At 54.9% G+C, this 46,649-nt stretch carries 34 protein-coding genes and 1 pseudogene; 28 read left to right on the top strand and 7 right to left on the bottom strand.

Going from position 1 to position 46,649, the window contains the following annotated elements; translation table 11 throughout:
- Nucleotides 1-450 precede the first annotated feature (450 nt).
- Nucleotides 451-1,857 (top strand): mannose-1-phosphate guanylyltransferase/mannose-6-phosphate isomerase, encoded by a 1,407-nt coding sequence (locus GSF27_RS17330; RefSeq protein WP_160971333.1) that lies wholly within the window; start codon nt 451-453, stop codon nt 1,855-1,857.
- 342 nt (nt 1,858-2,199) lie between these two features.
- Here GSF27_RS17330 and GSF27_RS17325 read toward each other — a convergent pair whose 3' ends face one another.
- Nucleotides 2,200-3,075 carry a LysR substrate-binding domain-containing protein gene (locus tag GSF27_RS17325; protein WP_160971332.1) on the bottom strand — a complete coding sequence of 292 codons (876 nt, stop codon included), beginning with the start codon at nt 3,073-3,075 and terminating at the stop codon, nt 2,200-2,202.
- 121 nt (nt 3,076-3,196) lie between these two features.
- On the opposite strand from GSF27_RS17325, the gene GSF27_RS17320 reads away from it, so the two are divergent.
- The 11 genes and pseudogenes from GSF27_RS17320 (at nt 3,197) to GSF27_RS17270 (ending at nt 18,493) form a co-directional block, all read left to right on the top strand.
- Nucleotides 3,197-4,903 carry a bifunctional sulfate adenylyltransferase/adenylylsulfate kinase gene (locus tag GSF27_RS17320; RefSeq protein ID WP_160971331.1) on the top strand — a complete coding sequence of 569 codons (1,707 nt, stop codon included), beginning with the start codon at nt 3,197-3,199 and terminating at the stop codon, nt 4,901-4,903.
- A 191-nt stretch (nt 4,904-5,094) separates the two neighbouring features.
- Nucleotides 5,095-6,009 (top strand): annotated as a pseudogene (cysD, locus tag GSF27_RS17315) (sulfate adenylyltransferase subunit CysD); the annotation flags it as partial.
- A gap of 80 nt (nt 6,010-6,089) precedes the next feature.
- A complete protein-coding gene (cysN, locus tag GSF27_RS17310) occupies nt 6,090-7,538 on the top strand; it encodes a sulfate adenylyltransferase subunit CysN (RefSeq protein WP_160971329.1) in 1,449 nt (482 codons plus the stop codon).
- A gap of 770 nt (nt 7,539-8,308) precedes the next feature.
- Nucleotides 8,309-10,054: an SLC13 family permease gene (locus tag GSF27_RS17305; RefSeq protein ID WP_160971328.1), complete on the top strand. Its 1,746-nt coding sequence runs from the start codon at nt 8,309-8,311 to the stop codon at nt 10,052-10,054.
- Between the two features lie 278 nt (nt 10,055-10,332).
- Nucleotides 10,333-10,890: a dTDP-4-dehydrorhamnose 3,5-epimerase gene (gene rfbC, locus GSF27_RS17300; protein ID WP_160971327.1), complete on the top strand. Its 558-nt coding sequence runs from the start codon at nt 10,333-10,335 to the stop codon at nt 10,888-10,890.
- Nucleotides 10,890-11,774 (top strand): dTDP-4-dehydrorhamnose reductase, encoded by an 885-nt coding sequence (gene rfbD / locus GSF27_RS17295; protein WP_160971326.1) that lies wholly within the window; start codon nt 10,890-10,892, stop codon nt 11,772-11,774. The genes rfbC and rfbD overlap by 1 nt, the downstream gene beginning before the upstream one ends.
- 60 nt (nt 11,775-11,834) lie before the next feature.
- Nucleotides 11,835-12,908 (top strand): dTDP-glucose 4,6-dehydratase, encoded by a 1,074-nt coding sequence (gene rfbB, locus GSF27_RS17290; RefSeq protein WP_160971325.1) that lies wholly within the window; start codon nt 11,835-11,837, stop codon nt 12,906-12,908.
- A gap of 14 nt (nt 12,909-12,922) precedes the next feature.
- Nucleotides 12,923-13,789 (top strand): glucose-1-phosphate thymidylyltransferase RfbA, encoded by an 867-nt coding sequence (rfbA, locus tag GSF27_RS17285; RefSeq protein WP_160971324.1) that lies wholly within the window; start codon nt 12,923-12,925, stop codon nt 13,787-13,789.
- Nucleotides 13,790-14,219: 430 nt separating this feature from the next.
- The gene (galU, locus tag GSF27_RS17280) at nt 14,220-15,146 is read left to right on the top strand and encodes a UTP--glucose-1-phosphate uridylyltransferase GalU (RefSeq protein WP_160971323.1); all 927 of its coding nucleotides are present in this window, start codon (nt 14,220-14,222) and stop codon (nt 15,144-15,146) included.
- A 62-nt stretch (nt 15,147-15,208) separates the two neighbouring features.
- Nucleotides 15,209-16,600, top strand: a complete 1,392-nt coding sequence (locus tag GSF27_RS17275; protein WP_160971322.1) for a UDP-glucose/GDP-mannose dehydrogenase family protein — start codon at nt 15,209-15,211, stop codon at nt 16,598-16,600.
- An 897-nt stretch (nt 16,601-17,497) separates the two neighbouring features.
- The gene (locus GSF27_RS17270; RefSeq protein ID WP_160971321.1) at nt 17,498-18,493 is read left to right on the top strand and encodes an NAD-dependent epimerase; all 996 of its coding nucleotides are present in this window, start codon (nt 17,498-17,500) and stop codon (nt 18,491-18,493) included.
- A 718-nt stretch (nt 18,494-19,211) separates the two neighbouring features.
- On the opposite strand, the gene GSF27_RS18130 is transcribed toward GSF27_RS17270, so the two are convergent.
- Complete coding sequence (locus GSF27_RS18130; RefSeq protein WP_160971320.1) at nt 19,212-20,618, bottom strand: O-antigen ligase family protein; 1,407 nt, start codon at nt 20,616-20,618, stop codon at nt 19,212-19,214.
- A 375-nt stretch (nt 20,619-20,993) separates the two neighbouring features.
- On the bottom strand, nt 20,994-21,527 hold the full coding sequence (locus tag GSF27_RS17260; RefSeq protein ID WP_160971319.1) for a hypothetical protein: 534 nt from the start codon (nt 21,525-21,527) through the stop codon (nt 20,994-20,996).
- A 1,402-nt stretch (nt 21,528-22,929) separates the two neighbouring features.
- Between GSF27_RS17260 and GSF27_RS17255 the strand changes: the two genes are divergently transcribed.
- The 16 genes from GSF27_RS17255 to GSF27_RS17180 all read left to right on the top strand — a co-directional run bounded on the left by GSF27_RS17255 (nt 22,930) and on the right by GSF27_RS17180 (nt 41,482).
- Nucleotides 22,930-23,814 (top strand): sulfotransferase, encoded by an 885-nt coding sequence (locus GSF27_RS17255; RefSeq protein WP_160971318.1) that lies wholly within the window; start codon nt 22,930-22,932, stop codon nt 23,812-23,814.
- An 11-nt stretch (nt 23,815-23,825) separates the two neighbouring features.
- The gene (locus GSF27_RS17250) at nt 23,826-24,725 is read left to right on the top strand and encodes a sulfotransferase (protein ID WP_160971317.1); all 900 of its coding nucleotides are present in this window, start codon (nt 23,826-23,828) and stop codon (nt 24,723-24,725) included.
- Nucleotides 24,726-24,747: 22 nt separating this feature from the next.
- Nucleotides 24,748-25,998 carry an O-antigen polymerase gene (locus tag GSF27_RS17245; protein WP_160971316.1) on the top strand — a complete coding sequence of 417 codons (1,251 nt, stop codon included), beginning with the start codon at nt 24,748-24,750 and terminating at the stop codon, nt 25,996-25,998.
- 27 nt (nt 25,999-26,025) lie between these two features.
- Nucleotides 26,026-26,955 carry a glycosyltransferase family 2 protein gene (locus GSF27_RS17240; RefSeq protein ID WP_160971315.1) on the top strand — a complete coding sequence of 310 codons (930 nt, stop codon included), beginning with the start codon at nt 26,026-26,028 and terminating at the stop codon, nt 26,953-26,955.
- Nucleotides 26,939-27,664: a WecB/TagA/CpsF family glycosyltransferase gene (locus GSF27_RS17235; RefSeq protein ID WP_160971314.1), complete on the top strand. Its 726-nt coding sequence runs from the start codon at nt 26,939-26,941 to the stop codon at nt 27,662-27,664. Before GSF27_RS17240 ends, GSF27_RS17235 begins: the two co-directional genes overlap by 17 nt.
- 84 nt (nt 27,665-27,748) lie before the next feature.
- Nucleotides 27,749-29,014: an MATE family efflux transporter gene (locus tag GSF27_RS17230; protein WP_160971313.1), complete on the top strand. Its 1,266-nt coding sequence runs from the start codon at nt 27,749-27,751 to the stop codon at nt 29,012-29,014.
- Between the two features lie 139 nt (nt 29,015-29,153).
- Nucleotides 29,154-30,497, top strand: a complete 1,344-nt coding sequence (locus tag GSF27_RS17225; RefSeq protein ID WP_160971312.1) for a DUF1800 family protein — start codon at nt 29,154-29,156, stop codon at nt 30,495-30,497.
- A gap of 105 nt (nt 30,498-30,602) precedes the next feature.
- Nucleotides 30,603-31,667 (top strand): DUF1501 domain-containing protein, encoded by a 1,065-nt coding sequence (locus GSF27_RS17220; RefSeq protein WP_160971311.1) that lies wholly within the window; start codon nt 30,603-30,605, stop codon nt 31,665-31,667.
- Nucleotides 31,668-31,931: 264 nt separating this feature from the next.
- On the top strand, nt 31,932-33,146 hold the full coding sequence (locus GSF27_RS17215) for an outer membrane beta-barrel protein (protein WP_160971310.1): 1,215 nt from the start codon (nt 31,932-31,934) through the stop codon (nt 33,144-33,146).
- A 206-nt stretch (nt 33,147-33,352) separates the two neighbouring features.
- Complete coding sequence (locus GSF27_RS17210) at nt 33,353-33,898, top strand: polysaccharide biosynthesis/export family protein (protein WP_160971309.1); 546 nt, start codon at nt 33,353-33,355, stop codon at nt 33,896-33,898.
- A gap of 805 nt (nt 33,899-34,703) precedes the next feature.
- Nucleotides 34,704-36,878 (top strand): polysaccharide biosynthesis tyrosine autokinase, encoded by a 2,175-nt coding sequence (locus GSF27_RS17205; protein WP_160971308.1) that lies wholly within the window; start codon nt 34,704-34,706, stop codon nt 36,876-36,878.
- A gap of 89 nt (nt 36,879-36,967) precedes the next feature.
- Nucleotides 36,968-37,315 (top strand): four helix bundle protein, encoded by a 348-nt coding sequence (locus tag GSF27_RS17200; protein WP_160971307.1) that lies wholly within the window; start codon nt 36,968-36,970, stop codon nt 37,313-37,315.
- Nucleotides 37,316-37,340: 25 nt separating this feature from the next.
- Nucleotides 37,341-38,066 carry a tyrosine-protein phosphatase gene (locus tag GSF27_RS17195; protein WP_160971306.1) on the top strand — a complete coding sequence of 242 codons (726 nt, stop codon included), beginning with the start codon at nt 37,341-37,343 and terminating at the stop codon, nt 38,064-38,066.
- 86 nt (nt 38,067-38,152) lie between these two features.
- The gene (locus tag GSF27_RS17190; protein ID WP_160971305.1) at nt 38,153-38,842 is read left to right on the top strand and encodes a hypothetical protein; all 690 of its coding nucleotides are present in this window, start codon (nt 38,153-38,155) and stop codon (nt 38,840-38,842) included.
- A 269-nt stretch (nt 38,843-39,111) separates the two neighbouring features.
- Nucleotides 39,112-40,551 (top strand): undecaprenyl-phosphate glucose phosphotransferase, encoded by a 1,440-nt coding sequence (locus tag GSF27_RS17185; protein ID WP_160971304.1) that lies wholly within the window; start codon nt 39,112-39,114, stop codon nt 40,549-40,551.
- 571 nt (nt 40,552-41,122) lie between these two features.
- Complete coding sequence (locus tag GSF27_RS17180) at nt 41,123-41,482, top strand: VanZ family protein (RefSeq protein WP_160971303.1); 360 nt, start codon at nt 41,123-41,125, stop codon at nt 41,480-41,482.
- A gap of 755 nt (nt 41,483-42,237) precedes the next feature.
- Here GSF27_RS17180 and GSF27_RS17175 read toward each other — a convergent pair.
- The 4 genes from GSF27_RS17175 to ilvY form a co-directional block, all read right to left on the bottom strand.
- A complete protein-coding gene (locus GSF27_RS17175; RefSeq protein ID WP_160971302.1) occupies nt 42,238-42,981 on the bottom strand; it encodes a sulfite exporter TauE/SafE family protein in 744 nt (247 codons plus the stop codon).
- Nucleotides 42,982-43,061: 80 nt separating this feature from the next.
- Nucleotides 43,062-43,415: a four helix bundle protein gene (locus tag GSF27_RS17170; protein WP_160971301.1), complete on the bottom strand. Its 354-nt coding sequence runs from the start codon at nt 43,413-43,415 to the stop codon at nt 43,062-43,064.
- A gap of 147 nt (nt 43,416-43,562) precedes the next feature.
- Nucleotides 43,563-45,302 (bottom strand): arginine--tRNA ligase, encoded by a 1,740-nt coding sequence (argS, locus tag GSF27_RS17165; RefSeq protein WP_160971300.1) that lies wholly within the window; start codon nt 45,300-45,302, stop codon nt 43,563-43,565.
- Nucleotides 45,303-45,658: 356 nt separating this feature from the next.
- Nucleotides 45,659-46,528, bottom strand: coding sequence for an HTH-type transcriptional activator IlvY (gene ilvY, locus GSF27_RS17160; protein ID WP_160971299.1), 870 nt, complete (start codon nt 46,526-46,528; stop codon nt 45,659-45,661).
- Nucleotides 46,529-46,649: the final 121 nt, after the last annotated feature.

Raw genomic sequence — 46,649 nt, 5'->3', positions numbered from 1 at the left:
ATTCCTCCCAACCGCTGATGTGCGAAAAAGGCGTCCCCCGGGACGCCTTTTTTGTTTTCCAGGGGCGAGGACGCTTCGCTTCTAGGTTCTAGGACGCTGCGCTTCTAGGTTCGAGGACGCTTCGCTACAGGACGCTTCGCTACAGATTGTAGGAGCCCGCTCCCGCGGGCGATCTTTTCGTTGGCCGCCTGTGTACCCTAGGCTCGGGGTGCAGTGCTTGAGCTTTGGAAGTTGCGCATGACCACAACTGCTCCTGGGGCTCAGGATGAGAAAAATCACCCGCGGGAGCGTGCTCCTGCCGGAGGTAAGGCCCTGTAGCGCCAGCGTCCTGTAGCGTAGCGTCCTGAGCCCTGTAGCGCAGCGTCCTAGCCCCTAGCCCCTCGCCACTCCCTTACCTTTATTGCTAAACTCCCCTCGGATATAACTACCCGAAATCAAAGGATTGTCTTGATGATCGTGCCTGTAATCATGGCTGGCGGCTCCGGTACTCGCCTGTGGCCCATGTCCCGTTCCCTCTACCCCAAGCAGTTCCTCTCTCTCACTGCCGAGGCCACAATGCTGCAGGAGACCTGTGCGCGCCTGCAGGGCCTGAATATCGCCCAAACGCTGGTGATTTGCGGAGAAGACCATCGCTTCACTGTGGCAGAGCAGTTGCGTGAGGTCGGTCGCGGCGAAGAGTCGGCTATCGTGCTGGAGCCTGCGGGACGTAATACCGCGCCGGCGGTGGCGCTGGCAGCGTTGCGGGCAACGGCTGGCGGTGAAGACCCCTTGTTGCTGGTGCTGGCTGCGGATCACGTGATTCGCGATGTGACGGCCTTTCATGCGGCGGTAGAGAAAGCAGCCTTGCACGCGGAGCAGGGCAAGCTGGTAACCTTTGGCGTGGTTCCCACGGCGCCTGAAACCGGCTACGGCTACATCCGGCAGGGCAATCCCTGTGGCGATGCGTTCGAGGTGGCTGAATTCGTTGAAAAGCCGGATCAGGCGACCGCAGAGAGCTATCTTGCCAGTGGCAACTTTGCCTGGAACAGTGGCATGTTTATGTTCCGTGCGAGCCGTTACCTGCAGGAGCTGGAGCAGCATCGTCCTGACATTCTCGACGCCTGTAAGGCATCCATGTCCGGTGCCAAAGAGGACGAAGATTTCGTCCGCCCGGACAAGGAGGAGTTTCTCTCCTGCCCCGACGATTCCATTGATTACGCAGTGATGGAACGCACTAAAGAGGCGGTGGTGGTGCCCATGGAATGTGGCTGGAGCGATGTGGGCTCCTGGTCGGCACTGTGGGACGTTTCCAAAAAGGACGAAGCAGGTAACGCACTGATCGGTGACGTAATTTCAGTCGACAGCCGCAACTGCTATATCCGCTCTGAGTCCAAGCTGGTGGCCACTGTAGGTCTGGACGATATCGTGGTGGTGGAGAGTGATGATTCCATCCTTGTAGCCCATAAAGACCGGGTGCAGGAAGTGAAGGATGTAGTAAGCCAGCTCAAGTCTGCTTCACGCAGCGAAGCCAGTGTGCATCGCAAGGTCTACCGCCCCTGGGGTCACTACGATTCCGTCGACAATGGCGAGCGCTTCCAGGTCAAACATATCGTGGTCAAGCCCGGTGGCAAGCTGAGCCTGCAGATGCATCACCATCGTGCCGAGCACTGGATTGTGGTGAGCGGTACCGCGAAAGTGGTGAGAGGCGATGACTCCTTCCTGGTGGCAGAAAACGAGTCCACCTACATCCCGCTGGGCGTCACCCATCGCCTGGAAAACCCCGGCACCATCCAGCTGGAGATGATCGAGGTGCAGTCCGGTTCCTACCTGGGTGAGGATGATATTGTCCGCTTTGAGGATACTTACGGGCGGAATTGATGGTCGTGCCCGGAGCCTTGACTGAGTATCCTCGCGGAAGATCGCTCGCAGTTCTTCAGCGTAGATCAGGAGCCCTGGTCATCCCCGCGCAGGCCGTATCCGTCATCCCCGCGCAGGCCGTATCCGACATCCCTGCGCAGGTCGTATGCGACATCCCCGCGCAGGTCGTATGCGTCATCCCCGCGCAGGCGGGGATCCACAGCCCCCGGGAGAGGCGGGAATTGCTTTCGCTCTGCCATTACTGTGCCGAGCTGACGTGGTTAGTGCTGACAAGTGAGTCGCAGTGCAGTGATGGATTCCCGCCTGCGCGGGAATGACATGGGCACAGGGTCTGTTAGCCCCTCAAGCCAAACACATCTCCATCCACCGCTGTGCGGCATTGCTCACCGCCATCTTCCGATGGGTGACAAAGTAAAACATCCGGTCCATAGGGCGCCCCTGAATCTCCAGCGCGGTGAGCGTGCCCTGTTCAATCTCGTCGGCAATGGCGATCTCCGACAGGCACCCCAGTCCCAGTCCCGCTTTCACCGCGTTCTTGATAGCCTCGTTGTGGGTCAGCTCCAGCACAATGTTCAGATCCGGCAATAGCCCCTGCATGGAGCGGTCGAAGGTCTGGCGGTGGCCGGAGTCCGGCTCCCGCAGGATCCAGCTGGCGTTGAGGGCGTCCTTGCGGCTCAGCTGGCGGCGGCTGGCGAGGGGGTGGCTGGGGTGGCAGAACACCATCATGCGGTCCTTGCGCCAGGGGGTCAGCAAAAGATCCTCATGGTGGATCTCGGCCTCAATAAGTCCCAGGTCCAGCTCCAGGTTGAGCATCTTGCTCACCACCTCCGGGGTGCTGCCCACCGTCAGGGCTACATCCGCCGCAGGGTAGTGCTCCAGGTAGAGCGCCAGCTGCTTTACGGTCAGGTAGTTGCCGATGGTGAGGCTGGCCCCCAGCCGCAGGCTGCCCACATCCTGCTGTCCAAGCAGCTCCTGCTCAAACTCGCGGGCGTGATTCATCAGAGCCTCGGCCTGCACCCGCAATGCTTCGCCGCGGGGGTTGAGGTGCAGGCGCTTGCCGCTGCGGTCGAACAGCTGTACCTCGTAGCGGTTCTCCAGCTCCTGCAGTGCCGCGCTGGTGGCGGACTGGGACATGGCCAGTTCGGCTGCCGCCTTGCTGATGCTCTGGTGGCGGGCAACGGTCAAAAACACCTGCAGGTGGCGGAGGGTGTATTTCATGTCAGGCGGGCTCAATAAACACAGTAAAATCGAATATCTATTCCATAATATCCTGATTTTTCGAAAAGTCACCCTGTACTATACTGCCTGAATATCTGCTATCGACGGTTAAGCGACACCTATGAATGCATCAACGGCTCACGGCGGAACTCTGGTTAACCTCTATGTTGAGGGAGAGGCACTGCAACTGGAAAAGGAGAAGGCGAAATCCAACGTCTCCTGGGATCTCAACCCCAAGCAGATGCTGGATATCGAGCTGCTCCTCAATGGCGCTTTCTCGCCTCTGACCGGCTATCTGGGCAGGGCCGACTACGACAGCGTGGTGGACACCATGCGTCTTGCCGACGGCACCCTGTGGCCTATGCCCATCGCCCTGGATGTCACCACCGAATTTGCCGAATCCCTGGAGCCAGGTCAGTGCATCACCCTGCGTGATCCTGAAGGTGTGGTTATCGCCAACCTGACCGTCGGCGAAAAATGGCAGGCGGATCGCGAGCGTGAAGCGCAGCAGCTGTTCGGTACCACCGATACCGCCCATCCGGGTGTGAATTACCTGCTCACCAGCAGCAATCCTGTTTACCTGAGTGGTTCGCTGGTGGGGGTCACACCGCCACTGCACTACGACTTCCAGCAGTACCGCCGTGACCCGCACGCGCTGCGCGCCCACTTCGCCGAGCTGGGCTGGGACAAGGTTATTGCCTTCCAGACCCGCAACCCGGTACACAAGGCGCACGTCATTATGATGAAGCGCCTGATGGCCAAAGAGCAGGCCAACCTGGTGATTCACACAGCCGTCGGCAGAACCAAGCCCGGCGATATTGATCACTTCTGCCGCGTGCGTTGCTACGAAAAAATCCTGCCCAAGTTCCCGGCGGGCACCTGCGAAATCAGCATCCTGCCACTGGCCATGCGCATGGCTGGTCCCCGTGAGGCCCTGTGGCACGCCATCATTCGCCAGAACTACGGCTTCACCCACTTTATTGTCGGTCGCGACCACGCCGGCCCCGGCCGCAACAATATGGGCGGACTCTTCTACGGTCCAACGGAAGCCCAGGAGCTGGTCAGCTCACTGCAGTCCGAGCTCAACATCCAGGTTCTCAAGGCACCGTTCCTCCGTTACGTGGAAGGCCGTGGCGAGTTCTGCGAAGAGCACGAACTGCTCTCCGGAGAAGCGGGGCTCTACATCTCCGGTGCCGAACTGAAGCAACTGCTGGTGGATGGCGAAGAGGTTCCCGAGTGGTTTGCCTTCCCGGAAGTGGTGGACGAGCTGCGCCGCACCATGCCGCCGCGCAACAAGCAGGGCATTACCCTGTTCTTTACCGGTCTCTCCGGTTCCGGTAAGTCCACACTGGCCAACGGTGTGATGGTGAAGCTGCGCGAGCTGGGCGGTCGTCATGTGTCGCTGCTGGATGGCGACGTGGTGCGTAAACACCTCTCCAGCGAACTCACCTTCTCCAAAGAGCACCGCGACCTGAACATTCAGCGCATTGGTTATGTGGCCAGCGAGATCAGCAAGAACGGCGGTATCGCCATCTGTGCTCCTATCGCGCCCTATACCAAGACCCGCCGCGCCGTGCGCTCCATGGTGGAAGAGGTGGGTGTGTTTGTTGAAATTCACGTAGCCACGCCCATCGAGGTGTGCGAAGCTCGCGACCGCAAAGGCTTCTACGCCATGGCCCGGGCGGGCAAGATCAAGGGCTTTACCGGTGTCGACGATCCCTACGAGACCCCGGAAAATCCCGAGATGCGAATTGATACTTCGCAACACACCATGACTGACGCCGTCAGCCAGGTGATTGAAAGACTGAAAGAGATGAAACTGCTCTAAGGGTACAGGGCGCTGCGCTCAAGGTTTCAGGACGCTGCGCTACAGGTTGTAAATATCCCGCCGTCATCCCCGCGCAGGCGGGGATCCACAATAGCGGGATCAGTAAAACAAGAAATTGTCAGCGCCAGATTATGAAAAAGGTTGGTGCCGGCAGATAGCGTAATTTTCGTAAACGACGACATGAACAGGTAAAGGTCATGGATTCAAAAACACTGACTCACTTAAAACTCCTGGAAGCAGAGAGTATTCATATCTTCCGCGAAGTAGCGGCAGAATTTGATAACCCTGTAATGCTCTACTCCGTGGGTAAAGACTCCTCCGTGCTGCTGCACCTGGCGCGCAAGGCGTTTGCACCGGGCAAGATTCCCTTCCCGCTGCTGCACGTAGACACCACGTGGAAATTCCACGAGATGATCGAGTTCCGTGACACCATGGCGAAGAAGTACGACTTCGACCTGCTGGTACACATCAACCCCGATGGCGTGGCCATGGGCGTTGGCCCGTTCACCCACGGCAGTGCCAAGCACACCGACATCATGAAGACCGAAGGTCTGAAGCAGGCACTGAACCACTACAAGTTCGACGCCGCTTTCGGTGGTGCCCGTCGTGACGAAGAGAAGTCCCGCGCGAAAGAGCGTGTGTACTCTTTCCGTGATAAGAACCACCGCTGGGATCCAAAAAACCAGCGTCCGGAGCTGTGGAATATCTACAACAGCGCCGTGGATCCAGGCGAGAGCATTCGTGTATTCCCGCTCTCCAACTGGACCGAGCTGGACATTTGGCAGTACATCTTCAAAGAGAACATCGAAATCCCAAGCCTCTACTTCTCCAAAGAGCGTCCGGTTGTTGAGCGTGACGGCGTGCTGATCATGGTTGATGACGACCGCATGCCACTGGAAGAGGGCGAAGTACCAGAAATGAAGAAGGTGCGCTTCCGTACCCTGGGCTGCTACCCGCTGACCGGTGCCGTTGAGTCCAACGCAGAGACCCTGCCTGAGATCATCCAGGAGATGCTGCTGACCAAGACCTCCGAGCGCCAGGGCCGCGTGATCGACTCCGACTCCGCCGGCTCCATGGAGAAGAAGAAAATGGAAGGTTACTTCTAAGTCGCGAGCAGCGAGTAGCGAGTGGCGAGCGGAACCAACCGTGTCGCTGACCAAGAACAGAATTTAGAAACGAGATTGTTATGATTGAATCAACTTCTCTGCTTGAACAGGATATCCTCGGCTACCTGGATCAACACGAAAACAAAGAACTGCTGCGCTTCCTGACTTGCGGCAGCGTGGACGATGGTAAAAGCACCCTGATTGGTCGTCTGCTGCACGACTCCAAGATGATCTTCGAAGATCACCTGTCCGCCATCAAGAACGACTCCAAGAAGTTCAACACCACCGACGAGGAGTTCGACCTGGCGCTGCTGGTTGACGGCCTGCAGAGTGAGCGTGAGCAGGGCATCACCATTGATGTGGCCTACCGCTACTTCTCCACCGACAAGCGCAAGTTCATCATCGCGGACACCCCCGGCCACGAGCAGTACACCCGCAACATGGCTACCGGTGCCTCCAACTGTGACCTGGCCATCGTTATGGTGGATGCCCGTCACGGTGTTATGACCCAGACCAGACGTCACAGCTTCATTGCCTCCCTGCTGGGTATCAAGCACGTCGTGGTTGCCATCAACAAGATGGACCTGGTGGACTTCAGCGAAGACCGCTTCAACGAAATCGTTGCTGACTACAAAGAGTTCGCTAAGGCGCTGAATATTCCGGACATCCAGTTCGCCCCAATCTCTGCCCTGCGCGGTGACAACGTGGTGAACCGTTCCGAGCAGACCGGCTGGTACACTGGCAAAACCCTGATGGAGACCCTGGAAACCATCGAGATCGCCAGCGACCGCAACCTGGAAAACTTCCGTCTGCCAGTGCAGTACGTGATCCGTCCAAACCTCGACTTCCGCGGTTTTGCCGGTACCATCGCCTCCGGCACCATACGTCCCGGTGACGAAGTGGTCTCCCTGCCTTCCGGCAAGCGCAGCAAGGTGAAGACCATCTCCACTTTTGACGGTGATATCGAAGAGGCGATTGCCGATCAGGCCATCACCCTGACCCTGCAGGACGAGATCGACGTTAGCCGTGGCGACATGCTGGTTAAAGCCGACGACCTGCCAACCGTCAGCCGCGGTGTGAAAGCGCACGTGATCTGGATGGCCGAAGACGCCCTCAAGCTGCACAAGCAGTACGCGGTGAAATTCGCCACCAAGAAAGCCATGGGCAACGTGGTTAACATCGAGCACAAGATCGATGTGAACACCATGGCCACCAGCGCCGCCGAAGGCCTGGAGCTGAACGAAATCGCCCTGTGTGATCTCAGCTTCGATATGCCGGTGATCTTTGACCGCTACGATGACAACCGTGTCACCGGTGCGTTCATCATCATCGACCGCATTACCAACGGTACTGTGGGTGCGGGCATGATCGTCAGCGACCTGAGCCTGAAAGGCCTGGATACCGGTGTCGAAACTTCCGACCTGAAGAACGACGTCAAGGCCCGTCTGCAGGAGCTGAGCGCGCAGGTGGATGGCCTGAGTGAGTCGCAACTGGTTGCACTCTATAAAGCCCTGAAAGACGTGCTGTAAAGTACGTGCGGTGCAGGCCCGGTGCCTGCACCGCATACCCTTGTTCTTTTTCTGTACTCCTCGCTATAGCAACTACTCTGTGGCTCGTTTGGCCTCATTCGCTTACCTTCAAGCGTCTTGTCGTTGCGAGTGCAGCGCGGCAACCCATGTTCACTCCGGTGCCAGGTTGTGCCAGACATGGATCGCGTCGGCGTCAAAGGCACGCCTCGCGATGACGGGGTGGGGGAGGAGCGGTTGTGGATCCCGGTCCCAGCAGTCCGTCGTTGCGAGCGCAGCGCGGCAACCCATAACGACTCCGATGTCAGGTTGTGCCAGGCATGGATCGCGTCGGCGTCAAAGGCACGCCTCGCGATGACGGGGTGGGGGAGGAACGGTTGTGGATCCCGGTCCCAGCAGTCCGTCGTTGCGAGCGCAGCGCGGCAACCCATAACGACTCCGATGTCAGGTTGTGCCAGACATGGATCGCGTCGGCGTCAAAGGCACGCCTCGCGATGACGGGGTGGGGGAGGAACGGTTGTGGATCCCGGTCCCGGCAGTCCGTCGTTGCGAGCGTAGCGCGGCAACCTATGTTTGGCACAGTAACAAGCCAACGTAGTGCGGTATCGTGATGAACCGTGGTTCGTTCTAACCATAGAGATAAAGAGTCTAATAAAGTGGTGCGGCGTCTACTTCGTGTTCTAAAGCACTGTGCTAATATCCCGTTCCATCTTCCCTAATCCAGCTGGCAACAGAGTGCCGGCATTTCGCAGTGCGTCAGCGTAAGGAACAACATGCTGTCTTTTATTGAAGAATATGCAGCCGCCCTGGTGGCGTTGGATCTGCTGATCATTATCGCATTGCTGATCTTTACCCGTATTCAGCCCTGGATTATTTTCCTGGGCTCCAGCGTTGTGCTCTACCTGCTCAACGTCTTGCCGTTGCCGGAGTTGCTCAAGGGCTACACCAATCCGTCGTTGCTGACTCTGATGCTGCTGTTCCTGGTGGCAGTGCCGCTGGAGCGCACCGGTTTTATGCGCCGCATGATCTCCTCTATCGCCAACGGTTCCATTCATCGCTCTACGCTGAAGCTCTCCGGCATAGTGGGTATCTGTTCCGCATTCGTGAACAACACCGCCGTGGTTTCCGCCATGCTCGGCCCGCTCAAGCGTCAGGCCGACGGCTCCGCGTCGCGTTTGTTGCTGCCGCTCTCCTATGCCTCGATCCTCGGCGGCACACTGACCCTGATTGGAACCTCCACCAACCTGATCGTAAATGGTTTTGTGCAACAGGCGGGTTACGAATCCCTGGGCTTCTTTGATTTCACCTTCATCGGTCTGCCGGTGTTCATCACCTGTCTGGTGGTGATGGTGCTTCTGGCGCCGCGACTGCTGCCCAAACAAAAGCTGGCACAGGAAAGCAGCAGCCAGGACTACTTTATCGAGCGGCAGATCGCCGCCGGCTCTCCCCTGATCGGCCACTCGGTGCAGGACAACGGCTTGCGCCGGCTGGAGCGTATCTTCCTGGTGGAAGTGATTCGCGAACACCAGATCATGGCGCCGGTCAGCCCCCAGGAAGTGCTGATGGAAGGGGACGTACTGGTGTTTACCGGGGACCTCTCCGCGCTGGAACTGCTGGATGAATTCAGTGGCCTGGTGTCTCCGGACGAGTTTGACCAGTCGGTCCGCGACAACCTGGTGGAAGTGATCGTGTCGCCCACGGCGGGGCTGGTGGGGCGCACCATCAAACAGGTGGATTTCCGTTCCCGCTTTGATGCTGCCGTAGTGGCTGTGCGCCGCGGCGACCAGCGCCTCAAGGGGGGGCTTGGCCGACTTGAGCTGCAGGCCGGTGACTCACTGGTGTTGGCCGTGGGTGACGACTTCAACCGTCGCCGCGACATTGCCGCTGACTTTATTGTGGTGGGTGGTATCGAGACCAGTCGCCCGCTGACAGGCAGCCGCGAATGGCTGGTGTTCGGCAGCTTTATGGCGGTAGTCGCCCTCGGCGCAGCCGGCCTGGTACCGTTGATCAAGGGCCTGGTTATCCTGCTGGCGGCACTGGTGCTGACCGGCACCCTCACCATGGAAGAGATCAAGGCCCGTTTCCCCTATCAGCTGCTGGTGGTCATCGGCGGTGCACTGGGGCTCTCCCAGGCCATGATCAGCAGCGGTATGGCCGAGGCCATTTCTGTCTGGGCCGGCGGTACCCTCGGCGGCCTCAGCCCTCTGGGTGCATTGATCGGGGTCTTTATCCTCACCTGGCTGTTTACCGAACTGGTCACCAACAACGCCGCCGCGGCCATCATGTTCCCCCTGGCCATGGCGCTGTCCAGCCACTGGGGTGAGAGCTATATGGCGTTTGTCATGGCGGTGGCCTTCGGTGCCAGTGCCAGCTTCCTGTCGCCCTACGGCTACCAGACCAACCTGATGGTCTACACCGCCGGTAACTACCGCCTGCTGGACTACCTCAAGCTGGGTCTGCCACTGTTGTTTACCTACAGTGTAGTGAGTGTTGGGGTGATCAGCTGGCTTTTTCTGTAGGCCCAGGACGCTTCGCTTCTAGGATCCAGAACGCTGCGCTACTAGGTTCTAGGGCGCTGCGCTACTAGGTACTAGGAAAAGCAAACCCAACGAGCATAATTTTGTAGCTCCTAGCTCCTAGCTCCTAGCTCCTAGCTCCTAGCTCCTAGCTCCTGCGTAATCCTCGAAATCTCCTGTCATCTGCAGTAATCTAAGCGGCTTTCGATTACCCCTAACTAGAGTGGTAATTTGTCCGAAAAAGGTGGCCAAAAAGGACACTATTTGATTGCAGGGTAAGCATGCGAGTTATTAAAACAGGGCTGCCGGGCGTGGTTATCATCGAGCCCAAGGTATTTGGTGATCACCGGGGCTTTTTTCTCGAAACATTCCAGCAACAGCGCTATCGGGACGAAGCGGGGATCGAACTGCCTTTCGTGCAGGATAACCACTCCCGCTCAGCCCGTGGTGTATTGCGCGGGTTACATTTCCAGCGCACACGGCCCCAGGGCAAGCTGGTGCGTGTAGTCAGCGGTGAGGTTTTGGATGTGGCGCTGGATATAAACCCGGACTCGGCCACCTTCGGTCAGTACGAAGCGGTACTGCTGTCGGCAGAGAACCACCGCCAGTTCTGGGTGCCACCTGGCTATGCTCACGGTTTTGTGGTGCTTTCGGAATACGCGGACTTTGAGTACAAATGCACCGATTACTACGACCCGAGTGATGAGGGTGGCATTCTCTGGAACGATCCTGCCATTGGAATTGACTGGGGAATCTCAAATCCCCAGCTCTCCGAAAAAGACCAGCAATTACCCACACTGGGAGAGTATCGCCAGCAGCTGATGCAGGAGCGCAGCTGATGAAGGTGCTGCTCTTTGGCGCTAATGGCCAGGTGGGCTCAGCCTGTCGCCAAAGCCTGACCAAGGCGGGATTGGACGTGGTCGCCCTGACCCGGGCCGATGCCGATTTTGCCGAGCCGATGCAGGTGATATCCGCGGTGCAACGCCACGCACCGCAATTCGTGGTTAACGCTTGCGCTTACACAGCTGTTGATAAAGCCGAATCAGAAGAAGCCCTGGCGCAGATGGTCAACGGTGACAGTGTCGGTCTGCTGGCCCAGGCCTGTGCCGCGCAGGGCATCCCGCTACTGCACATCTCCACCGATTACGTCTTCAATGGTAAGTCTGACAGGCCCTATACCGAATCCGACCCGGTCGACCCCATGGGCGTGTACGGTGCGTCGAAGCTGGCGGGGGAGCGACAACTGCAGGTACTGCAGCCACAGCACATCATCCTGCGTACCAGCTGGGTGTTTGGTGAGCAGGGCAACAACTTCGTCAAAACCATGGTCAGACTGGGCCAGTCGCGGCCGGAGCTGGGTGTGGTGGCAGACCAGGTCGGCTGTCCAACCTATGCCGGTGATATCGCGCGTGTCATCACCGAATTTGTCACAGCCTATAGCAAAGATCACGAGCTGCCCTGGGGAATCTACCACTGCAGCAACCAGGGCCAGTGCAGTTGGTACGACTTTGCCTGCGCGATTTTTGCTGAGGCGGTAGAGCAGGGCATTTTGCCGCGAGCACCAAAGGTAAACCCCATCACTACCGCGGATTACCCGACGCCGGCTGCTCGTCCGGCCTGGTCAGTGTTGGACACCGGCCGCCTCAATGGCTGGCTGTCTGAGCCTATGCCGCACTGGCAGCAGGGCCTGAAGAGTGTTCTGGCCAGTTTGCAGGCATCGTAACAGAGACGGATTCATTCAGCGCCGGGCGAGAAGATGCCGCGGCGTATTTAAGGACGTGATATGAAAATTCTGGTGACCGGCGGTGCCGGTTTTATTGGCAGCGCTGTAGTGCGCTACTTGATAGGCGAGACAGAGCATCAGGTGCTCAACATCGACGCGCTCACCTACGCTGGTAACCTGGAGTCCATCCCCTGTAGTGACTCCCCCCGCTATCTATTCCGGCAGATTGATATTCGTGACCAGTCCGCGCTGGAGCAAGCGTTTAATGACTTCCTCCCCGATGCGGTAATGCACCTCGCTGCCGAGAGTCATGTGGACCGCTCCATCGACGGTCCCGCGGACTTTATACAGACCAATATAGTCGGTACCTATAACCTGCTGGAAGTGGCCCGCCGTTATTGGCAGTCGCTGGATCCAGAACAAAAGGCCGGGTTTCGGTTTCACCATATCTCCACCGATGAAGTGTATGGCGACCTGGGGCCGGAAGGACTGTTTACCGAAACCACAGCCTATGAGCCCAGCTCACCGTATTCAGCCAGTAAGGCCTCCAGTGATCATTTGGTCAGGGCGTGGTTACGCACCTACGGTCTGCCCACCGTCGTCACCAACTGCTCCAACAACTATGGCCCTTACCACTTCCCCGAGAAGCTTATTCCGTTAATGATTCTCAACGCACTGGCAGGTAAGCCATTGCCGGTGTACGGCGATGGCACCCAGGTGCGTGACTGGCTCTATGTGGAGGACCACGCCCGGGCACTGGTGAAAGTGGTAACTGAAGGTGTAGTAGGGGAGACCTATAATATCGGCGGCCACAACGAGCGTCGCAATATCGATGTGGTACACACTATCTGTGACATCCTAGAAGATCTGGCCCCGGACAATCGTCATTCCCGCGCAGGCGGGAATCCAGGCGGGTTCGCCTCCCTGATAGCCCACGTCACCGACCGCCCGGGACATGATGTACGCTACGCCATTGATGCCGGCAAAATTGAGCGCGAACTGGGCTGGGTGCCGCAGGAGACCTTCGAAAGCGGTATCCGCAAAACCGTGGCCTGGTATCTGGCCAATGAAACGTGGTGGCGGCGTGTACAGGATGGCTCTTATCAGGGGCAGCGCCTGGGCGTTATTGGTTAAGTACGGAGTAGAAAATGAAAGGAATTATTCTGGCCGGAGGTTCCGGTACACGTCTTTACCCCATCACTATGGGTGTGTGTAAACAACTGCTGCCGGTCTACGACAAGCCGATGATCTATTACCCGCTCAGCACGTTGATGCTGGCGGGGATTCGCGAGATCCTGATTATTTCCACTCCTGAGGATACCCCCCGCTTTTCCCAGATGCTGGGCGATGGCTGCCAGTGGGGTATCTCCCTTCAATATGCCATCCAGCCCTCACCGGACGGCCTGGCTCAGGCGTTCCTGATTGGCGAGGAGTTTATCGGTGGTGACAGCTGTGCGCTGGTGCTTGGCGACAACCTGTTTTTCAGCCATGGCCTTAGTGGTGCCATGACAGCTGCCACCCAAAAGCAGCAGGGAGCTACGGTCTTCGCCTATCCGGTGAAAGACCCGGAGCGCTTTGGTGTGGTGGAGTTCGATGACGAGGGCAAGGCTATCAGCATTGAAGAGAAGCCGGCGCACCCCAAATCCCGTTATGCGATTACCGGCCTCTATTTTTATGACAAAAACGTGGTCGAGATGGCCAAGCAAATCAAGCCCTCCGCCCGCGGCGAGCTGGAAATCACCGACCTCAACAAAATGTACCTTGAGAGTGGTGACCTGCAGGTGGAGCTGATGGGACGCGGCTCCGCCTGGCTCGATACCGGAACCCACGACTCCCTGATGGACGCAGGCCTCTTCGTCCAGACCATCGAACAACGCCAGGGCCTCAAGATCGCTTGCCCCGAAGAGATCGCCTGGCGCCAGAAGTGGATCTCGGACGCCGAGATGCGCGATCTGGCACAACCACTGCTGAAGGGTGGGTATGGGCAATATTTGCTCGATGTGATGGAGTTTTAGGGGCAGGGCGCTGCGCTTAGAGGGGCGAGGACGCTGCGCTTCTAGGACGCTTCGCTACAGGGTTCAGGGCGCTTCGCTTTGAGGTTCGAGGACGCTGCGCTTCTAGGTACTAGGAAAAGCAAACCCAACGAGCATAATCCCCTAGCTCCTAGCTCCTAGCTCCTAGCTCCTAGCTCCTAGCTCCTAGCTCCTAGCTCCTAGCTCCTAGCTCCTAGCCCCTCCCCGCGATTGATCAGCCTCCCCCTAAGTGGTAACTTGTGCCGCTGTCAGAACCGTCGCAGTTTACAGGGCGTAGAACGGGGATTTGCCGGAGGTTTCAGGTTTGGATGGTCTGTCGACAGGTCCCTTCCCACTAAGCGCACCACAGCCAAATCACCGCTATGCTCAACGGACCGAGCGGCGTTAGAAAACCCATAAAGGAATATAGAATATGTCCACATCAGCTCCCGTCACCAAGGCAGTTATCCCCGTGGCTGGCCTGGGCACCCGTATGTTGCCCGCCACCAAGGCGATTCCCAAAGAGATGCTGCCCATTGTCGACAAGCCGCTGATTCAGTATGTCGTCAACGAGGCGATTGCCGCGGGCATCAAAGAGATTGTGCTGGTGACCCACGCCAGTAAGAACGCCATCGAAAACCACTTCGACACCACCTTCGAGCTGGAAGCCCAGCTGGAGAAGCGCCTCAAGCGCCAGCTGTTGGAAGAGGTGCGCTCCATCGTGCCGCAGGACGTGACCGTCATCTCCGTACGCCAGGCCGAAGCCAAGGGCCTGGGCCACGCCATTCTCTGCGCCAAGCCGGTGGTGGGCGATGCCCCCTTTGCCGTGCTGCTGCCGGATGTGCTGGTAGACCAGCACCGCTCCGACCTGGGTCGTGATAACCTCGCCGCCATGGTGCGTAACTTCCACACCAGCGGTGCCAGCCAGATCATGGTAGAGCCGGTAGCCTGGGAAGAGGTGACCAAATACGGCGTGGTTGACTGTCTTGGCGCCGAATTGAACGAAGGCGGCAGCGCCCGCATCGACGGCATGGTGGAAAAGCCCTCTGTGGATGCCGCCCCGTCCAATATGGCCGTGGTAGGTCGCTACGTACTGCCTGCCTCCATCTGGGACCTGCTGGCCCGCACCCAGCCTGGTGCCGGCGGCGAAATCCAGCTTACCGACGCCATCGACGACCTGCTGAAGCAGGCTCAGGTAGACGCCTACCGCATCGTTGGCAAGAGCCACGACTGTGGCAACAAGCTGGGTTATATGCGCGCGCAGATGGAATACGCCCTGCAGCACAGCGAAGTCGGTGCTGGTGTGCGAGAATTGCTGCAGGAACTGACCCAAACACAAAATGAAACAGCCAACGGCTAACCTTGTCGGTCAGCCCCGGGGCTGTCATCTGACTTGAATGCCAAAGTAGTAACTGGAACGCTATGAAAATTACCGTATTTGGAATCGGCTACGTCGGCCTGGTACAGGCCGCCGTACTGGCAGACGCAGGACACCAGGTCTGCTGTGTGGACGTGGACGCGCAGAAGATCGAAAAGCTCAAGCAGGGCAGCATCCCCATCTATGAGCCGGGCCTGACGCCGCTGGTCAAAGAGCATTACGAAGCCGGCCTGCTGCACTTCACCACCGACGCCGCCGAAGGCGTGAAGTTTGGCGAAGTACAGTTTATCGCCGTTGGCACCCCGCCCGACGAAGACGGCAGCGCCGACCTCAAATACGTACTGGCCGTGGCGAACACCATCGCCACCCACATGGACGACTACAAAATCGTAGTGGACAAGTCCACCGTCCCGGTAGGCACCGCCGACAAAGTGGCGAACACCATCGCTGCCACACTGGCAGCCCGCGATGCCGTCATTGCGAGCGCAGCGAAGCAATCCAGTGCTGGCACCCAGCCTTTTGCCGTAGTCTCCAACCCCGAATTCCTCAAGGAAGGCGCCGCGGTTGCTGACTGCATGAGCCCGGACCGTATCGTGATTGGCATTCGCCCCGGCGACGACGAAGAGCACATCACCAAGGTGATGCGTGAACTTTACGCACCGTTTAACCGCAACCACGATCGCATGATCTTTATGGATGCCCGCAGCGCCGAGCTGACCAAGTACGCCGCCAACTGCATGCTGGCCACCAAAATCAGCTTTATGAACGAGATGGCCAACATCGCCGAGCAGGTGGGTGCCGACATCGAGAACGTGCGTAAAGGTATCGGCAGCGACACCCGTATCGGTTACCAGTTTATCTACCCCGGCGCCGGTTACGGCGGCTCCTGCTTCCCCAAGGATGTACAGGCACTGATCCGCACCGCCGACGGCATCGGCTACAACAGCCAGATCCTGAAAGCGGTAGAAGCGGTCAACTACCGCCAGAAAGAGAAGCTGTTTGGTTACCTCAACCACTACTTCAACAACGACCTGGCGGGCAAAACCATTGCCCTGTGGGGGCTCTCCTTCAAGCCCAAAACCGACGACATGCGCGAAGCGTCCAGTCGCGCGCTGATGGAAGCCCTGTGGAGTGTGGGAGCCAACGTCCAGGCCTACGATCCGGAAGCCATGGAAGAGTGCCAGCGCATCTACGGCAGCCGCGACGACCTGCACCTGATGGGCACCAAAGAAGCCACCCTCAAAGGCGCCGACGCCCTGGTCATCTGCACCGAGTGGCCCAACTTCCGCGCCCCGGACTTCGACCTGATCAAATCCCAGCTCAGTAACCCCGTGATCGTCGACGGCCGCAACCTGTTCGACCCGCAAGTGATGCAGGGTAAAGGCATTGCCTACTACGCCATTGGGCGTGGGTTGTCGGTGGAGCCGAAGATCTAAGGGAAGGGACTAGGGCCGCTTCGCTACTAGGGCCGAGGGCGCTGCGCTTCTAGGTTCGAGTGGCGAGGACGCTTCGCTTCTAGGTTCGAGTGGCGAGGACGCTTCGCTTCTAGGATCGAGGACGCTTCGCTGCTAGGTACTAGGAAAGGCAAAGGACATAATGCTGTAGAACGTAGAACCTAGAACCTAGAACCTAGAACCTAGAACCTAGAACCTAGAACCTAGAACCTAGAACCTAGAACCTAGAACCTAGAACCTAGAACCTAGAACCTAGAACCTAGAACCTAGAACCTAGAACCTAGAACCTAGAACCTAGAACCTAGAACCTAGAACCTAGAACCTAGAACCTAGAACCTAGAACCTAGAACCTAGAACCTAGAACCTAGAACCTAGAACCTAGAACCTAGAACCTAGAACCTAGAACCTAGAACCTAGAACCTAGAACCTAGAACCTAGAACCTAGAACCTAGAACCTAGAACCTAGAACCTAGAACCTAGAACCTAGAACCTAGAACCTAGAACCTAGAACCTAGAACCTAGAACCTAGAACCTAGAACCTAGAACCTAGAACCTAGAACCTAGAACCTAGAACCTAGAACCTAGAACCTAGAACCTAGAACCTAGAACCTAGAACCTAGAACCTAGAACCTAGAACCTAGAACCTAGAACCTAGAACCTAGAACCTAGAACCTAGAACCTAGAACCTAGAACCTAGAACCTAGAACCTAGAACCTAGAACCTAGAACCTAGAACCTAGAACCTAGAACCTAGAACCTAGAACCTAGAACCTAGAACCTAGAACCTAGAACCTAGAACCTAGAACTTCCGTCATTCCCGCGCAGGCGGGAATCCACAGCCCAAGCGCGAACTCACAGGGAAAGAGGCAAAAGGAATACCGTGAAATATCTGGTAACAGGAGCCGCCGGCTTCATAGGCATGTACACCGCCAAACGCCTGCTGGAGCAGGGGCACGACGTCGTGGGTATCGATAACCTCAACGACTACTACGACGTACGCCTCAAGGACTATCGTCTCGCCCAGCTCGCTCCCTACGACAACTTCCGCTTTATCAAGCTCGACCTCGCCGACCGCGACGGCATGGCTGATCTGTTTGCCAAAGAACAATTCCAGCGGGTTATCCATCTGGCAGCACAAGCGGGCGTACGCTACTCCCTGCAAAACCCCATGGCCTACGTCGACTCCAACCTGACGGGCCACATGACCATTCTCGAAGGCTGCCGTCACCACAAGGTCGAACACCTGGTCTACGCCTCATCCAGCTCCGTCTACGGCATGAACCCCAAGATCCCGTTCTCTACCAGCGACGGCGTCGATCACCCGGTCTCCCTCTACGCCGCCACCAAAAAATCCAACGAGCTGATGTCGCACGCCTACTCGCACCTGTACGACATCCCCACCACCGGCCTGCGCTTCTTCACCGTCTACGGCCCGGCGGGGCGCCCCGACATGGCGCCATGGCTGTTTACCGACGCCATCCTCAAGGGCGAACCCATCAAAGTCTTTAACAATGGCCAGATGCAGCGCGACTTCACCTACGTCGACGATATCGTTGAAGGTGTCATCCGCATCCAGGATGTTATCCCCAAAGCCGATCTCAACTGGCACGGCACCGACCCCGCCATGAGCAGCGCCCCTTACCGCGTCTACAACATCGGCAACAACCAACCCATCCAGCTCACCGAATTTATCGAAGCCATCGAATCCGCCTGCGGCAAAGAGGCCGATAAAATCTACCTCCCCATGCAGCCAGGCGACGTGCCCCGTACCTATGCCGACATCGACAGCCTGCAACAAGCCACAGGCTTCAAGCCCAGTACCACCATTCAGGAAGGGATGAAGAGATTTGTGGATTGGTTCAAGGGGAGGTACTAGGGCGCTGCGCTTCTAGGTACGAGGACGCTTCGCTTCTAGGGACTAGGAAAAGCGAACCCAAAGAGCATAATCCTCTAGCACCTAGCACCTAGCACCTAGCACCTAGCACCTAGCACCTAGCACCTAGCACCTAGCACCTAGCACCTAGCACCTAGCACCTAGCACCTAGCACCTAGCACCTAGCACCTAGCACCTAGCACCTAGCACCTAGCACCTAGCACCTAGCACCTAGCACCTAGCACCTAGCACCTAGCACCTAGCACCTAGCACCTAGCACCTAGCACCTAGCACCTAGCACCTAGCACCTAGCACCTAGCACCTAGCACCTAGCACCTAGCACCTAGCACCTAGCACCTAGCACCTAGCACCTAGCACCTAGCACCTAGCACCTAGCACCTAGCACCTAGCACCTAGCACCTAGCACCTAGCACCTAGCACCTAGCACCTAGCACCTAGCACCTAGCACCTAGCACCTAGCACCTAGCACCTAGCACCTAGCACCTAGCACCTAGCACCTAGCACCTAGCACCTAGCACCTAGCACCTAGCACCTAGCACCTAGCACCTAGCACCTAGCACCTAGCACCTAGCACCTAGCACCTAGCACCTAGCACCTAGCACCTAGCACCTAGCACCTAGCACCTAGCACCTAGCACCTAGCACCTAGCACCTAGCACCTAGCACCTAGCACCTAGCACCTAGCACCTAGCACCTAGCACCTAGCTCCTGCTTTGTTTCATCCTCGGCATATACCTAACCACCCACGCCAACGTCATCAACACCACCACCGTCGCAGCGTTGGCCGGTATCTGCAGGCTGAAATCCACTGTGCTGTGCAGCAGCAGGGCGATGACCACCATCACCGGGGCAAAGGCCATGGCCTGGAACTGCAGCGTCTTGCGCTGGCGCATGGTGGCGATGGCCTGTCGTACCGATAGCAGGATAAAGGCCAGCAGCGGCAGGCAGCCCAGCACGCCGTGCTCCACCACAAACTGGAAGTAGTCGTTGTGGGCGTGGTCGTAATAGATGGGAATATCCTGCTGCCGGTAGCGGGGGAAGACTTCAAAATAGGTGCCGGCGCCGGAACCCAGCAGCGGCTGATCCTTGATCAGCGTCCAGGTGTCGCGGTTGACCTCGTCCCGGGTCTCTTTGGTAAAGGCGGTGCCCTCAAGGCGCTCGGCCACCTTATCAAAGCCAAACCAGGCACCCACAATCAACGAGTCGATCACCACCAGGCTGATCAGCAAAATAATACTGCCGCGGGTAATGCGCCGGGTCAGCCACAACCAGATGAAGCCGGTGGCCAACAGGCTGAAAAAGAACGCCGTATTGCCCATGCGGGAGCGGGTCAGTACCAGCGCAATCACCATCATGGCCAGTGCAATCCGCACTCGCACCTTGCTGCCCAGCAGGGTATCCAGCAGGCGCCGACCGCTTTCCTGCCAGCTTTTGGCGGAGCGCTGATAGAGATCAGACAACAGTAGGCCGGTACCGGCGGCAATACAGAGGATCAGGTAGTTGGCCAGATGGTTACGGTTTACAAAGGTGCCGGTGGCGTTACCGAGGTAATGCTGCTTCTTGATAAAAAAGCCGTACTCACTGCCGGACAAGGTCATCAGGCTGCCGTATACCGCCTGCAAGGTACCGCTGATCAGCAGTGCCAGCGCCAGGGCGCGCAAGCGCCCGGGGGTGCGAATCAGGGCCAGGGTTAAAAAGGCCAGCGCCGTAAACGCCAGGGTAGTGCGGGCGTGCATCCATGTGGTCTGCGTGTCGACCGAGACCGGCGCCCAGCTGCCCGTTTCCAGTTGTGCATCAAAGGGGCGCAGTAGGGCGATCAGTTCCACAGGCAACGGCAGTAACTGCAACAACATCACCCCGGCAAACAACAGCAGGCACATTACGGCGGTGCGCCCCTCCCGTAACGCCGTCGGCGCCGTCACTGAGCCACGCCAATGCAGCGCAACCCACCAGGCGCACAGCCCAAAGGTTATCAGTTCCAGCAGATGCCACGCCCAGGGGCGATTGCTCCCCAGCGGCATCGGCAGCCACACCAGCAACCCCAGAAACAGGGCGTAGACAAAGCGATCAGATGTTAGGGATATATTGGGGTAAGAAGCAGCAGGCACGGTCAAAAATCTGAATAGATAAAATATGGGTAGGCATCATACGGTCGGCGCTCGGCTCTGTCACGGACCAGCCCCCTCTTATCGTAGGAGCCCGGTGGCCCAGACCATCCCATCTTCCGGCTGCGCCGAAATTCACCTTATCCCCCGGGCGATCTTTCTCTCTTTCGCATGAACCCGCTACCCCAGACCATCTCATCTTCTGGCTGTACCGGAATTCACCTTATCGTCCGGGCAATCCCTTCAAACGGCTACCCAACCACACCGATCTGCTGCGAATCATCTCGTCTGAACGAACAATAAAAAACCCGGCAATGCCGGGTTTCTCAATCGTCAGTTCCGCAAATCGGGATAGTCTACCGATACCGCGATCAACCCTTAGGTTGGTGAGCCGCTTAGTTGCTGCTCTACTAGCACGGGCACGACCCCACCGCTAGGTTGCTGGCCAGTCCCATTATTTAGTTGCCCCGGCTGCCCAAAGCCCGGGGGCTGGTTTCCTGCACCACCACCGCCAGCACCAGTAGCGCCACTGTTTGCAATAACTGATGGGGTATAGCCCATCTGTGCCAGCTGACTCGTTAAATATTCGCTAACGGTAGGGTGTGGAGTACCAGTCGGAGCGGATGCATCCTCTGCCATTGTGAGTCCCATCGGGCCCACCAGGTCCGCGATTTCCGGGATCAGATCTACAGCAACATCAGGGTAGGCGCCAACAAACTCCATCAGCGATTGTTGCAGAGCCTGTGGGTTTCTGCCTACCAAGCCCTGCATATGCACCGCTAATTGATTCAGAAAGCTTTGCTGCGCGGGAGAAAGTGCCTGTTGTTGACTGGAACCGGTTACGGTCTGCGCGTGTGCAATGCCAATAGGCATGGCAACCAGCCCGGCGATCAGTAGATGCGTTAATTTCATGATGAGTAAAGTCCTTTCACGGAATCGACAAGTATCGGCCTGTCGCGACCTTTAACTGGCCTAATCCTAATATTGCTTTTGATTACGGGCTTGCGGCTAAAGCCGAAAACCTGTCCCCCAAACTTCTGAGTTCCGATGATAATTTATGCGCCGCCAAATGTGAACTGCGACGCAGACAAAAATTGGCGATTGGCTTGCGTATTTGTGGCTTGGGGCGAAGCGGGCGCTCAAAACCCGACAGGCGGTAATAAAAATTCAGAAACGCCTTTAATATGAATCTAAAAACGCGTGCTCTACCAGGACGGATGAGCATCACCCTGCTCGCCACTCGCCACTCGCCACTCGCCACTCGCCACTCGCCACTCGCCACTCGCCACTCGCCACTCGCCACTCGCCACTCGCCACTCAATTGGATCAAAAAATAATCGGCAAGTAATAGGGATTTAAAAATCCCTATCATATTCATCTAAAAGAAGCGCCTTAGAAATGTGACCCGATTCAACTTTTGTTCTAGAATTCTCGCCTTTACGTACCGCGTCGTTGGGCCGGTGCGAGTAAATGGAGCCAAGGGGGCGCTTGCGTTTCGCGGGTTGTTGGCGGGATTTCAGTTCTCTGCCTATGGCGGTAGCCGGTGAAATAGGGAAGAACATTGATGATGTCCTGCCTGTCGTATTGCTTCTATATAGAGCCACTCCTCCCCAAAGACTGAAATTGCAGATGCATAACTTCGTCAGATACCGGTGGTGAAGTGACCCGCTATGCGTTGATGTGAAATGCGCTTACCTGGCTGGGTGGTAATCGTTAGGGGGAATTTGGCCCTCGAGTTGCTGGCAATTCCAGCTTTTGTCGAAAGCGATGCGTATTTCGTTGTCTCTTGGGGCAGGTATTAGCAGGCCAGAGACGGAGAGATGTGATCGTTAACCGGAATCAATTTACTCTGATCCAATTGGTTTGAATAAGGAATTATTTTTGAGCCAAGAGTATATAACGTGAATTAATTTTCGCGCAATCAACGGGCTTTAGGTGTATCAACTTCTACTTCAACGCTATCGAGATTTTCTTGTTGACCGGCTTGGCCGCGTCATTAGTTTGGGCTGCAGGCATTCTTCAAGCTCGTTGCGCGCGCCTGAGGTTTTTAAGGTTTGAATTGAATTAGTCTAAGGTGTAGAGGCTTCTTCCGGAAGAGAATTTTAACTTTCTAGAATTATCTAATTCTCTGAGAAATTTAATTATAGTACATGCTTTACGATATGCAGATGAGATAAATCTTTCGGAGTTTCATAAATGTCTGCTTCGAACTATGGCCAATATTCTGGCGCTGTGCAGTAAGTTCTGCATTGTCCAGATTTCTAAGTAGGCGTTTTGGTGTAGATTATTTTTTGGTGAAAGGAAAGGGTGTCTAGTGAAAAAACCGAATTTCTTTTTGATTGGGGTTCCCAAGGCAGGAACGACTTCAATACATGAGGTTTTGTCGGCGCAAGATCATATCTTTATGTCAGAATTGAAAGAGCCCCACTTCTTCTCCAATGTTGGTGATTTTGGCATCTCTCAAAAAAACATTAGATCAGATAGCGATTATTACAAGCTTTTTTCAAAAGCTAGCGCTGGGGACAGAGTAATTGGCGAATCAAGTACGTCATATTTTTATAGCAAACCTGCTATGGAAAGTATTAAAGAGGTGTGCCCGGATGCCAAGATCTTAATAGTTTTGAGGGACCCAATAGATAGATTGCTGTCTCATTGGAGTATGGATGTAAGAGAGGGGGTTCAAAAAAAGTCGTTATTTGATGCGATTGAAGAAGACTATAGTCGATCTGAAAAAGGCTATAGGGTGTCGCACATGTATATAGAATGCGGCAGGTACTATGAAGGGGTTAAAAATGCGATGGAAATTTTTGGTGGAGATAATGTTTTTATTTGCCTTTTTGATGACTTAATGGAAAGTCCAAGCCATTTTTACAAAAGACTTTTTGTTTGGTTGGGTTTGTCAGGCAGTTTCTATAGTGTTTCGAAATTGTCGCATTCCAATAAGGCGGGAGAGGTTAAAAATGTTGTTGCCCGAAAGCTTTTCCATTTTAGACCTCTCAGGAGGTTTTTGGCGTATTGGTTGAGTGGATCAATTAAGGCTGTCCTTCGGTCGCTGATAATGAGCCCGGCAGGAAAGGTTTATATTTCTGTAGAGGAGGAGGAAAAGCTTGCTAAATTTTTTTCTAAGGACCTTGATAATCTGATAAGAGATTATGATTTGAATGTCTCCAGCTGGAGAACTGTAAAGTATTTAAAATAGACGTTATGGTTATGAGCTTTGAATTGGATTTTGTTTGTGTCGGCGCCCCTAAGTGCGGGACCACCAGTTTGTATCACTACTTGGGTCAGCACCCTAGAATATTCTTGCCTAAGAAAAAAGAATTACATTTTTTTTCTAGACGGTACCTGGATCGTAGGTTGTCTGGACCTGGGGATAGGTATTCATTGGATGGCTGTCCGTCTAGTTGGAGCCAGTATGAGAAATTTTATTCAAGTGCTCAGCAAGATCAAATACTAGGGGATATTTCACCATCATACTTCCAGCATCCGGAATGCTTTAGTGAGATAAGAGAGAGATTTCCTAGAGTAAAAGTAATCTTAATGCTTCGAGACCCGGTAAAAAAGGCCGTGTCCCAATATATGCATCTTGTAAGGGAGGCGAGGGAGCCTCTCGAATTTGAAGATGCGATATCGGCAGAAGATTCCCGGGTGAAGTTAGGGTACTCGGATTTCTGGGAGTACCGTGCTGGGGGATTGTATCTTGAAAAAGTCAAAGCGCTTTATGACGTTTTTTCTCGAAAGGATGTGAAGATTGTCTTTCAAGAGGATTTGGCTCGATCCCCGCTGCAAGTGATGTCAGAAATTACAGATTTTCTAGGAATAGAGAGCTGTGACTGGAATCTGGAAGAGAGGTTTAATCGTTCTGGCGCTCCCAGATCAAAACTGGTGGCCCGGCTGTTGTCGCCAGGAGTTTTTCTGCGGGCGGCGAAGTTAGTGGTTCCTGCTAAATTCGGCTCCAAGTTAAAGGAGTTTCTGGTTAGTAAAAATACAATTGATAAAAAGATCGTAGGGTGTGAGATTAAAGATCAACTTAAAGATTATTATCAGAAAGATGTGGATGACCTAGGTGAGCTGATTGGGGGGGTTCCGTGGAGAAGATTCAGAAAATAAGAAATCCGGGAGGTGACAGGGGGTGATTTATTTTGCCGGATTTATAACTCTTATTGCGGTTGCGCTCCAGCTATTTCGTGATCCTAAGACACTGTTTTTGAGTCCTGTATTTTTTACCAACATACTTTTCTTACTGGTCTTTTATTTGCCGATCAGCTTTGCAGAATATTTGGTTGAGTTTCTTTATTACTCTGATGAACTAAAGGTTATGGTAGTGGTTTGTCATGTTACAGCAATGATGGGGTTAATTTGTGCGAACATCTGGGTTTTCTCGCGCTACCGGCATTCATCAGGAGTGACCTTTTTACACTTATCTGTCTCAGAAAAGGAGTCTTACGTTTTCTTTCTGGTGGGTGTTTTGGGTTACTTAATGCTATATCTATTGAGGGGTGTTCCCGCGCTATCTCATGATGTGGGGATGGCAAGGCAGGTATTTGCAACAGGCATGGGATTCTTTACTTGGTTTTTTAAGGGGTTTATGAATTTTCATGTTCTAAACTTGCTTCTATTAAAAAAATACAAAAAGGGATTTTTGTATTTTTCGTTTGTCGTGGTTTTTGTTGCGCTTAGTGGATGGAGAGGTAACGTAATTTTCTTGGTGTTGATGAGCGCGGTTGTATTGTCAATGCTCAGAGTAGTAAGTGTAAAGGCGCTTATGTTGGCTGGAACTGTTGTGCTATTGATCGCCTTTATGGGGGTCATGAGGTCGTATGTGAGCGGGCATGCTATTTACGGTATCGATATCTCTGGCGGGGGCGCAATGGAGTTTTTTCTGGCTACACTAAGTTATTTAGTAGTTAGGCTTGGGGTGCATGTTAATGTTCTTCAGTTGATAATGGATAATGTCGCTGGAGACTATTTAATGGGGCGAGGGATTCTTATGGATCTTTCGTCTTTTATTCCTGGGGCAAGTGAGTCAGTCGTTTATTACTTGAAAGATCGATTTGCGGTATGGGAGGGCGGCGGAGGTCTTCCTCCAACGTTTTTGGGTGGTCTCTATCTAGATTTTGGCTTTTGGGGGGCTGTATCGGGAGCGTTTATTCTTTGCTTTGTATATGGTGTATTAGTCAATAGCTTAACCATTAGGGCAGGCGCTTCGATTTATCTTGCATTTGTTGTCGGGTTTATTCAGGTGGCTTGGTTCTATTCTTTTCTTGGGACGTTCTTTGGTTATTTTCCGCTTTACATGTTGATATGCATGGTTATTGTCATGGGAATCCGGTGGTGTACAAGTTTTTTTAATTTTTCTATTCGCAGAGTGAAAATAGTTTGATTGTGGGGGAGTTGCGTGAATAGGGGGTTGACAGAAGGTGTTCAGTTGTCAGTGGTTATTGTGACCTTTAATTCTGAACAATATATTGAAAATTGTATTCTGTCTCTTGAGCATTTGGTGCTCAAAAATGGTGTAAAAGTCGTAGTGGTTGATAATGCGTCTTCGGATAGAACACTAGAAATTGTAGGGCGACATTCGTGGGTCTCCTTGGTGCCTCTAAAGGAAAATTTGGGGTTCGGTACTGCTAATAACATCGGGTGCCGTCATATTAGTGCTGATTACTATTTTCTCCTGAATGCCGACGCCTTTTTGAATCCTGATGTCGATATGTTTCGAGTGATTAATTTCATGCAGTCGGAAAAAGACGTTGCCGTATGCGGATTGAAAATGGTGTATCCGGATGGGGCGACCCAAACCTCGTCTTACACATTTTCCTCGGCTGGCAAGTGGTTAGTTCAAGTCCTGCCCGGATTCTATAGATTTATGAGGTTAGTATCGGCTTTAGGGTTGGGTAAGGTGTTGGCAAAAGTGTCAAAAAAATACTCTAGCTATAGACGGAATCATCAATTGATCCCGCCCAACTATGATACGGTGAAAGTTGACTGGGTTTGTGGTGCTGCAATGCTGGTCTCAGGTGAGTACATCGAAGAGTTTGGGCTTTTTGATGAGAATATATTTCTTTACGGAGAGGACGAGGATGTTTGTCTGATGGCAAAGGCCAGGGGTAGGCGAATTATAGAGGTTAATTCTCCGCCGATTGTGCACGTTCATGGTTGGAATTCCTCGAATAGGTTTAGCCCAGTTGTGGCGGCATTGAAATTCGACTCGCTAGAATACTTTATCAAGAAGCATTATAGCGGTACATTCGGCGGTTCGGTCATGAAGTTTTTACTGCCAATCTATGTGTTTGGATTTGGTAGAAATTTAGCGGAATTTTTACGTGAAAAATATTTTTGACCAGGTAAGGGTTGGGGCTCAACGAGAAGTTATTCTTTCAATAGTAGAAAGAAAAAAAGGCCCATGTGTAGTGAATTTCCTCAATGCTCATGCAGTTAATCTCGCCTATAGAAATGATAAGTTCCGGCTGGCTCTTGATTCGTCGGATTACTTATTGCGCGATGGTGCTGGAGTCGAGATTGCGCTAAGGATGTGTGGAAAAATCGTAGGAGATAATAATAATGGCACAGATCTTATACCGGAGTTGTTGTCAGCTCTTGGTTGTCGGACTGTATCGGTTTTGGGGTCTACAGACCAAGTTATTGATGATTTTTCTCACTGGGTTTTTGCTAATACCGATCTTCGCTGGGCTGGAGGGCTTAATGGGTTTGATTATGTTACGAGTGACTACCTATCGGCGGTAAAGCTTTGGCATCCTGAAGTGATTTTGCTGGCAATGGGAATGCCAAAACAAGAATTGTTGGCAAGGGAGATAAAAGAGGCTTTTCCGAACCTGACAGTAGTAATTATTTCGGGAGGGGCGATTTTAAATTTTCTTACAGGTAGGGAACTTCGGTCACCAAAAATCTTTCGAAATTTAAGGCTTGAGTGGCTTTGGAGGCTGGCTAACGATCCTGTTAGGCTCTCGCGCCGGTACATAATAGGTAATGTTGTTTTTTTATTGGGTGTTTTGCGGTTAAAGATTAAGTTCTGGGCGCTAAAAGTGTAGTTTTTTTGTTTTCTGAAATTTTTGTGTCAAGATTTCTGCTTAAGTAATCGGTAGCGCAATGTCATGTGGATAGTCAGTTTTAAAATGGATGCGAATGTCTTAAAAAAAATATCCGCAACAGCTTTTGTTAAGTTGGGGTCAGGAGCGTTACTGTTTTTTTTGACTATGTTCGTCTCTCGCACAATGGAGGGTGCGGAGGCAGGTGCGTTTTTGTGGGGGCTGTCGTTTATGTCTGCGATTGCCATTCTGTTTCGATTAGGTCTTGATAGTGTCATTATGAGGGCGGTCGCTTGTGGTGGCGTTGATGAAGCAGCTCAAGCGACTCTGTATCGGGGGTTGATTTGGATTTTATTAGCGACAAGCATTTTTTTGTTCGTTGCCTTGATTGCTGGGGATGCTCTCCTTGAATTGGTTTGGGCGAGCGAGGTTGTTGAGAACCCACTTCAAATAATGCTTTTGGCGCTCCCGGCGATGTCCTGTTTTATGGCCCTGGGATTTGCGTTTCAAGGGCAGCAGCGAGTTGTATTTGCCACGATCTTTCAAAATCTTGGTGTGACAGCATTATTTTTATTGTCATTTAATGCTCTCTTGGAGGGAGGTTTAATAGAGTCAACGTCGCGAGAAGCCGAGATTATATTCGTTATATGTTCTTGGATAATGTTGTTGTTCGCGCTCGTAGCTTGGTTTTCGGGAGAGGGCGTATCCTTTAAGTTGGAAGCCCTTTGGGATCGGCGCCAGCTTGTTGCAAGCGGAAATCTTTGGGCGGTGTCATGTATGAATGTTCTGGCCAATTGGTCAGCGATCGTGATGGCGGCAATATTTGTTCAAGCTGAAGAGTTGGCATACCTGTCAGCGGCTCAAAGGACAGCGATGCTTGCTAGTTTTATCTTATCTATTGTCAATACGGTTGTAGCGCCCAGATATGCACAGTTATGGTCATCGGGGAAGGTTGATCGGGTCAGGAGTTTGGCGCGCAATTCTACTAGGGCGATGATATTAGTGATGTTGCCTGCCTTCTCTCTAGTGATTATTTTCCCTTCTGAAATCATGCGGCTTTTTGGTTCTGGTTTTGAGGCAGGTGCGACACTATTGGTGATTATGGCGTTGGGCCAATTGGTTAATGTTGCAACAGGGTCTGTGGCTTACCTTTTGAGCATGAGTGGTCATGAACGGGACTTAAAAAGAGTTACATTTATTTCTGGACCAATATCAATAGTCAGTGCAGTATTTTTTACTAGTCAGTGGGGGGTTTTGGGGGCTGCTATTGCAACTGCAGTTGGGCTGTCGGCTCAGAATTTAGGTGCCTTATGGATGGTAAAGAGACGTTTGGGTTTTTTGCCGATAGGCTAGGTGTACTGCGTGATTTCCTCAAAAGCAATTGCGCGGGACGTTGTGGAAAAATGTTAGATGCATGTTGAGAATAGATGCGTAAAAATTAAACATTATTGGTGGTCTTCTTTTTGTGTAGTGTTTTCTACTGGACGCTAGAATGTCGTTACAGCCCTGTAGATTGTTAATCTGCCTTTGCCTTTGCCTTTCTGGTTTCGGGGTGTCTCCTCAGGCCTTAGAGCTAAACGACGCACGCCACCTTTCATTAAGGGCGGCATTCGGCCCTAATCTAATGTTAATTAATAGATTCCAAGCACTCTCACGAGAAGAGATGGTCACGGAATTGATTAGTGCTGATATTGCTGTGTTTTTTGCACCTATGTGTGCTTCTAATATAGTTGTTTCGGCCAGCTTAATGAAAAGTTGGAGCGATGTTGCAAGGGTTGATTATCAAAAAATGAAAAACCTTTGCAATAGTGAGTTACAGGAACGGGCTTCCGTGAGCTTAATCGAATCTCCGGCAGTACTTCGGGAGCGTATGACTCTCTTTTGGCACAACCACTTTGCAACTGCTGTTACGAAAGTCGGCCAAACTTCTTTACTTTATCAGCAGCACAGTATGCTTCACAGGCAGTCGCTGGGCAATTTTAGGGTGCTGCTGCATTCCGTCCTGAATGACGCTGCCATGTTGTTGTACCTGGACAATGCAAACAATAGCAAACACAAACCAAACGAGAATCTTGCCCGTGAGCTTCTGGAGCTGTTCACCCTGGGGGAAGGGCACTATACCGAAAACGATATCAAAGAGGTGGCCCGCGCCCTAACCGGGCAGTCCGTGGATCGCGACAACTCTTTTGCCGTGCGTTTTTATCCTGAGCGGCACGACTACGGTGCTAAGACCATATTCGGCGAAACCGGCCATTATGGGGTAGAAGGCGTTGCAGAGTTGATCTTACGACAGCCACAAACCGCCCGTTTTATTACTCGAAAACTCTGGTTGGAGTTTGTGAGCGAGCCGGATGAGGCAACCATTAATCGGTTGGCAAGCCGCTTTGCAAAAGATTGGAATATAAAAGCCCTTGTGCGTGGGATTTTGCTGAGCGATACGTTCTGGAAGGATCAGGGGCGTATGATCAAATCCCCTGTCGAGCTGGTCATTGGGGCCGAGCGCCTGCTGCCTGGCCAGCAGGTTCCTCCTGACGCAGTGGCACCGTTACTCTCGCGTCTCGGCCAATCGCTATTTAACCCGCCCAATGTCAGAGGATGGCCGGGAGGTAAGGATTGGATTGACTCCAGTAGAATGATGCTGCGGGTGAACTTCGCAGATAGGTTATTGCGTGGGCTTGAGCAGGAGGCTACCCCGGAGGAGTTGGCGTTTTTGTGTGAAGGGGATGGTCCAGCCCGATTTGCGGCCCTGCCAGATCTGATAGAGGTGGATAGAAGTGCTCCCTGCATGGAGCAGTTATCTGTGGTTTTAACAGACCCGGTCTGGCAGTTGAAGTAAGGGCACTTGATGCGACGGCGCACCCTATTGCAAATAGCTTCGGTTGGCGTGTTGGCCGGTTTGGCCCCGTGGGCGGCCTATGCCCGAGCGAAGCGCAAATTGCCTGTGCTGGTACTGGTGGAGCTAAACGGCGGCAACGACAGTTTGAATACGGTGGTTCCGCTAGGGCAGTTGGATGCCTACCAAGTGTTGCGTCCGCAGCTGGCCCTGCAAGCCGAAGAGCGGATTCAGCTGGATGAGCAATTTGCGGTGCACCAGTCCCTGGAGGCGCTTTTGCCGGTGTGGCAGTCAGGCCATATGGCCTTGATTCACGGGGTGGGTTATCCGCAGCCAAATCGCTCGCATTTTCGCAGTATTGATATTTGGGACACCGCCTCTGCTGCTGATAAGTACCTCAACGAAGGCTGGTTGTCGGGCATCTCCCCGATAAAGTCTGCTCAGCCGGTCGATGCGGTGGTGTTTGGGCGCAATGCGGCCCCGGTGATGGGAGAGCAATCGCGGTATTTGAAGATAAACAGCCTCGCGCAGTTTGTAGCCCATGCGGCTAAAGTCGACGCCGTAGAAGCGGCACAGGCCAACGATGCCCTCAGCTATGTCGCCAGCCAACAAAACACCTTATTTGCGGGGGCTGAGCTGCTGGTGCCTGCCGTTAAGCGTGCCCCTCCCTTGGCGGTAGAGTTCCCTGCTTCACCGTTTGGTAAGCACCTGGCAGACGTCGCAAGATTGCTGAAGTTGGAGCTGGGCATACCTGTTATTAAAGTGGCGTTGGGCAGTTTTGACACCCATCGCAACCAAAAGACAACCCACGCACGGTTACTGAAAGATCTGGCGGAGGGTTTGGCTGCGTTCTCCCGCGAGTTACAAATAGCCGGCCTGTGGGACCGCGTGGCGATCATGACTTACTCAGAGTTCGGTCGCAGGGCCGCGCAGAATGGCTCCGGTGGGTCAGATCATGGTACGGCCGCAACCCATTTTGTAATGGGCGGTGCGGTACGCGGTGGACATATTGGCGAGCATCCCGACCTGACAGCTCTGGTCGACCAGGATATGCAATACACAACAGACTTTCGCAGTGTTTACCAAACGATTCTAAGTGATTGGTGTGGCCAGTCAGGTTTAACCGTGGGCGGAGCTCACTGGCCAACCCTCCCGCTGTTCAGGTCTGTATAGATTTTCTTCTGACCCAAACATTTGGTTTTAGATTCTTCGCTAAAGCCGCATTTCACTTCTAAGCCTGTTTAAAAAACGTACACGCCTCGCGGGCAAATCAAATTTCTTGTAAAAAGTTCATGAAACTATCGTGACGTGCCGCACATTCTTTCCTAGAATGTCACGCTTTCGTAACTGGTTATTTGGGGGCAGGGGTTTAATGCCATCCAGTTATGAATCTCAAGAATTCTATATCAGGGATACATCTTCCATTAGGAGTAATACATGTCTAAATCGGTTTTCGCCCGTTCTCTGCTGGCGGTGGCGGTCTCTGCCTCTGCGTCTGGTGCCATGGCTCTGGACCCTGCACCGGTAAAAGCTGGCGTATTTGAGATCGTGCCAACATTGGCGCTGGAGCAGCGTTACGACGACAACATCTTTTCCCAGCCAACCGATGAGCAGGAGTCCTGGGTAACCGTGCTGACGCCTTCGGTTGAGGCCACCGCCGACCTGGATACGGTTGAGCTGTCCGCGCTGTATGAGCACAGCTCTGGCCTGTACGAAGCCAGCAGCGACGACAATTACTCCGACAACCGCGTTGAAGCTGGCGTGAGCTGGGAGCTGAACCACCGCAACCAGTTTGACCTGACCGCTTCTTACTTCGATGGCCACGAAGACCGCGGTACCGGCTTCACCCAGGGTGCTGCCGCCGGCGCGATTGAAGAGCCCGATACTTACGATGAAGTGGCTGTAGACGGTAAGTACACCTACGGCAGCGAGACCTCCAAAGGCCGTCTGGAGCTGGCTGTGGGCAGCTACGAGAAGCAGTACACCAATCACCGCGACCTGACCCGTGGCCGTGACCGCGATGCCCTGAAAGCTTCCGGAACCTTCTTCTGGCGCGTAGGCGGCAAGACCGACCTGCTGGCCGAGGTGCGTCAGGCCGATAACGACTACGTTTATGACCCTGCTGAAGTTACCGGCAGCTACGACACCCTGGACAACACCTCCACCAAGTATTTTGTGGGTGTGACCTGGGAAGCCACTGGCAAAACCACCGGTAGCGTGAAAGTGGGTCAGGGCAAGAAAAACTTCGACGATGCTGACCGTGATGATTTCTCTGGCGCAAGCTGGGAAGTGGGCGTGACCTGGCAGCCCAAAGAGTACTCTGCGCTCTCTGTGAACACTGCCCGTGAAGACCGTGAAACCGACGGTGCCGGTAACTTCATCGACGCCAAAACCTACGGCGTGAACTGGCAGCACGGCTGGACCGATCGTTTCACCTCCACCCTGTTCTACAGCTTCGACGATTCCACCTACGAGGGTGATGCTTCCGGTCGTGAGGACGAAACCACCACCTACGGCCTGCGTGTAGATTACTCCATGCGTCGTTGGCTGGACCTGGGCCTCTCCATTACCGAGACCAATAAAGACTCCAACTTCGGTCAGTTCGAGTATGACCGCGAGCAGGTTGCCCTGCACGCTACTATCAGCCTGTAAGGCTGTTTAGTAGCGGGTGGCGAGTAGTAGTAAGTAACGAGGAGCGAGTTGCGAGTAGCGAGAGGGAAGTAAAAGGACGATGAATGATTTGTCCTGCTTTTCCAGGGCTTTTGACTCGTTTCTCGCTACTCGCGACTCGAATCAAGGTTTTTTTAACGGGCTGTTGATTCAGCCCGTCGTTGTGTTTGGACGATAGAGATTTGGTGATGAAACTGTTGCGCGTTTCCATGTTACTGCTGCTGACCACTCTGGCCGGGGTGTCGCTGCCGGTGCTGGCACAGGGCGGTTTTTCCGAGTACACCCTGGGCTCCGGCGATGTGATTGGCATCCATGTGTTCGGTGAGTCGGACCTGAGTTTTGACGAGGTGCAGCTCAGCGATGCCGGTACCCTGTCGTACCCGTTCCTGGGGGAGCTGAAGCTGAAAGGCCTGACCGTAGGCGAGCTGCAGCACAAGATCACCAAGGGCTTGCTGGGTGACTACCTGATCGACCCCCGCGTCTCCATCACCATCGTCAAATACCGTCAGTTCTTTATCAACGGCGAAGTGGAAAAGCCCGGCGGCTTCCCCTTCCAGCCCGGCCTGACCGTGCGCAAGGCGGTCTCCCTGGCGGAAGGCTTCACCGAGCGCGCTGCCAAGAAGAACATATTTATTATCTCGGATAATACCGCCGACCAGACCCCGGTACGGGTGGAGTTGAACACGCCAGTGAAGCCGGGTGACATTATTACTGTTGAACAGAGCTTTTTCTAAAGGGCAGGGACTAGGGGCTAGGGCGCTGCGCTTCTAGGTCAAAGGATTTAGGAACTAGGGCGCTTCGCTGCTAGGTACTAGGAAAAGCAAAGCACATAATGCTGTAGAACCTAGAACCTAGAACCTAGAACCTAGAACCTAGAACCTAGAACCTAGAACCTAGAACCTAGAACCTAGAACCTAGAACCTAGAACCTAGAACCTAGAACCTAGAACCTAGAACCTAGAACCTAGAACCTAGAACCTAGAACCTAGAACCTAGAACCTAGAACCTAGAACCTAGAACCTAGAACCTAGAACCTAGAACCTAGAACCTAGAACCTAGAACCTAGAACCTAGAACCTAGAACCTAGAACCTAGAACCTAGAACCTAGAACCTAGAACCTAGAACCTAGAACCTAGAACCTAGAACCTAGAACCTAGAACCTAGAACCTAGAACCTAGAACCTAGAACCTAGAACCTAGAACCTAGAACCTAGAACCTAGAACCTAGAACCTAGAACCTAGAACCTAGAACCTAGAACCTAGAACCTAGAACCTAGAACCTAGAACCTAGAACCTAGAACCTAGAACCTAGAACCTAGAACCTAGAACCTAGAACCTAGAACCTAGAACCTAGAACCTAGAACCTAGAACCTAGAACCTAGAACCTAGAACCTAGAACCTAGAACCTAGAACCTAGAACCTAGAACCTAGAACCTAGAACCTAGAACCTAGAACCTAGAACCTAGAACCTAGAACCTAGAACCTAGAACCTAGAACCTAGAACCTAGAACCTAGAACCATTTTTTACTCGAAGAGTTTGTATGAAAGACATTGCTGCCGCTGAGCGACCAGAATTTCAGGAAGAAATCATCGACCTGCGCCATTACTGGCGTGTGTTGATGCAGCAGAAGTGGAACATTGCTGGTTTGTCAGTGGTGGTGACTCTGTTGACGGCGTTGGTGGTGTTTTCCATGACGCCGGTGTATCAGGCCACCAATACGGTGCTGATCGAAAACCAGGAAGCCAAGGTGCTGTCGATTGAGGACGTATACGGCCTCAATACCAGCAACAAAGAGTACTTTCTGACCCAGTTCGAGATCCTCAAGTCCCGCGATCTGGCTGAACGGGTGATTCGTCGCCTGAACCTGGACATCCATCCGCTGTTTGACCCTCGCCAGCAGGAGCAGGGTTTTGACTGGCGTGCGCTTATCCCGTTCGATACCGATCTGGAGCCACCTACCGAACAGGAGTTGTTCGATGTGGTGGTGGATAAGTTTAATGAGGGATTGAGTATCGCGCCGGTGCGTAATACCCAGCTGGTGAAGATTCACTATGAATCCACCGATCCCAAGCTGGCCGCAGAGATCGCCAATACCCTGGCCGAGGTGTACATCGAGAGCCACCTGGAAGCCAAGCTCAACGTAACCCGCAAGGCCGCCGATTGGCTGGGGGATCGCCTGGGTGACCTGCGGGCCACGTTGCAGGCGTCGGAAGACCGCCTGCAGGCCTACCGCGAAGAGCAGCAGCTGGTGGACGTGCAGGGTGTGCAAACCCTGGATGCGGAAGAGCTGGCGCAGCTGACCCAGCGCTATGTGGACGCGCGCCGTGCCCGTTCTGAGGCAGAGACTATCTATCGTCAGGTGCAGGATTACGGCACCAATCCCACTGCCGAGCAGTTGATGGGGCTCTCCAGCGTACTGCGTCACCCGCTGGTACAGAAGCTGAAGGAAGCCCAGGCGGCTGCGTCGCTGAAAGTGGCTGAGCTGAGCAAACGTTACGGCCCCAAACACCCGAAAATGATCGCTGCCAACTCCGAGGTTACCCAATCCCTGGAAGAGCTGCGTCGTCAGGTGATGCGTGTGGGTGAAGGTATCGCCGCTGATTACCGCCTGGCTCGCCAGACCGAAGAGACCCTGGAGCAGCAGCTGGCGGACACCAAGCGCCGGGTGCAGGGGGTGAACCGCAAGGAGTTCAAGCTGATCGAGCTGGAACGTGAGGTGCAAACCAACCGTCACCTGTACGACATGTTCCTCAAGCGCTCCAAGGAGACCGACGAGGCCGGCGGCCTGCAGGCAGCACACGCACGGGTGATCGACCCGGCTGTGTCACCGCGCAAACCGGTGAAACCGAAAAAAGCCCTGATTGTTCTGTTGGCCATGGTGGCCAGTGGCATGTTGGGTGTGATGTTGGCCTTCCTCAAGGACGCGCTCAATAACACCGTGCGTACCCCGGACGATGTGGAAGAGAAACTGCACGCGCCGATGCTGGGCTTCCTGCCGTTTATTAAAGAGAACCGCAGCGAAGCGGCGTTTGAGGGCTTTCTCTCTGACAATCACAACAACTTTGCCGAGGCGATTCGCACCATTCGCACCGGCCTGATGCTCTCCAACCTGGATACACCGCACAAGATTACGGTGATTACCTCCTCCGTACCCAACGAGGGTAAATCCACCGTGTCGCTGAACCTGGCGGAAGCGGTGGGGCAAATGGAGAAGGTGCTGCTGATCGACGCCGACATGCGCCGCCCGACACTGGCGAAAACCATCGGCCTCTCCCGCACGGCGCCTGGCCTCTCCAACCTGGTCGCCGGCACCGCCGACTTCAAGGATTGTGTGCACAAGCTGGGTGACACCACCGTCGATGTCATGACTTCCGGCATGGTGCCCTCCAATCCATTGGAACTGCTGGCCTCCAAGCGCTTCGGCCTGGTGCTGAGCAAATTGAGCGAGCGCTACGACCGCATCATCATCGACTCGGCTCCTACCCACGCCGTGAGTGACGCACTGGTGCTCTCCACCTACGCCGACGCCCTGGTTTACGTCGTCAAATCCGACGACACCGCGGCCTCCCTCGCCGCCAAAGGTATCAAACGCCTCCGCGACGTAGGCGCCCCCATCACCGGCGTGGTGTTGAACAAAGTCGACCTGAATAAGGCCAAGGATTATGGGGCGGAGTATTCGGGGTATTATTTTAATTATGGGTATTCGGCTGAGTAGATAGGGCGCTACGCTACCAGGAGCTAGGAGCTAGGAGCTAGGAGCTAGGAGCTAGGAGCCACGGAAGGTAATAGTGCAAGGAGGCATGGATGCTATACGAAGACCTGGAGGTCTGGCAGCGGAGTCGTCTGCTGGTGATCTCGGTATACAAAACATTGGAAGGTTGTCGGGAATTTGGTTTTAAGGATCAAATTACCCGGTCTGCACTTTCTGTACCCAGCAATATTGCTGAGGGATATGAAAGAGAAAGTGTAAAGGAGCGCAGGCGGTTTCTGGAGATTGCAAAAGGATCTCTCGGAGAGTTCAAAACCCAGGCTGATATCGGTATGGCAATTGGGTTGATACCTCGCGAGCTGGGAATTGCTTGGCTAAACGAAAGCTCACAATTGAGCAGAATGCTGGCGTCGTTAATAAGACACCATGCCAAACTAACCTAGAACCTAGAACCTAGAACCTGACTTTATGTACGACCTCCACTCCCATCTCCTCCCCACCATCGACGACGGCCCCAAAGACCTGGACGCTGCGTTGGCCCTTGCGCGTCAGGCGGTGGCGGATGGGGTGACGCATTCGGTAGTGACGCCGCACATTCATCATGGCCGTTGGGAGAATTCGCTGGCGGGGATTAAGGCGCATACGCAGGCGTTCCGGAAGGCGCTGGCCAATGCGGAGATTCCGTTGCAGTTGGGTTTTGCCGCCGAGGTGCGGATTGGGCCGGAGATTCTGTCGATGCTGCCGGCGGGACAGATTCCGTTTTTAGGCAGTTGGCAGGGGAAGCAGGTAATGCTGCTGGAGATGCCACACAGCCACATCCTGCCGGGTACCGACAAGATTGTGGCGTGGCTGTTAAAGCAGAATGTGTTGCCGATGATTGCGCATCCGGAGCGCAATAAGGATGTGATGCGCAGTATCGATAAGCTGCAGCCGTTGATTGATCTGGGTTGCCTGTTTCAGGTGACGGCTGGTTCGGTTGCGGGCCAGTTTGGTGAGGGAGCGCAGGAGCGTGCCTGGCAATTGCTGGAGAAGGGTGTGGTGACGGTGCTGGCATCGGACGCGCACCATGTGGAGCGCCGGCCGGTGAGCATGAGTGCAGGCGTTGCGGCAGCGGCAAAGGTGATCGGCGAGGCGGAAGCCATGCGCCTGGTGCGCGACAACCCCATGCAAATCGTAGCTGCGCAATTCACGTAGGAGCCCGCTCCCGCGGGCGATCTTTTATTGCCTGGCCTGCGCAAGATCAGGCAATCAACAAACAATGATTCGAGTCAGGTAAACGAATGCAAAAATTAGTCGGCCGCTGGGCGCCATTGTTGCTGGTTGCGACTCTGGCGGTGCTGGCAATCTCCTCGGTATCCGCCATGTTGGGGGATATCACGGCGCATCAGGCTGTGCGGCAGGAGCGCCGTTGGTTTCAGGGCGCGCCGGTCACCGATTTGCAGTGGCGGGCGGCGGAGTCGAACCTGAAGAAGGCACTGGGCTATTCGCCGTCTCATCCGGACTACCTGCGGGGCCTTGGGCGTCTCTCCAGTTGGTTTTTCTCGGTCAGTGACGGTGTCGGTGCCGAAACGTCTGCGAGCACAGGGCAGCAAGGGCTGGATTATCTACGCCAATTGACTGGCCAGCGCCCCTATTGGCCCGACGGCTGGTCGGATCTGGCGCTGCTGAAGTCGCAGCTCGGTGAGTTTGATGATGAGTTTGATCAGGCTTTTGCAAATGCGTTTGCCCTGGGGCCGAACGAACCCCAGGTCTTATTGACGCTTTCAAATACGGCACTCAGCCGCTGGTCGAGTCTGGGTATGGCCTCGAGACAGCAGGCTTTGCAAGTGTTTGCCAGAGGATTGCAATCGAGAGGGGCTGAAATGCGCCTCCTGTCTGTGGCCGAAAAATACGGTATGCAGAAAGCGGTGTGCCTGATGGCAGCCCCGGAGAAGGTGTCCGGCAGGGTACGCAAAACCTGCGCGTTATAACCGACGTGCAAGTCTATTTTTTAATTCCGTCGCGGCAGGAATAAAAGGCTAAAAATCAACCACGTCTGTGTCGAAATTTTGCATTATTTTCGAGACTTAACGCACAAAACGGTTGTTAACTTGTGACTCACTTTTTAAAATGAATATTGTGCCATCAAGGATTGGGGGCGGTGCGACGGAGCGCTGCTGCCTTGGGGGCATTGCATAACTTTTATCTTGTACTGCAGCACGGGCGACTCTCGACTCCGGCGCTTAAGAAGGATTTTTTGATGCCTGCAGGTAACGGGTTTATTAAACCCTACGCTTCTCAATTCGCATTTCTTGCCCGCGTGGTTGACTCCACTCTGATCATTCTTACGATCGGGCTTATTCTGCATCTCAACGGCGTTGCGCTGAGCAGTGACTATTGGTTGGTCGGGCTGATCGCCGGTTTGCTGCATCAACTGCTGGCGGATTTTACCGAGATTTACCGTTCCTGGCGTTCTGAAACCCTGTGGGCCGAGGCGCGGCAGGTGTTCGTGTGCTGGACCATTGGTTTTGCCGGCATCTTTGTGGTTGGTCAATTTTTCAGCGGTGTGGATTCGTTGTTTGTCTGGCCGCTCTACGCCCAGTGGTTTGCACTGGCGCTGACCGCGATGTTGCTGTGGCGTGTGGTGGCGCGTCTCGGACTGCGTGGCATGCGCCGCAACGGTTTCAATACCCGCACTGCCGCCATTGTTGGCACCGGTGCATTGGCAGAGCAGGTGGCAGCACGCCTGACCCATGCCACCTGGACAGGCTATAAAATCTACGGATTTTTTGATGATCGACAGGCAGCACGTCCAATTACCGGCGATTGCCGTCGCGCAAAAAATGATCATCCGGCAGTGGCTTGCGACACCGTAGGCAATTTTGATCAACTGGTGGAGTTGGCGGAGCTGGGTGCTCTGGACAGCGTCTATATCGCGTTGCCCATGCGTGCTGAAGCTCGTATTCAGGAGCTTCTGGATCGGCTGTCCAACTCCACGGCCGCGGTTTACGTGGTGCCAGACCTGTTTGTGTTCGAGCTATTGCATGCGCGCAGTATCAACCTCAATGGTATTCCTGCTTATGGTCTGATCGGTGAGCCGATGCGCGGCCTGAATGGTTGGGTCAAGCGCCTGGAAGACATTGTGATTGCGACGATTATCCTGACTCTGATCTCGCCGATCCTGTTGTTGATCTCGCTGGCGGTGAAGCTGACCTCGCCGGGCCCCGTGATCTTTAAGCAGAAGCGTTACGGCATGGATGGCAAGCCTATCAATGTCTGGAAGTTTCGTTCCATGCGGGTCATGGAAAATGGTACGGATTTCAAGCAGGCTACCCGTAACGATCCGCGCATCACCTGCATTGGCGCTTTCCTGCGCAAGACCTCACTGGATGAGCTGCCACAGTTTATCAACGTGCTGCAGGGCAGCATGTCCATTGTCGGCCCCCGCCCCCACGCTGTGGCCCACAACGAAGAGTTCCGCAAGCAGATCAAGAGCTACATGCGTCGCCACAAGATCAAACCCGGTATCACCGGCTGGGCCCAGATCAACGGTTGGCGCGGTGAGACCGATACGCTGGAGAAGATGGAAAAGCGTATCGAGCACGACCTGCACTACATACACCACTGGTCGGTGTGGTGGGACCTGAAGATCATTGCCAAGACCGTGTTTAAGGGGTTTGTGGGGAAGGATGTTTATTAGGGGCTAGGACGCTTCGCTTCTAGGGTCTAGGACGCTTCGCTACAGGACGCTTCGCTTCTAGGGTCTAGGACGCCTCGCTACAGGGGTGATCCAGTTCTGTCATTCCCGTGCACAAGGTGAATTGCAGTGTAGCTGCAAGAGAGGGCACTCTGGGGTGGGCGGGAATCCCATCCCTCACTCTGTCATTCCCGTGAAGGCGGGAATCCAGTTGACTGTAAGTTATCCATGCTTGATCAATGGATCCCCGCCTACGCGGGGATGACAAGGTGGGAGGTCTGTGGCTCTTGTCGACCCACGGAGGGCTGCTCTCTCTTGTTGCCAAGCTGGATTCACCTGGTGCACAGGAATCTAAAGCTCACTGTCATTCCCGCGCAGGCGGGAATCCAGTGCCCTCACTCTGTCATTCCCGTGCAGGCGGGAATCTAGTGCCCTCACTCTGTCATTCCCGCGCAGGCGGGAATCCAGTTGCACGGTCCTGAGGGCCTGGTGCTCATAACCCTGATTTTCGCTTGTTCCCGAAGGGGCAGGGCGGCACACTTGAACCGCTCTACCTGACACCACCGAGGTAATAATGATCCCCACTGTTTTCTGGCGCTGGCTGGCTCTGGCGGCATTGATCGTTATTTTGTGGGCCGGCTTTCGCCCGGACCCCATTCCCCAGTACACCCATGATTTCGATAAGTGGACGCACGCTGTTGGCTTTGGTGTTCTCACGCTGCTGTCGTTGCTGGCTGTTCCGCGTCGGTTGGGTTGGTTGGTGATTGTTTCTATGGTTGTACTGGGCGCGGCAATCGAAGTGGGGCAGGATTGGTTGCTGCCACGGCGCACGTTTGATTGGGCCGACTTCGCCATGGACGCGGTGGGAGTAGGGCTGGGGCTGGCGGTTTATGTGCTGTGTTTGATTGGTCGGAAATATATAAAGGGAATTTAGGGGCGCTTCGCTACCAGGTTAAAGGCTCTAGGATCTGGGGCCGCTTCGCTACCAGGTACTAGGAAAAGCGAAAACAACGGACATAATCCTGTAGTCCCTAGTCCCTAGTCCCTAGTCCCTAGTCCCTAGTCCCTAGTCCCTAGTCCCTAGTCCCTAGTCCCTAGTCCCTAGTCTGTAGTCCCTAGTCCCTAGTCCCTAGTCCCTAGTCCCTAGTCCCTAGTCCCTAGTCCCTAGTCCCTAGTCCCTAGTCCCTAGTCCCTAGTCCCTAGTCCCTAGTCCCTAGTCCCTAGTCCCTAGTCCCTAGTCCCTAGTCCCTAGTCCCTAGTCCCTAGTCCCTAGTCCCTAGTCCCTAGTCCCTAGTCCCTAGTCCCTAGTCCCTAGTCCCTAGTCCCTAGTCCCTAGTCCCTAGTCCCTAGTCCCTAGTCCCTAGTCCCTAGTCCCTAGTCCCTAGTCCCTAGTCCCTAGTCCCTAGTCCCTAGTCCCTAGTCCCTAGTCCCTAGTCCCTAGTCCCTAGTCCCTAGTCCCTAGTCCCTAGTCCCTAGTCCCTAGTCCCTAGTCCCTAGTCCCTAGTCCCTAGTCCCTAGTCCCTAGTCCCTAGTCCCTAGTCCCTAGTCCCTAGTCCCTAGTCCCTAGTCCCTAGTCCCTAGTCCCTAGTCCCTAGTCCCTAGTCCCTAGTCCCTAGTCCCTAGTCCCTAGTCCCTAGTCCCTAGTCCCTAGTCCCTAGTCCCTAGTCCCTAGTCCCTAGTCCCTAGTCCCTAGAAAATCCCATCCCACAACAACTTCAGCCCAACCACAAACAGGAAGAAATAACAGAACCGGTAGATCCAGGTCTCGTTAACCCTGTGCAGCATGAAGTAGCCCAGTCTTACCCCAATTGGTGCCAGCGGAATCAATACCAGTGAGGTGGTGAGGTTGGTGCTGTCGAACTGTCCCAGCCAGGCGTAGGGGATCAGCTTGGTGAGGTTAACCACGGTGAAGAACACCGCGAAGGTGCCCATCAGCAAGGTCTTTTCCATCTGCTGTGGCAGGTAGAAAACACTGATGGGCGGCCCGCCGGAGTGAATGCCGAAACTGGTAAAGCCTGCCAGCCCACCCCAGAAGGTACCGCGGATGGCATCCGGCTCACGCTTTTGCGTGGCTTTGTGGCGGAACCAGTAGTCGAGGCAGAACACCACGGCGATGGTGCCGATCAGAATGCGGATGGCGTCTTCGGACAGATAGCGGAAGGTAAAAGCGCCGACCACAATCCCGAGAACCGCACCGGGCAGGGTGTAGATCAGGTTACGCTTGCTCCAGCGCCCGCGGAAACTCCACAGCGCCACCATGTCCATCGCTATCAGAATTGGCATCAGGATGGCTGCCGCCTGCACCGGCGATACCGCCAAGGCCATCAGCGGTACAGACACCACCGAAATCCCGCCACCAAAACCGCCCTTGGCCATGCCGAAGATCAGGATGGCGGGGATGGCGCAGAGGTAGAAGAGGGGGTCGGTGATCATTTGGTTTAGGACGCTTCGCTACAGGTTATGAGGACGCTGCGCTACAGGACGCTTCGCTACAGGGGTTAGGGCGCTGCGCTTCAGGGGGTAGGGGCATCCCTTAGCTTCTGAATTAACATGCCCAGCATCTTACTTAGTTGTTCACTTTCCTCGATCCACATTCGGCCGGCATCAAAGGGGATCAAACCTACTTCAGCCCCAATGTCCGCCTGAGTTTTGAACTCTCCCAGCGAACCTTTCGCTATCTCGAGAAAGCGCTTCCGATCCTTAAGTGATCCTCGCTGGTAGCCTTCTGCAATGTTACTTGGCACCGAGAGTACAGAACGGGTTATCTGATCTTTAAAGCCCCAATCCCTGCAGCCGGACAGCTCCCGGTAAACCTGTATTGCCATACTGCGGCTGCGCTTCCACACATCCAAACTTTCATGAATCATCCTTGACTCCTATCGACAAAAGATCGCCTGGAAGAGAGACTGGTCTGGGCCACCGGACTCCTACTCGGTCAAACGCCCCATTCCCTGTAGCGCCAGCGTCCTGTAGCGAAGCGTCCTGAACCCTGTAAGCGCAGTGCCCTTGCTTTTCTACATCTTCTCCATCGTCTCAATACCCAACAACCCCAGTCCGGTCTTCATGGTCTGCGCGGTTATGCGGGCAATGCCCATGCGGCTCTGGCGGGTGTCGGCGTCGACGTCGTCTTTGAGGATGGGGCAGGCTTCGTAGAAGCGCATAAACAGGGCGGCCAGGTCGTACAGGTAGGTACAGAGTACATGTGGCAGGGCTTCGCGGCTGACCTGTTGCAGCACTTCGGAGAATTGCAGCTGCTTGAGGATCAGGGCGGTCTCTTCCGGAGTCGTCGCGGTGATGGCGGCGGGCAGTTGTGCCGGTTCGATCTGGGCGCGACGGAAGATGCTCTGGATACGGGTGTAGGCGTATTGCAGATAGGGTGCGGTGTTGCCTTCGAAGCTGAGCATGCTGGCCCAGCTGAAGACGTAGTCGTTGGTGCGGGTCTTGGAGAGGTCGGCGTATTTCACCGCGCCGATGCCCACCTTCTGCGCCACTTCGACTTTCTCTTCTTCGGTCAGCTCCGGCTCTTTCTCGGCGATCAGGGCGGCGGCGCGATCCACCGCCTCGTCCAGCAGTTCCGCCAGTTTGACGGTACCGCCGCTGCGGGTTTTGAAGGGTTTGCCGTCGGCGCCCATCATGGTGCCGAAGGGGTGGTGTTCCAGGCTAATTTGCGCCGGCACAAAGCCGGCCTTGCGGGCCAGCGTGAACACCTGATTCATGTGCAGTGACTGGCGCGCATCGATGAAGTACATGATGCGATCGGCCTGCAGCACGTTGGCGCGGTAGCGGAGTGCGGCCAGGTCGCTGGTGGCGTAGAGGAATCCGCCGCCTTGCTTCTGCACGATCACGGGGCTGGGGTTGCCCTCTTTATCGGCCAGCTCTTCCAGGAACACCACCTGTGCACCCTGGTCTTCCACGGCCAGACCCTGCTCCTGCAGTTCGGCAACCACTTTGGCCAGGTCGTCGTTGTAGGCGCTTTCGCCGCGCACGTCGGCGGTGGTGAGGGTGACGTTGAGCTGCTCGTAAATCTCTTCACTGTGGTGCAGGGAGACTTTCTTGAACTGCTCCCACAGGGCCAGCACACGCTCGTCGCCGGATTGCAGTTTGACCACGTAGTCGCGGGCGCGGTTGGCAAAGGCTTCGTCGTGATCGAAGTGGCGCTTGGCCTGCTGGTAGAAGACTTCCAGATCCTTGAGGGCGAACTCGGCTTCGTCGCCGTCGTCCATCTGCTCTTCCAGCTCGGCGATCAGCATGCCGAACTGGGTGCCCCAGTCGCCCACGTGGTTCTGGCGGACTACCTTATGGCCCTGGAACTCCAGGGTGCGCACCAGCGCATCGCCGATGATGGTGGAGCGCAGGTGGCCCACGTGCATCTCTTTGGCGAGGTTGGGGGAGGAGTAGTCCACCACCACGGTTTGCGGGGCGGCTTCGGCGGTAATGCCCAGGCGCTCATCCTGCAGGATGTTGTTGGCCTGTTCTGACAGCCACGCCTGGCTCAGGTGGATGTTGATAAAACCGGGCCCGGCGATCTCCACCTTGTCGGCAATGCCGGACAGGTCGAGGTTGTCGAGGATCTTCTGCGCCAGTTCGCGGGGGTTGCTCTTGACGGCCTTGGCAGCCGCCATGGCGCCGTTGGCCTGATAGTCACCAAAACCGGCTTTCTTGGCCGGCGCCACGGCCGGGCCGTATTCGGCGGGTACACCTGCGGCCAGCATGGCTTGCTGGACCTTGTCGCTGAGAAGATCACGAATATTCATAGGGGAGTAAAACAGCTGTCTGATCGAAGGGCGCGATTTTACCTTTTATGGGGGGGTATAACCACCGCTGGGGCAGGACGCTTTGCTACAGGTTTGAGGACGCTTCGCTACAGGACGCTGGCGCTACAGGGTGTAGGGCGCCGACCTCGTAGGAGCGCGGTCCCCCGCGCGATCCTTTTGTGGGTATGTCATTGGAAGGGAAGGGCAAGGTTGTTTAACGGCTCGCCCGGAGGACCGGGCTCCTACGGCAGCGCGCCGACCTCGTAGGAGCGCGGTCCCCCGCGCGATCTTTTCCTGTAGCGAAGCGTCCTGACCCCTGTAGCAACGCGTCCTGTAGCGCCAGCGTCCTGCCCCAATCAATTCCAAAACGCCTCAATAATCGGACTCTTCAGCCTTTTCTTCAGCGTACACAGCCCCACGTCGTAATGGCCCATGGAGGCGGGAGTGTCGAGCACCTGAACCCGATCGGCCAGGGGGCTGTTGTCGAGGACGATTTTGGGGACGACGCCGATGCCGAAGCCGAGGCTCACCATGCTTACCATGGCTTCGTGGCCGGTGACCTGGGCGTAGATGCGGGGTTTGATGTTCATGCTGCGGAACCATTGATCAACCCGATCCCGGCTGAGGCCGTCTTCCGGCAGGATCATGGGGGTGTTGGCCCACTCGGCGCCTTTGTTTGGCGGGTTGTACGGTAAGTTATCGCTCGCTTCGGCGGGGCCGATCAGCAGTAGTGGAGAGACGGTAATGCGGCGGAAGGCGAGGTTGGCGGGCAGTCGTTCCGGCCGCGCGACGATGGCGATGTCCTCCTGGCCGTTCAGCACCCGGTGGATGCCGGGCTCCGGGTCGCCGGTGTGGATCTTGAGCTCGATACCGGGGTGCTGGCGGCGGAAGTCACTGAGGATGTCGTAGAGGAAGGAGTAGCTGGCGGTGACCGAGCAGTAGATGCTGATCTCCCCCCGCAGCTGCTGGCTATCGTTCATGAGTGACTCGCGGAAGGCGTCCCACTCCTGCAGGGTATCGCGGGCGTAAGTTTGTAATAACTTACCTTCGTGGGTTAGTGCCACACGGCGGTTGTCCCGTTCAAAGAGAACTACACCGAGCTTCTCTTCCAGCTGCTTGATGCTGCGGCTCAGGGCCGAGGGGCTGATGTGCAGCTCTTCGCTGGATCGCCCGAAATGCAGGGTGTCGGAGAGGCTGAGGAAGAGGCGCAGGGAGCGGGTGTCCATGGTGGGAAAGCCTTTTATGCAGTTAGCTAATGGTTTTTCAGGTAAAACAGGGTGCCGGTGATGATCAGGCGAAGCTCCGACCTCAGTAGCTAAATTCCCGCCCGTCGTCGCGAGCGCAGCG

The sequence above is a fragment of the Pseudomaricurvus sp. HS19 genome (genome assembly GCF_009857815.1).
Taxonomy (GTDB): domain Bacteria; phylum Pseudomonadota; class Gammaproteobacteria; order Pseudomonadales; family Cellvibrionaceae; genus Pseudomaricurvus.
This window is presented reverse-complemented; position numbering and strand designations above follow the sequence as displayed.

Coding starts and splice junctions, on each gene's coding strand:
- GSF27_RS17330 (WP_160971333.1), top strand. CDS start 451: ATGATCGTGCCTGTAATCATGGCTGGCGGCTCCGGTACTCGCCTGTGG.
- GSF27_RS17325 (WP_160971332.1), bottom strand. CDS start 3,075: ATGAAATACACCCTCCGCCACCTGCAGGTGTTTTTGACCGTTGCCCGC.
- GSF27_RS17320 (WP_160971331.1), top strand. CDS start 3,197: ATGAATGCATCAACGGCTCACGGCGGAACTCTGGTTAACCTCTATGTT.
- cysN (WP_160971329.1), top strand. CDS start 6,090: ATGATTGAATCAACTTCTCTGCTTGAACAGGATATCCTCGGCTACCTG.
- GSF27_RS17305 (WP_160971328.1), top strand. CDS start 8,309: ATGCTGTCTTTTATTGAAGAATATGCAGCCGCCCTGGTGGCGTTGGAT.
- rfbC (WP_160971327.1), top strand. CDS start 10,333: ATGCGAGTTATTAAAACAGGGCTGCCGGGCGTGGTTATCATCGAGCCC.
- rfbD (WP_160971326.1), top strand. CDS start 10,890: ATGAAGGTGCTGCTCTTTGGCGCTAATGGCCAGGTGGGCTCAGCCTGT.
- rfbB (WP_160971325.1), top strand. CDS start 11,835: ATGAAAATTCTGGTGACCGGCGGTGCCGGTTTTATTGGCAGCGCTGTA.
- rfbA (WP_160971324.1), top strand. CDS start 12,923: ATGAAAGGAATTATTCTGGCCGGAGGTTCCGGTACACGTCTTTACCCC.
- galU (WP_160971323.1), top strand. CDS start 14,220: ATGTCCACATCAGCTCCCGTCACCAAGGCAGTTATCCCCGTGGCTGGC.
- GSF27_RS17275 (WP_160971322.1), top strand. CDS start 15,209: ATGAAAATTACCGTATTTGGAATCGGCTACGTCGGCCTGGTACAGGCC.
- GSF27_RS17260 (WP_160971319.1), bottom strand. CDS start 21,527: ATGAAATTAACGCATCTACTGATCGCCGGGCTGGTTGCCATGCCTATT.
- GSF27_RS17250 (WP_160971317.1), top strand. CDS start 23,826: ATGAGCTTTGAATTGGATTTTGTTTGTGTCGGCGCCCCTAAGTGCGGG.
- GSF27_RS17230 (WP_160971313.1), top strand. CDS start 27,749: ATGGATGCGAATGTCTTAAAAAAAATATCCGCAACAGCTTTTGTTAAG.
- GSF27_RS17225 (WP_160971312.1), top strand. CDS start 29,154: ATGTCGTTACAGCCCTGTAGATTGTTAATCTGCCTTTGCCTTTGCCTT.
- GSF27_RS17215 (WP_160971310.1), top strand. CDS start 31,932: ATGTCTAAATCGGTTTTCGCCCGTTCTCTGCTGGCGGTGGCGGTCTCT.
- GSF27_RS17210 (WP_160971309.1), top strand. CDS start 33,353: ATGAAACTGTTGCGCGTTTCCATGTTACTGCTGCTGACCACTCTGGCC.
- GSF27_RS17205 (WP_160971308.1), top strand. CDS start 34,704: ATGAAAGACATTGCTGCCGCTGAGCGACCAGAATTTCAGGAAGAAATC.
- GSF27_RS17200 (WP_160971307.1), top strand. CDS start 36,968: ATGCTATACGAAGACCTGGAGGTCTGGCAGCGGAGTCGTCTGCTGGTG.
- GSF27_RS17195 (WP_160971306.1), top strand. CDS start 37,341: ATGTACGACCTCCACTCCCATCTCCTCCCCACCATCGACGACGGCCCC.
- GSF27_RS17190 (WP_160971305.1), top strand. CDS start 38,153: ATGCAAAAATTAGTCGGCCGCTGGGCGCCATTGTTGCTGGTTGCGACT.
- GSF27_RS17185 (WP_160971304.1), top strand. CDS start 39,112: ATGCCTGCAGGTAACGGGTTTATTAAACCCTACGCTTCTCAATTCGCA.
- GSF27_RS17180 (WP_160971303.1), top strand. CDS start 41,123: ATGATCCCCACTGTTTTCTGGCGCTGGCTGGCTCTGGCGGCATTGATC.
- GSF27_RS17175 (WP_160971302.1), bottom strand. CDS start 42,981: ATGATCACCGACCCCCTCTTCTACCTCTGCGCCATCCCCGCCATCCTG.
- GSF27_RS17170 (WP_160971301.1), bottom strand. CDS start 43,415: ATGATTCATGAAAGTTTGGATGTGTGGAAGCGCAGCCGCAGTATGGCA.
- argS (WP_160971300.1), bottom strand. CDS start 45,302: ATGAATATTCGTGATCTTCTCAGCGACAAGGTCCAGCAAGCCATGCTG.
- ilvY (WP_160971299.1), bottom strand. CDS start 46,528: ATGGACACCCGCTCCCTGCGCCTCTTCCTCAGCCTCTCCGACACCCTG.